Consider the following 57,671-nt stretch of genomic DNA (forward strand, 5'->3'; position numbering starts at 1 on the left):
TCCTGCGCCTGGTATAATCGCTAAGCTTGTTTCCGTTAAACCCATAAGCGCTTCGGTTGAAGCAATCCGGAAATCACATGCTAAAGCCAGCTCCATTCCTCCTCCAAATGCATATCCATTGATGATTGCTATCGTTGGCTGAGGAAGCTGCTCTATCTTCGAAAACACTTCTCCTATTTTGTAAATATTGCGCTTTACTTCTTGATCAGAGAGGGTTTTACGTTCTTTTAAATCGGCCCCTACGCTAAAAGACTTTTCACCTGCCCCTTTAAACGTCACAACTCGAATATCTTTTTGAATACGAATTCCTTCAATTACTTCTTCCAATTCTTTAAGCATATCGTAATTAAAAGCATTCATCGCTTCCGGACGGTTCAGTATCACATGGGCGACGTGTCCCTTCATTTCATAAGAAATAGATGACATCCTTTTACCACCTCCAAATTGGAATCGCTTTCATTTTATCGCTCCTGAGATACTTGTTGCTTCAGTGCACGCCGTAAAATTTTTCCCGTTGTATTTTTAGGAAGTTCTTTTAAAAATTCAATTTCACTTGGCACTTTATATTTAGCAAGGTGCTCTTTGCAGTAGGCAATAAGCTTCTCTTCTGTTATCTCTTGATTATTGCAAACCACGTAACACTTGACACATTCACCTAAGGAAGGATCAGGGACTCCGATAACAGCCACTTCTACAATATCTGGATGCGCATATAGCACTTCTTCTACTTCGCGAGGATAAACATTATATCCTCCTACAATAATTAAATCTTTTTTACGGTCAACGATATAAAAATAACCTTCCTTATCCATTCTTGCTAAGTCACCTGTATACAGCCAACCATCTCGGAGAGCATATTCCGTGTCTTCAGGAAGCTTGTAATACCCTTTCATCACGTTAGGGCCTTTGACGATAAGTTCGCCAACTTGTCCTACTTCTACTTCTTCTCCTAGTTCGTTTACCACTGTATTTTCAACATTCATAATAGATGTACCTATAGAACCGGCTTTTCTCTCTCGGTCAATCGGATTGAAACACGTCACAGGAGAAGCCTCAGATAAGCCATACCCTTCTGCTACCATTACCCCAAACTTACGTTCAAAATTGGTTAGAAGTGCCACCGGCATTGATGCCCCGCCTGATATACAAAGCCTTACCGTGTGAAAGTGCTCTTTTTTCCCTTTGTCATGCTGAAGTAAGAAATTATACATTGTGGGAACGCCGGCAAAAATAGTCGCTTGTCGATTTTGAATTAATTCAAATATAGAAGATGGACTGAATTTTGGTTCAATTAATACTGTTCCTCCATTCATTAAAGGCGCATTCAATGAAACAGTTAAACAAAATACGTGAAACATCGGTAAAGCAGCTACGACTCGGTCATTCCCATTTATACTTAAATAATCTGCTACGTCTTGAGCATTTGAATAAATATTTTTATGTGTAAGCATAGCTCCTTTTGGTTTTCCAGTTGTTCCTGACGTATAAAGAATGATAGCCACATCTTCTTCTTTTAACTCCTGAAAATTATATGTAGCTTCTCCTCTGTTTACAACTTGCGAGAACGAGTGAAAATAAGAAGGTATATTTTCCGCTTTATGTGTTGTTTCGCATAAAATAACATGTTCCAGAAACGGAATGTGCCCAATGATTTTCTTTAAAATAGGTAAAAGTAAATCAACTGCAATAACTGCTTTTACGTCTCCATCTTGAAGCATGTAGCTAATTTCATCCGCTGTGTAAATAGGATTAATGGGTATAACAGTAGCTCCCACTCGAAGAGCACCGTACAATCCAATAACAAAATGAGGCGAGTTGCCGACAATCAAAGCGATATGATCTCCTTTTTTTACACCTAATTGCTTCAGACCATTAGCAAACTTCGATACCGATGCATCAAGCTCTGCGTAAGATGTTTCATGGTCCATAAAAACATATGCCGATTTTTGTGGAAATTGCTCAGCTGTTTTATGAAGCTGTGCTGACAAATTCATCTCATAACTTCCTCCTTTTAATAACGAATGAATGAACAACCATTCATTATTAAGTCATAATAATGTAAAAATTCTTACTTCTTCTATCCTATTATAATGTTACTGTTGTTCTATTGACAAGACTCATCTGTTTAAAAAGAAAAAAAGCCTGATATAGCAGACTTTTTTCTTAATAGATTAATTCAACAAACTCTTCTTTTGTAATATTACCAAAATAATGTGGAATATCGATGTCTTCTAAGGCTTGTTCAATAGAAGCTTTTTCATAACGAACACCTGTTAATTTTCCCTGTACTTCCTGGACGTCACCCACTCCAAAGAAATCTCCGTAAATGGTGCAAGCATCGATTTTTCCTTTATTCACTTCTAAACGAACGTCAATTTGTCCCACAGGAAAGCGGTGAGAGTGCTGTAAGTTAAATTTAGGTGATTTTCCATAGTTCCAATCCCATGACTGATAGCGCTCTTTAGAAATTTGATGAATCGTTTCCCAATCTTTTTCCGTTAGTTTATATTCTGTTATATTTTCTTCTCCGTCAAAGATATACCGAAGCAGCATTTCTCTAAATTCTTCCACCGTTACTTTCTGTTCTAAAAATTCGCTGATATTTGCTACTCTATTTCGAATAGACTTAATGCCTTTGGATTCAATTTTATCTTTTTTTACTTTTAACGCTGATACGACGTTTTCAATTTCTGAATCAAAAAGAAGAGTTCCGTGACTGAACATTCTTCCTTTCGTGGAAAACTGAGCGTTCCCAGAAATTTTTCGTCCTTCGGCCATTAAATCATTTCGTCCGCTTAGCTCAGCATTAACTCCTAACTTCTTTAACGCTTCCACGACCGGCTCGGTAAACTTTTTAAAATTATGAAAGCTATTTCCATCATCTTTTGTAATAAAGCTGAAGTTTAAATTTCCTTTATCATGATAAACGGCACCGCCTCCAGATAGACGTCTCACTACATGAATTTGCTGATCTTCCACATATTTTGTATTAATCTCCTCAATGGTGTTCTGGTTTTTCCCAATAATAATAGAAGGTTCATTAATATAAAACAGCAGATATGTCTCATTAATGTCTAGATGCTTGAGCGCATACTCTTCAATTGCTAAGTTAATTCGGGGATCATAATTTTTTTGATTATCAATAAATAACATTCATTTTCCTCCTTGTTATTCCCATACATATCCTGATTCAGCTAACGTGAGCGTACCTCCATAAAGAGCAGCAGCTTCCTCCACTAGCTGTTGATGTTCTCCATAGTGCGGAAGGTGAGTAAGCATAAGGTGTTTGACACTTGCTTTAGAAGCAAGTGTACCGGCTTCTGTACTTGTCATGTGTCCAGCTCCGCTTCCATCTTGGCTAGCATAAAAATTACATTCACAAATAAGAAGATCTGCATTTTCTGAGAAGGAAACAAATTCTTGTAAATAGCTCGAGTCCGCTGTGTACACGACGGTTTGATTGCCAGCACTTATTCTCATGGCATAACAAACGACTGGATGTTTCGTTTTCATAAATTCGATTGTAAAAGGTCCAACTTCAAGTTTTTGGCTCGGATCGTACTCTACTCCTTTAGTAATTCCTTTATGAGTAAGTTTGTTGAAGCTTTCTTGATCATATGTATGTCCATAAATAGAAAGTTCCTTAACAGCGTTACCTAGATGAGTCTGAATGAGGCGAGCATATTGAAATACTCCGACATCAGCCACGTGATCATGATGATAATGAGATAAAATCATAGCGTCTATTTCTTCTGGCTTTGTATATTTTTGCAGCTGAGCCAATGCACCGCTTCCACAATCAACAAGCAGCTGAAATCCATCGTGCTCAACTAAATAGCTAGAAGTAGCTTCTGAAACCGCGGGATATCCTCCCCAAAAACCAATAACAGTTACTTTCATTTCAATCACCCTTTCGTACTATTTTTATTACGTTCAGTATACCCTACTTTTTTTTGAAAACTAACTGAAAGGCATTCGTTTCCGCCATTTTATCGAAATAACTCATTGTTATATAACAAATAACCACTTAGAATAGTAAAATAGGCTAAATTGTTATAAAACATAATTGACATTTCACCATCTGTTATAATACAATGTTAGTAACAAAACCAACGGAGGGGATTTAAAATGTTAGAAAAAATGACTGAATTTTTCAAAAGATTACCCAATAAAAAATGCGTAGAATGCGGAAACGACATCGAGGAACAGCATGAGTGCTACGGAAATAAATGCGATCACTGTCTAGATATCATGAAATAAAAAAAGCTGAAACTGTTATAAAACAGTTTCAGCTTTTTTTATACGGTCAAACTGCGATACTCGTTTGGCGTAATGCCTTCTACTTTTTTAAACACTTTTCGAAAGTATTTATCATCATGATATCCAATCATATTCGCAATTTCATAGATTTTTAGTTCTTCATTTAGTAAAAGTGATTTGGCTTTATTCATTCTGACTTTCACCATATAATCTGAAATGTTTTCTTGAAATTCTTGCTTAAACTTCCTCGAAATGTATTCACGGCTTAAATAGAAACGTTCCGATATTTCTTGAAGCTTGACATCTCGATGAAAATTTTGCTGCAAATATTGTTCGATCTCATAAATAACGTCGCGATTGTTTTGCTTGCTATACCTTTTTATTACTTTTAAAAAGCGCTTTACTTCACGCTTCTTTTTCTCTACATACTTTGCTATCTGAAACTGCCCATCTTGGTTATAGAAAAAAGAAAGAACATATTCAGGACCGTTATTTATCGTATAAGGAATGTGATATCTTTTTAACCAATGCTGGCTTAACAGCTGATATTCCTGCTCAAAATGCAGAATTTGCTTTAATGATAGATAATTTTGTGCTTCAAAAGCTGCGATAATTTCGTTGAATACCGGCATAAAGGCTTCAAACTTCCCTACTTGCAGCGCTTCTTCAATTTTACTGTTATAATCCATCATATTTATTAATAAAGCACTTGCTAAAACGTCTTGCTCGCCGTAGACCTTCACTTTATTTTGATCAAGAACATTGCTTAATAAAAGCGAGGTTTTCGCATGTTCATAGGATTTCATTAGCTGATCAATAGAAGAGACTTTGCACCCTCTTGCAATCCGACAGCTCACGTCTAACGTACGGCGAATTGCTGTATGTAAAGCCGTCAGCAAAGAGGTGATGCGTTCAAAATCATTCCAAAATATAATGATAATTTCCCACTTATTTGATAAGTAACGGAAGGCTACCCCATTTTCTCCTGCCATCAGCATTTCATTGATTACATTTAAAATTGAAAAATAGGCTAAATCCCGATCACCTCCAAAAGAACGAATAATGGATTCATCTACACGTACAATCCCCACTTCATATTCTCTAGTCAGATGGAAACCAAACTCTTCATAGATTGATTGATTTAGCAAATAATTGTTCATTAACTGCGTCAGTTTTCGATCTCGATAAATCGGCTTCATTTCATTGATTAAACGATAGCTGCTATTATGGACTTTTCTGGACTCTTCTTCTTTCTTCCATTGGGTTACAGCTCGTACAAGCGTATCGTTTAAAATCGAAGGATCTACTGGCTTTAGAATATAATCCGTACTTCCAAAATGAATAGCTTTACGCATATAGTGGTAGTCATCATACCCTGTTACCACAATCGTTTTGCTAGAAGGTGAATTCTCTTTAATCCACTCCAACAAAGCAATTCCATCGATATTAGGCATCTTCATATCAGTAAAAATGATTTCCGGTCCATGATCCTCGATAAGCGCAATCGCTTGCTCACCGCTATCAGCTTCTATCACATCTGTAATTTCATGCTCTTCCCACTGTCCAAGCAGCTTTATTCCTTCTCTTACATGCTCTTCATCATCCACGATTAATACTTTCATCACTATCCCTCTTTTCTTCAATTGTTGTTAGCTTTATGACAACGGTAAAATCGTGATTTTCTTGACTGCTAATTTGCATTGAAGCATGATCTCCATAGTAGATGCGAAGTCGTTCATAAATATTTTGCAACCCAATATGCTCATCTGTTTGATTATACGATTGCTGAAGTCTCGTTTTTAATTGATTCAACTTTTGCTCTCCTATCCCTTTTCCGTTGTCAGAAACAGTTAGAATCAGTTCTTCTCCGTTCAACTTCGCTGAAATCAACAGCTTTCCGCTTCCTGTGCGGGTTTCGAATCCATGCTTAAAAGAATTCTCAACAAGAGGCTGTAAAATCATTTTCGGTATTCGCATAAGCTCTGCCTCTTTTTCGATATTTAACTCATACTCAAACTTTGAACCAAACCGCTGCTTCTGCAGACTCAAGAAAGCTTTTACGTGATCAACTTCTTGCTTTAAGCTAACGATATCCTCTTTCATATTCATGCTGTAACGCATAATGTGAGAAAGTGAGGTTAATAAAGAATATACTTCAACTGCTTTATGCTTAAGAGCAAGAGTTCCAATCGATTGAAATGCGTTGTATAAAAAATGCGGATTAATTTGTGACTGCAGCACTTTTAGCTGCGTTGATTTATTTTCTAATTCCAATCGAAATTTACGTTCAATCAAGTCATTAATTGTTTCTACCATAGAGGTAAAATGCCTTCCTAAAACACCAAATTCATCGTTTCCAAGCGACTTGAACCGCACCTCAAATGATCCTTTTTCCACTTCTTTCATATTGCGAATCAATACGTTAATCGGCTGTGTAAAACGTACTGATATAAAAAGCGTAGCGATAACGAGCATACACAAAAATGGCAGGCCAATTAATACATTCATAAGTGCTGTCTTTCTTGCATCCTCATATAAAACACTGTAAGGAATTCGTTTCACAATGTACAAGTCCTCAAAGGGCTGCTTAAGCTTTTCATACATTAATACGCCTGAGAAGCTTTTATCTTCCCATTCCATGCTATGGTCTTTTTGGGAAGTGAGCGCCTTCACCCACGCGTAGTTTTCATTTTTTCCAATAACCTTTGAATCAGAGGAATACAAAACCTTCCCTTTATTGTTCATTAAATAAAAATCTTCTGACTCTTCATTATATAAACGCTGCGATATAGATTGAATCTGGGTCATATTAATGTCTAAGGATAGATAAGCTAACAGCCTGTCTGATGGAATTTCATCAATCCGCTGATGAAAGCTAATAACTTGATTCGGCAGTGAGTCAATTAACGTTGATAAATTATTGTAGCTATAAATTTCATGGGTAGGCTCAATGGCAAGAAATTTATGATTTTTATTTAAATAAGAATAGTAAGGCTGAGTGTAAATATCATCGTACTTCCCTCTGCTGCTCACTTTCGAATTATAAGCTGTATACGAGTCATGCCCGTTCTCAATATAAAGATGGAGCTGTTCAATCTCTGGACGAGTATTATATAAATAAAGAAGAGTGCGTGATATTTCCAGCTGATTGGCTCCTAAGTCACTTGATACGCCTTCATCTAACACTTTAATAAATGGGTGGTAGCCGTATAGCCTTTTTGTAATATTAGCAATTTCATTTAAGTAATCACTCAAATCATTGCTTCCATTTTTAATAACTTGATAGTTGGTAGAAATAAATCGATTCTTAACCGTTTCTTTTGTGTATTGATACGTAAAAATCGTTGAAATTAGAAATGGAATAACGGTTGCGAATAAGAAAAACAAAATTAATTTCTTGCGTATGCTCCAGCCTTTCACAAACAACCTCCTTTGACTAATGTCATACATTATGACTATTATTATACATTAAAAGCGCTTTCAATTAACTATTATTTTTCATCACTATGAATCTAGACGTCTATTTTTTCACACTAAAAAGTCCGCGGTTTCCACGCGGACTTCTTGTTTATTTCTTCATTTTCGCCCAAATTGTATCTAATTTCTTCATAAACTCTTCTTCCGTCATTTGTTTGCCTGCATAAGACTGCATTGCTGCGCCTACTTCTTGAACCGTTCCTTCCGGATATTTAAACCAGTTCCAAGACAATGTTTTACCTTCTTCAGAGTATTTTAAGATATCATCAGATAAAGAATCGATTCCTTTTCCGTCGATGTTTTTGAACGCTGGAATGAACTTGAACTTTTCAACTAAGAATTTTTGACCCTCTTTAGAAGAAACCATCCAATTTAAGAATTCCTTCGCTGCTTTTTTATCTGCATCTGGCGCGTTTTTGTTCACTACCCAGTTATTTGGAACCCCGATTGCTAATTTATCATTTTTCTTCGCATCGTTGCTGATTGGCATTGGGATAAAGCCCATTTTCATGTCCGGATTGATTTTCGTGATCATATTTACCGTCCAGTTACCTTGTTGCATCATCGCTGTTTCACCAGAAGCAAATTGAGTAACTTGTGTATTGTAGTCTGTCGTTAGTGGATTTTTATTTCCATACTTTAACGTTAAATCGAACAGATTCATAAATTGCTTAAACGTTTCATTGCCTTCAAATTTTGCTTTTCCTTCGTTTAGACCTTTAATAAACGCATCTGGATCGTCTTGCTGCGCCATTGGAATATTAAATAAGTGGTTACCTAGCACCCACCACTCGCCGTATCCGTTAGAAAATGGCGTAATGCCTTTTGCTTTAAGCTTTTTAGAAGCTGCTTCTAATTCTGGCAACGTCTTAGGCAATTCTTTAATGCCTGCTTTTTCAAATAAATCTTTATTATAAATAAAACCATAACCTTCTAAGTTTAGCGGCTGACCATAGATTTTCCCGTCCATTGTCATCGGTTCTTTAGCGATATCATATAAATTATCTACCCACGGCTGATCAGATAAATCTTCTAATTTATCCTTCCACGTTTGCGCTTCTTGGAACCCTCCATTATTGAAGATATCAGGTTCATTTCCAGAGGCAAACTGTGCTTTTAATGCTGCACCATAGTCCGCGCCTCCGCCGACTGTTTGGATGTTAAACTTTACGTTTGGATGTTCTTTTGTATATTCATCCGTTAATTCTTTCAGCTGATCTGCAATTTCCACTTTAAACTGGAACATATCAATAACAACTTGATCACCTGAGCCTGTTGATTTACTTGCTTTTGAATCCGTACCTGAGTTTGAACATGCTGTCGCAAATAAAAGTGATGTTGCTAACACGCCAGACATTATTGAAAGCCTTTTCATTTTCATTCGTTTTGCCCCCCTTGATATCTATCTCTCTTTATTTTACCGATTCTAGGACATTTGAACAGGTAACAATATTGAACAACCGAGTGGAAAATATTGAACACCCTCCTTCAGCACCCTTCGACAGGTCTCTCTTCTTCCGCAAAAATTTCTATAAATTTTTTGGCTGTTTTATTCCACCTAATAACATTTATAGACAAAATTATGTTAATATGTAGAGTGATAGATTCATAAGAAAATTTATGAATTTTTTTAACTTGTATAAACAAAGTGAAGGGGTTTACATGAAAACTAAAAAGCGCAAAAAAACACATGTCTCATTTAGAATTAACTGGCTGTTTATTGTGGTTTTCCTGCTTTTTTCTGCACTCATTTTACGATTAGGCTTCGTACAGATCGTGTACGGAGAGAACTATAAACGAGAAGTTGAAAAAACAGAAGATGAAACGGTAGATTCACCGGTTCCTCGCGGAAAGATGCTAGACCGCTATGACCGCGTTATCGTGGATAATAAACCGTTGAACGCTGTCACGTACACGCGTTTGAAAGGCGTCACTCAAGAAGACAAGCTAAAAGTAGCTAAAAAGCTTGCCACTCTTATTGATGTTCCTGTTACAACAGACGTTTTTGGCAAATCGGATAAAAAGAAAGATAAGAATACGATTAAGCTAACAGAACGTGACTTAAAAGATTATTGGATTGCAACTCACCCAAAAGCAGCAGCGAAAAAAATTACCGCAGCGGATAAGCAAAAAGTAAAAGAAGGTCAACTTTCTGAAGATGATTTGTATCCTCTTCAGCTGAAGCGCATCACAAAAAACGAACTTTTGTCGGTGAAAGATGACCTTGAAGTGATTGCTATTAAAAGTAAGATGGAAGGCGGCTACGCGTTAACCGCTCAAATTATTAAAAGCGGCTTAACTGATAAAGAGCTTGCCGTTATTAGTGAGCAGCTGGGTGACTTACCGGGCGTTGATACGACAACTTACTGGGACCGTATGTATACATACGACGACTTACTTAGTACCTTGCTTGGTAAAATCACATCGGCTGATGAAGGATTGCCGAGCGAAAACTTACAGTACTACTTGTCACACGGCTACAGCCGTAACGACCGAGTAGGAAAAAGTTATTTAGAAAAGCAGTATGAAGACGTTCTTCGCGGTCAAAAAGCCCGCGTACAAAACGTAACGGACCGCTCCGGCAACTTAGTTAGTCAGGAGACCGTTACTGAAGGTCAGCGCGGCAGTGACTTAATTTTGACAATTGATATGGAGCTGCAAAAGCAAGTCGAAGATGCTTTAACAAAAGCTGTGACTTCTGGAGACAAAGGAACACGATTAATGGACCGAGCGTTTGCTATTATGATGGATCCTCATACAGGAGACATTTTAGCAATGGGCGGAAAACAGCTTGTTACTGATAAGCAAACCGGAGCACGTAAAGTACAAGACTTCGCTCTTGGTAACATGACAACTTCTTATGAAGTAGGGTCCGCAGTTAAAGGAGCGACCGTTCTAGCAGGACTTGATTCAGGCGCTATCCAGCCTGGTACGGTTTTTTACGATGCGCCGATGAAGTTTGCTGGAGGAACAATTAAAAAATCGTCTCATCCAATTGGAGCAACAGGTATTCAAAAAGCTTTGGAACAATCATCAAACGTGTTCATGTACCGTACGGTTATGAGCATGGCTGGTGAAACATATCGACCTGGCGGAAAGCTGAATATTCCTCCATCTATTTTTAACAAACTGCGCTCATACTATAGCCAGTTTGGTCTTGGAATTTCAACTGGAATTGACCTAGAAAATGAATCGACGGGTATTCGTAACAGCGTCACAAACGAACCGGGTAAAGCGTTGGATTTTGGTATCGGACAGTATGATACGTACACACCGCTTCAGCTTGTTCAGTACATCTCAACGATTGCTAACGGTGGATATCGCATGAAACCGCACTTAGTAAAAGAAATCCGCGAGCCTGAGCTTGATAGCGAGCTAAAAGGAAGTATTCAAAGTTCTGTTGAACCGGAAGTGTTAAATCGTATTACGATGAGCCAATCAGAAATTGAAATTGTTAAACAAGGTTTCCGTCGCGTAGTCACAAATGGAACTGGTAGAGCTCTAGGAAACGGAACAGCATATGCAAAATACAACATTGCTGGTAAATCAGGTACAGCTGAAACCTTCAACAAAGGGGTCAGCGTTCGTAACTCTACATTCGTTTCATACGCGCCTTATGATAACCCCGAAGTAGCCGTAGCGGTTGTTATCCCTTCTGCTTATGTAGCCGGAACTTCGAATTCATTAAGCAAAAAAGTTACTGGTGAAGTTATTAAAGCTTACTTCGACCTTAAGAAACAAGGCGAAAAAGAAGTAGAGCAAAAAGAAGAAGATGCAAAAACAGGAAATACAGAATTAAACGGCGTAAAAAAAGATGATAACGAACAATAAAAAAGGTCTCGTCATGAGACCTTTTTTGTTTTTTCTATAAAAAAAGCCCATCTCACTGAGACAGACCGCGTAAAAAGTATAGTTCAATTAATTCAGCAATTTTTTCTTCTGAAAGCGGCTCATGCCGTTTTTCCCAATCATAGACGAGTGCAATGTACATTTTAAATAATAAAAAAGCTGTGAGCTCCGGGCTGCACGGTTTGATTTCTTTTTTAGAAATCGCAATTTCAATTTTATTTTTTATATAAGTCAAAATCTCTTCTTCTACTCGCACCAGCACTTCCTGTACTGCTGTAGTGCCTAACTGCTGTTCTTGCACGAGCTTTAGCATGAGCTGATGCTCCGTGCGGAACTCTAAGATTCGAAAAATAGCTGCTTGGGCATTTTCAAAAAAAGGACGGCTGCTGTCAATGACAGTTTCAGCTGCATCTGTCATTTCTCGAATCATTCGTGTAACAATTTCATCGAATAACTCTTCTTTGTTTTTAAAAAAAGTATAAATCGTTCCTTTTCCGACATTTGCAAGCTTCGCCACTTGCTCCATAGTCGTTGCTTTATATCCAAACAGCGCAAATGATTTTGACGCTGCGTCAACAACTGATTGCTTTCGGTCTATAGCCACGTTATCCCCTTCTTTCTAACCAAATGAATATTTCAGTCAACAAGTACGGTTTTACTATAGCATAAGTTTCTTTTGCTTTTCAACCACAATCTCTTCTCTTAGCATAACCTTTCTCTTCAGGTAGTAGACAAAAAAGCGGAGCATTGATTCATCGCTCCACTTCTACAGCTGCTGCACGTATTTAACCGCTTTTTTAGCCACATCTTCTCCTTGCTCTACACATTCTGGTATACCTAGACCCTCGTACGAGCTTCCTGCTACATAAAGGCCTGCCAGCTCTTTTTCGAGCTGCTCGTTCATTGTATCTAGCATATCATGATGCCCGACCGTGTACTGAGGCATTGACTGCTTCCATCTCGTTACGGCGTAAAATTCAGGCTCAGCAGAAATTGTGATGAGCTTCTTCAAATCGTCTAGGACAATTTTGAAAATTTCATCGTCAGGCTGATCCACAATAGCTTCGTCTCCGGTTCGTCCAACTAAACATCTCAGCAGTACTTTTCCTTCCGGAACTGCGTGGGGCCATTTTTTATTTAACCACGTGCACGCCGTAATCGTGTAATCGCTATTTCTTGAAACGGCAATGTTCATTGCATCTAGATTGTCTTGCAGTGCTTTTTGTGCAAAGGCTATCACAACAGTAGCTACTGAAGTGGAAGGCACATGCTTCAACGGTTCGAATATTTTATATTCCGAAAGCATAGACTGAGCAGCTGCATGAGGAGAAGTTACAATAACGCTGTCTGCTTTTATGACTTTCCCGCTATTTAACGATAATTCATATGTGGTATCTTCTTTGTGAATTTTTTCTACTTTTATTCCTTTTGTAATAATATCAGGGTCTATTGCTTTTTCTACACCATCCACTAGCGATTGAAGACCTTCCTTTAATGTTAAAAAGACGCTATTTTTTTTAAACTCCGAATCATCACCGTGCTGTGGGTGAATTTCTTTTAGCTTTTTCATTCCAACAATTAAGCTTCGGTACTTATGTTCAGCATGCAGAAACTGTGGAAATGTTGATCTTAAGCTCAAACGGTCAACGTCTCCTGCGTAAATTCCTGATAATAGAGGTTCAATTAAATTTTCAACAACTTCATCACCAAACCGTCTTCTAAAAAATACGCCTAGCGAACGGTCATCCTGATTTTTTGTCTTTGGTATAAAAAAATCAGCTGCTGCGCGCAGCTTTCCAACAGGTGAAAATAGCCCCGTTGTGATAAAAGGAGATAACTTGGTTGGTATCCCCATTACAGCACCATCAGGCAGTGCATGCGGTGTATCTTTTACCAGAATATAGGATTTCCCTTTTTCATTTCCGACTAGCTCTCTACCTAGCCCCACTTCTTTTGCCAGCTTTGTAGCAGCTAGCTTACGAGCTAAAAATGAATCAGGACCTTTTTCAAATAAATAACCATCTCGTTTCACCGTTTGAATTTTTCCACCAAGCCGATGCGTCGCTTCTATTAATTGAAGATCAATTGGCAGCTGATGATCCTTTATTTTTTTTTGCAAATAATAGGCAGCTGAAAGACCTGTGATTCCTCCACCGATGATGACAACCTTTTTTCGTCTATGCGTCACGTTATCATCGCCTTTTCTGTAAAATTCAATATAAAGAGAAGCGATTATGGAAGTCCATAGCTCGCTTCTTACTTTTCTCTATACTGATTATAAGTTACTTTTCGTCCCTATTCAACGTACAAAGCATCTATATTGACTTAACGAGCAATTCGCTTTAACACAACTGTAGCTAACCCATCGATAAATTCAGGCTGCGCATTCGGCATCTCAGGACGGTAATAATCAGCCCCAATTTCATCTGTCACCACTTTACATTCATAGTCGTTGTCATAAAGGACCTCTAAGTGGTCTGCGATAAATCCTACCGGGGTATATACGAACGATGTATAGCCTTTTTCTTCGTACAATTCTCTTGTTAAATCTTGTACATCAGGACCAATCCATGGCTCTGGCGTATTTCCAGCACTTTGCCAGCCAATTTCATAATGTTCAATACCGGCGGCTTGTGCAATTAAATCCGCTGTTTCTTGAAGCTGATTTGGATATGGATCGCCTGCTGCAATAATTTTTTCTGGCAAACTGTGCGCAGAAACAATCAATACGGCTTTTTTACGCTTCTCTTCGTCTATTAAATCAAACGTTTGTTTAACACGTGTAGCCCAGTACTGAATGAACTTTGGCTCATTGTACCAACTTTCTACGGAATGAATGATTGGTCCTCCTAATTTTTCAGCCGTTTCTTTAGCGCGTCCATTATAAGATTTCACGCTAAACGTTGAAAAGTGAGGTGCAAGCACAATGCTAACCGCTTCTTTAATTCCGTCTTTATGCATCGCTTCTACCGCATCTTCAACAAATGGTTCAATATGCTTTAAGCCGAGATACGCTTTAAATTCAATCTCATCCTGCACTTCATTCAAGCGCTTTTCCAAACTTTCCATTTGCTGTTGCGTAATTTTTGCAAGAGGTGAAATGCCCCCGATTGCTTCGTAGCGGTTTTGTAAATCTTCTAAGGCTTCCGGGGAAGGTTTACGTCCGCGGCGGATATGTGTATAGTAACGTTCAATATCTTCTTCTTTATATGGCGTTCCATACGCCATTACAAGTAATCCCATTACTTTTTTACTCATGTGTTCGACACCTCTTTGTTAGATTCAATACTTGTCTTCATTTTGCCATGAATAAAAAGAAAAATTCAAAGTTTAGCGCTCCAAATTATTTGACAATTTATTGTCTATTTGCAGAATATTCATGAATAAAGGCTGTTAAACGCTTCAACGTTTCCGGCTGAACCTGTGGAAAGACGCCGTGTCCCAAGTTAAAGATGTAACCAGGACTGGCCATCCCTTTATCTAATATCTCTGTTACACGTTCTTTAATAACTTCCCATGGAGCTAACAAAATAGCAGGATCTAAGTTTCCTTGCAGTGTTTTTGTTAAGCCTAATGCACGTGCTTCATCCAGCTGCGTTCGCCAATCCAATCCCACTACATCCAGCGGAAGATCATGCCATTCTTTTGCCAAATGACTTGCTCCTACTCCAAACATAATGAGCGGTACATTTTTTTCACGTAAAGAAGTGAAAATTCGCTCCATAACAGGTTTTATAAAGTAACGATAATCTGCTACATTTAAAGCACCTACCCAAGAATCAAAGATTTGAATGGCTTTTGCTCCAGCGTCAATTTGCGCTTTTACATATGTAATCGTCATATCTGCTAACTTATCCATTAGTGCAAACCATGCTTTAGGTTCGGTGTACATAAATGCTTTTGTTTTGTTGTAATTTTTTGAAGGTCCTCCTTCAATCATATAGCTTGCCACTGTAAAAGGAGCACCGGCAAAACCAATTAGAGGTACGTTTAACTGTTCTGTTGTTAACAGCTTAATCGTATCTAATACATACGGAACATCTTCTTCAGGCGTAATTTCTCCTAGTTTTTCTACGTCGCTTAAAGATTGAATTGGATTAGAAATGACGGGACCAATTCCTGACTTGATTTCAACATCCACTCCAATTGAAGGAAGCGGTGACATTATATCTTTATATAAAATAGCTGCATCCACTCCGTACTGTTCAACGGGCAGACGTGTTACATATGCCCCAAGCTCCGGCTGGTGAGTAATTTCAAATAGAGAGTACTTCTCTTTTAGTTTTCGGTATTCCGGCTGTGAACGCCCTGCTTGGCGCATATACCAAACCGGCACATGATCCGTTTTTTCCCCTCTACAGGCTTTTAAAAAAGTATCGTTAAACGTTCCTTGACTCATAATTTCCACCTTTCTCGATTGTCTTCCATTCGTGTTTTCTTCGATTAGACAGACAAGAATCAGCAAAGGAACATACAGGTTCCTCCACTGATTAAAGTTTCACGTTATATTCTCTACTTGTCACTATACCCATTTCTTTACGACTTGTATAGCCACCTGCTAAAAATGTCAAAAATTCGCCCTACTCTTCCTTTTTTATTGAAAAAGAGCAGGTGTTACTTCGTTGGATTTTTTTCCTTTTTGTTTTGTTTGGGAATTGTAAGGAACTACATAATAAGTAGGGCTGTCGAGCAAATTCACACGCTCTTTTTCAAATGCTCCTTTTCCCTTCACTTTGCCAATTACTTCGGCTTTATCTCCTTTTTTCTCATAAACATAATAAACAGCTCTTTTATCAGGTGAAGGTGTCCACGATAAATTTACCGTTAGCAAACCAAATGGATGAAAAGTTAATTCTTGCTTCAAGTCTTTAACCTGCTCTAAGCGTATTGGCTTTGGCAAATCTTTAATGCCTGATGGCTTTTGAAATGCAGCTTCATCGTAACCAGCTCTTGTTAGAATGTCTTTAAACAATAGAGTCGGATAAGAACTTCCTTGTGTTAAATAATGCTGGTTATTTGTAGAATCATATCCTATCCATACGCTTCCTACGACATCTGGCGTGTATCCCACAAACCAAGCATCTCTCGTGGCTCCTTTAACATTTGTATACGAAGTAGACCCTGTTTTTCCTGCTAATTCCCCTTTAAATTCTCCATTTTGTGCCGTTCCTTCTTGAACAACTCCTTGAAGCATTTTTGTCATATACCAAGCTGTTTGTTTTGAGAATACTTTGTGAGTTTCGGGAACAGCTTTTGCAATCACTTTGCCGTCTTGATCTTTTATTTCTTGAATGAAATACGGTTGGATGCTTTCCCCGTTTTCAGCAAATGCCCGGTACGCTCCTGCTAATTGAAGCGGTGTAATTCCTGCTTTTAATCCACCTAGAGCAACAGCAAGCCCTTTGTCGTCTAAAGGAATTCCTAGCTTTGTAAGATACTGCTTGCTTGTTTCAACTCCCAGCTGATTCAATGTCCAAACGGCAGCTGCGTTTTTAGAATCTTTTAGAGCATCGTACATTGTTACTTTTTTAGCATATTGGCCGTCTACATTTTTAGGTGTATATCCCCCGTAGCTTCTCAGCTTGTCTTGCAGCAAAGAATAAGGCTTGAATTGGCCTTCTTCTAATGCAGGGCCATAGACCGCAATAGGTTTCATGGTAGACCCTGGCTGTCTTTTGACATTTACGCGATTGAGCGATTTCTGTACATAATCTCGTCCTCCCATAACAGATAAAACTCCTCCGCTTTTGTTATCAACTAATACAAAAGCACCTTGGGCATTGTTATCTGTACCTGGAAAATAGCGATTTTCTTTCATCAGCTCGTATACGGCCTCTTGTACTTTTATATTCATCGGTACTTTGACCGTATAACCTCCGCGCAGAAGCTCATTGCTCGAAATGCTGTATTTGTTCTCTGCTTCTTGAATAACCATATCAATATAGGTTAAATACGCTGGATTTTTAGCCTGCTCCTTTATGTTCAACCCCAGCGTTCTTCCTTGCAAACGGACATTTTTTTCAGCTGATAAATAACCTGCTTTCTGCATGGCGTTTAACACAACATTTCTGCGTTCTATACTTTTTTCTGGGTGTAAAATAGGAGAATAAGAATTCGGCGCTTTTGGCAGTGCAGCGAGCAGTGCACCTTCTTCTACCGTTAATTCGGAGACGTCTTTATTGAAGTAAAGCTTGGATGCAGCTTGGATTCCATAGCCTCCGTGTCCAAAGTATATTTGGTTCAAATACATTTCAAGCAGCTTTTGCTTACTGTAACGCTGCTCCAAGTTAATGGCTACAACTACTTCTTTTGTTTTTCTAAGCAGGGTTTTATCATTCGATAAAAACACATTTTTAGCCAACTGCTGCGTTAAAGTACTTCCTCCTTCAACACTTCCTCCAGCCAATATATCTCGGTATAATGCTCGACCAATAGATTTGAAGTCAATTCCGTGATGTTCATAAAAACGGACATCTTCAATGGAAATAAATGCTTGTTGTACGTGCTTTGGAATCTTGTCAATTGAAACCAAATCCCGATTTTTTACGTAAAGCTTCGTCAACTCGTCTCCATTTTCGTCCACCAATCTCGTAGCCGAGTCCATGACGATCTTTTTCTCATCGATTACATAGTTTCCAAGAAACAAGATGATAATATATCCAATCAATCCTAATAGAAAAATTCCAGCTAAGGCAGCAATTGCGTATAAGCCTTTTTTGTACATAGTGCCACCCCTTTTCTTTCGCTAAACTTTTGATAATATGGAAAACAACTTCATCAATGTTTTACTTTACCATCTTCATTAGAAGTTCACAATTTTTGAATTTTTGTGTGTAAAATTTTATAATTTTAGTATGATTTACAATTGTAAATTGTATGCAATTCCCAATTAGAAAGGAAGTATAATCCATGAAGATATTTATTACTTACGGAACAGGCCCTTACCTTCAGAAGTTGATCGACGAACATCCGAGCGAACGTTTATTACTGCTTCACAAAGATGACGATCAATTTGCACTAGTTCACGAAACAGATGGAGATACAATTTTCAAAGAAGGACATGCTTATGAAGTATTAGATGCTTCTGGAGATCTTGCAGATAGCGGATTTGCTGTACTAAATAATATTTCAGTTACGGATGAAGGCCGCCCTTTGTTTGAACAGCGATTTAGCCAACGAGCTCGTTTAATTGAAAGTGAACCGGGTTTCTCCGCTATTCGTGTACTGCGTCCACTACAAAATGACACATACATTATCTTTACAGGATGGAAAGATGAAAGTTCATTTAGCGATTGGCAGTCTTCAAAAGCCTATAATGAAGCACACAAAAAACGCGGTACGTCAGAAGGCGTGGATCAGCAGCCATCGATTTTCTCTCGCCCTTCTTATGTGACCTCATACCACGTAGTTAAATAAGTAAACATCCTCCTATTAGGCGAGTATCACAATAGGCACAAACGTCATATTGTATACTACATCACCTATTGGGAGGAATTTTTATGGGCATAGAGCTTGGAGCTCTTCATTGGATGTATGTCCTTTTTATCGCCTTGATTATCGGCTTTATGATTATGCGGCGAGATACGAGTATCCTTTGTATACTGGGGATTTTTTTACTTTCCTTAACGGCTACTTCTTCGTTAAGCCACTCCGTCAGCGCTGTTTTTTCTAGCTTTATTTATGCCATTACAGAACTGCTTCCTACCATTTTAATTATTTCAATCATTGTATCCATGAGTAAAGTCTTAATGGCTACAGGAATAAATGAATCGATGATATCACCTTTTGCTCGCCTCATCAAAACACCTACTCTTGCCTATTGGGTTATCGGATTAGTGATGATGACAATCTCCTATTTTTTCTGGCCTTCTCCAGCCGTGGCTTTACTTGGAGCTGTGCTTTTACCAGTTGCCATCCGCGTAGGGCTTCCGGCTATAGGCGTAGCTGTAGCGATGAATTTATTCGGTCACGGCGTTGCGCTTTCAGGAGATTTCGTCATTCAAGCTGCCCCTAAGCTAACAGCTGATGCAGCAGGTCTTCCGGTTCACGAAGTTGTTCAGGCAAGTATCCCTCTTGTCATTGTGATGGGAGCCGTTACAACGATTTCTGCTTTTTACTTCCTAAAAAAAGATATGAAGCACAATAGAATTCAGGCTCAACCGACCATTTTAACAAGCAGCTCTTCCAACCAATCCACACCTCTTTCTCCTTCACTGCGCCGGGCCTTAGCCATTATAGTTCCCCTTTTCTTTGCTATAGACGTATGGGCAATGTTCGCTCTTCATTTACAGGGAGGAGACGCCACTGCTCTCGTTGGAGGTACAGCCCTATTTATTTTAGTAGTAGTTTCGCTTATTGCTCACAAAGGAAAAGGTCTCGAACAAACAACTTCCTACTTGATTGAAGGCTTGCAGTTTGGTTTTAAAGTGTTCGGTCCCGTTATTCCGATAGCCGCTTTTTTCTATTTAGGAGATGCTGGATTCACAGCAATCATTGGTGACTTTCTTCCAAAAGGATCACATGGACTTGTAAATGACCTAGGCGTTGCACTTGCTTCCACTGTGCCATTAACCGCACAGGTAGCTACTGTGACGATCACTGCGCTAGGAGCTATTACTGGATTAGATGGTTCAGGCTTTTCAGGTATTTCACTCGTAGGCTCTGTCTCTCATTTGTTTGCATCTGCTTTAGGTTCGGGCGCTGCCACCCTAACTGCTTTAGGGCAAATTGCTGCGATTTGGGTTGGGGGAGGCACGTTGATTCCATGGGCGCTGATTCCAGCTGCTGCGATTTGTGGAGTCAGTCCGTTTGAACTCGCCAGACGCAATTTAAAACCTGTAGCGATTGGATTAGTTGTTACAACGATTGTCGCAATGTTCCTAGTTTAAACAAAAGCCCCCTTCTTTTTATGAAGGGGGTCATATGTATATATTCGTTACATGCCTTTTGGAAACTCTTTTGCCGCTGACGGCCTTACATACGCATAAACAAGCGTATAGAAGAAAATGCCTACAATAAGCCACATAATCCCTAAGCTGTAGCCAGCTAAGACATCTGTTAAAAAATGTTCTCTTAATAGAATACGGCTCACACCTATTAATAAAACGATTAAAGTAATTGCAAGCTGATACCGCTTGGCTACCTTTTGACTGTTCATATGCTTTGTGAGAAAAAAGATAATCAGACCGTAGATAAGAATCCCCATCATCGCATGGCCGCTTGGAAAACTGTAGCCTTCAATGCCTTCAAGAGGACGTCCTCGTTCTACCGCATCTTTAACTGCTTTATTAATAATATCACCGCTTAAAATAAGTAAAAATGCCGATATCATACCGATATAGTCCTTTTTGAAAAATAAAAAAACGAGAAGTACGGCTAAAAGAACCATAATCATCACTTTTGAAGCTAAAAAAGACAGGCCGTGAAAAACAGATGACGCTGACTGAAGAATAGTGCTGTCATCTATAGCTGAAACAAGCCAGTGGTCTCCTTGAAAAGAATCTGTCGACACAGCAAACAACACTCCTAAAAAAACGAACCCCGCAACCCCAAACATCCAAATCAATTTTTTGTACAGAGATACAGTTTGTGAATCTACCATATCGTTACCTCCTATTATCTCATGAGAAAATTGGTAAAAAACTCATTCTTTATCCCTATTCCTCATCTTATGTATCTATTATGTATATAAAATATTTCATCATTCAATTACTTTTTTCAATAACAACGCTTACATTCTTTTCTTTTTTATAGATAATGATATAATGATTAAAATGTCAAAAAATTCAAAACTTTACTTAACTTATATAGAAAGGATATGGTCACGTGAATTCTAAGCTACATACTTTACTTGAAGAAAAATTTGATGAAATGGTTCAAATCCGCCGATATCTGCATCAGTATCCAGAACCGTCTTTTAAAGAATTTCAAACTGCTGCCTACATTCGGTCTTTTTATGACAAAATCGGTATTTCTTATCGAGCAAATGTAGGAGGAAATGGCATTGTAGCAAGTATTCAAGGAGGAAAACCTGGTCCTACTGTAGCTTTGAGAGCCGACTTTGATGCCCTTCCTATTCAAGATGAAAAAGATGTACCATATCAATCAACTGTTCCGGGCGTGATGCATGCTTGTGGTCACGATGGTCATACGGCTACTCTTTTAGTCCTTGCTAAAGCGCTTTTTGAAATAAGAGATTCTCTCCCTGGTAAAATCGTCTTCATTCATCAACACGCCGAAGAGTACGCTCCCGGAGGCGCCAAGTCCATGATTGAAGACGGATGCTTAGACGGTGTAGACGCAATATTCGGAACACATTTATGGTCATTAACTCCGACTGGTGTGATTCAATATCGAACGGGCCCTATTATGGCTGCTGCTGATCGCTTTGAAATTACGATCAAAGGAGCAGGCGGACACGGTGCACAGCCCCATAAAACAAAAGATTCAATCGTCATCGCCTCTCAGCTTGTTGTTAATTTACAGCAAATTGTAAGCAGACGTGTAAACCCAATTGATTCAGCGGTTGTGAGCATAGGTTCTTTTGTAGCAGAAAATGCCTTTAATATTATTGCTGATTCTGCTCGACTAATTGGAACGGTAAGAACATTTAATGAAGATGTACGAAACGATGTCGAAAAAGAAATCGAACGAATTGTCCAAGGTACGTGCTTAACAGCTGATGCTTCTTATGAGCTAAGTTATACGCGCGGCTATCCTTCCGTCGTCAACCACCCGGAAGAAACGGCCTTTCTTGCTTCTGCTGCTTCTCAAGTCGATGAAGTTCATACAGTTGAAGAAACAGAGCCTCACATGACCGGGGAAGATTTCTCTTATTATTTGCAGCATATTAAAGGAACGTTCTTTTTTACAGGAGCTCAGCCAGAAGGTGTAGATACTCCTTATCCTCATCATCATCCTAAATTTGATTTTAACGAAAAAGCAATGCTTATCGCAGCTAAAACGCTTGGTACAGCTGCTGTTGAGTATTTAAAAGAACAAGCTCATTTTAAAAACGTAATAAAAGCGAATTAATTATTCAGCAAGCATTCGTACAGATAAGCAGACGAGTGCTTGTTGTTTTATTTTAGGAACCTTTTTCTCACTTAAAACGTAGTATTTATATCGACTGAAATGAGGTGACTTTTTGAATACGTATGAAGAAAAAGTGTTACAAGAAGCTGAACATTGGAAATTCAGCATGTTGAAACGACCTTCTAAATTCCAAAGGACTGCAAAATCTTTACAACTTAAAATCAATGAAAAAATTCCTGCTAAAGTCCATAAGATTATGACTGAAAGCATAAAAAAAATGGTTGAAACCACGCTTGTTGGATCCGATTTCACCACTAAAAAAAGAGATGTCAGCGGTCTTTCATTTGAAGAAAAAGAGAAAAAAATTTTGGAGTTCATACCTAAGTATAAAAAAACAGCTGCTGTAGAAGGCGCTGGTACTGGTGCGGGAGGTCTCCTTTTAGGTGCAGCAGATTTCCCGCTTCTTCTTTCCATTAAAATGAAGTGCTTATTTGATATTGCCTCTACGTATGGTTTTGATGTAAAAGAAAAAGAAGAACGCATTTATATGCTGTATATTTTTCATCTTGCCTTTTGCAGCGAAGACCATAGAACGAAGCTGCTTGAAGTAATAGAAAGCTGGGAAGAAAAGAAAGAGGAACTTCTTGAGCTCGATTGGAAAGCTTTTCAACAAGAATACCGCGATTACATTGATGTTGTGAAAATGTTTCAGCTGATGCCGGGAATTGGAGCAGTTGTAGGTGCGTATGCCAATTATCAGCTTCTTGATCATCTCACAAAAGTAGCGATGAACGTCTATCGCTTTCGAATATTATCTTCGTCTCAAAAGTAGTCTAAAAACGTAAAAAAGCTCCATTCGGAGCTTTTTTACGTTAATTTTTTATTTACATATGCATTTACAAATAAGTGAATAAATATAGCACCTGCTGCCACGGAAAGCAGTGCAGCAACTATATTAGAAAAAGCCACCACTATGGCGAGCACAAGAATTTGTACATACAGCGCTTTTTTCCATACGTCCAAAAATGCCCTTTTTCGTTCTTTAGCTTCGACTGGATAAAGAGAAAGCCATAAAATTTGCTTGTGCTGCTTCCAAAGCGGGAGTAATTGAAAACCCGTCATGTATACAACAAATAAAACAACCACTATATTCCCGTATTGAAACGGCGCAGCTACAATTAAAAATCCGCCAATGACAGTTAAGCGAACGAGCAAACTTAAATAATCTCCTGATCGCAAAAATGTTCTGGTGTACAAGTAATGGTAAGTGGCATTTTGACGAAATGGAATACGTGCTAAGAGCCAATCTAAATATCTACGGCGTTTGATTCGTTCTTTTACTTGTGGAACATCCGTAAATAAATTAGCTAATCGATAAAAATAGCCCATGCGCTTTTCTTCTAAGTCAATTAGCTTTTCCCATTTAATCGGCTTTCTTTTTGTAAGCGAGCGATAATAAATGGCTAGCGCAATCATAATTACCGCTACGATTCCTGTAAAGAATGCGTATGCATGCGAAAATAAGAAATACGTAAAAACTGCATTCAAGAAAAACCTGACGATATAATCTGTCCACTTCGCCCACTTTTCTTCAAACCATACGGCCCACCAAGACATGCCTAAGTTTACAACTTTCAGAATGAGTAATAGCAGAAAAAACACAAAAACGTTTGAGTAAGAATCGTGCATTACCTTTACTTGAAGAGGTGCTGCTGCACCAGTTGCAAATAATAAAATATAAAGCTGAATCGTAAAGGTAAACCAAAAAGATTTTTTAAAATAAGGCTGCAGCTTCGTCTCCAAAGGAAGTAAAAAGACTAAATCAGGTCGTTTTAAAAACGTTTGAATTTGACCCATGGTTAAAATCAATCCCATAAGTATCGCAATCACTACAGCCGAAGGAAACGCAGGTGTTAATGTACTCAGCCACTGTTGATAATAGTAGGCTAAACCGCCAATCGCAAAAATTAACACTAATTTAATGTGGTCATTTAAGATATATTTTGTATATCTTCTTACATCCACTAAATATTGCTGAAATCGTTGCTTCCATAATGCATCAATCTTACTCATAGCCTTCTTCCTTTGTTAATTCAATATAAATTTCATCAAGAGTAGCATTGCGCATCTGAAATTCTTCTTGAAGATCTTTAAGCGTTCCTTGCGCTCTTACTTCTCCGTTATGTAAAATAACAAATTTATCGCAGTAGCGTTCCGCGGTCGCCAAAATGTGTGTGGACATTAAAATGCCTGCGCCTTGCTTTTTCATATCCGTCATCAAATCAAGTAAAGATTGAATACCAAGCGGGTCTAAACCTAAAAAAGGTTCATCAATAATATAAAGAGACGGCTGAACCAAAAAAGCGCACATAATCATAACCTTCTGCTTCATTCCTTTTGAAAAATGCGCAGGGAACCATTTTAACTTCCGGTCTAAACGAAATTCTTTTAAAAGCGGCTGCAGACGTGCTTCATATGTTTGAGGCTCAAGTCCATAAGCCATAGCTGTCATATCTAAATGTTCTTTTAATGTTAATTCATCGTATAGCACCGGAGTTTCTGGAATAAACGTAAACTGACTTCGATAACCTGTTGGGTCTTGTTGAAAGGTTTTATTATTAATGGATACACTTCCTTTTTTTGCTTCCATTAATCCAATGATATGTTTAATCGTTGTACTTTTTCCGGCTCCGTTTAACCCGATTAACCCAACTAATTCACCTGCATTTACATCAAACGATACATCTTTTAAGACGGGAGTTTTTGTATATCCCCCTGTAATATTGTTAATTTGCAATAAAGAACCCATCACGATCTCCTTTTATTTGTTCTTTTTTGTCTAAAAGCGCAAGCGCTATTTGCTCTATTGTACCAAATCTTTTTCGTCCTCACATCGTTTTCAATTCTTTTCGGTTAATTTTTCCAGAATATAATCGAAATATCGGGACATTCTATATAGGGAAGAAGGAAAACAAGTTATTGATTACAACTAATCATTACAAAGCTTCTTACATTTGGGATGAGGTGTCTACAGCAGGCATATTTCAGAAAACCTTATTGTAAATCGATGTATGTTTGATTCATAAGGGGATGGTAGTCATGAACGTAGTAAGAATATATATAATGGGTAGACAATAATGTTCATTTATTACTGTGTAAATGAGGTGTTTGTCAAAGACCAAGAACGATTTCGTTCACATTGTATATTTTTTAGCTCAATGCTTAAATGAGGTGTTTGTTAAAGAGAATATACTTTTTCAAGTGACTGTTTCATTAGGCAATGCAATTACGTAAATGAGGTGTTCCTTAAAGATCATATGCTGCATTAAAAGCTATTTTTTCCTTCTTCACATGACGGGATGCATAATCGTTTGCATCCCGTTTTTGTGTATAAAATGCCAGTAGCTATTTCTTGCCTACTGATTGCATTTCTACTTTGTGGTAAAATAAACGTACATGTATACCCATACATTTATATTGGTAACGGAAGGTGAACATAATGAGCACACATGATGAAAACTGTATTTTTTGCAAAATTATTCGCGGTGAAATCCCAGGTGCAAAAGTATTTGAAAATGAACATGTATTAGCTTTTTTAGACATTAGTCAAGTAACAAAAGGTCATACGCTGGTGATTCCAAAAGTACATAAAAAAGACATTCACGAACTAACGCCGGAAATTGCGCGCAATTTGTTTGAAGTGGTTCCTCAAATCGCAAATGCAATTAAAGAAACATACAGCCCAATCGGCTTAAACATCTTAAATAATAATGGTGAAAAAGCTGGTCAATCCGTGTTTCATTATCATATGCACATTATTCCTCGCTACGGGGAAGGCGATGGCTTTGGCGCGGTATGGAAAGAGCATACAAGCGAATACACGCCTGAAAAACTTCAAGAAATCGCTGGCAATATTTCTTCTCGCCTTTCTTGAAACAAAAAAAGCTTACACATGTAAGCTTTTTTTGTTTTATCTATTGTTTATAATATAAAATTCAATGCTTTCTCTCGCTCATTATGAAGGATTTTCTGCCTTCACTTCTAAATTCATGCGATCTTCAATTAATTTTGTTAATGCTCTTGATCCTTCCGGCACCAAATGTACACCGTCTGATGTAAAGTATTCAGGGTGCTTAGAAGCCTCAGAGTACCAATCAACGAGCGTGACGTGATCAAACTTTTCAGAAGCAGCTTTCAAGTTCTTGTTCACGGTGCTTTCCCAAGAACGGGGAACGCGCGTATTTACTAAATAAACATCCGCGTGTGAAAAAGCTTTTAACAGTTGTTCAAGTTCTTCATTTGTAAAATAGCCGTTTGTTCCCAACTCAATAATCACTGCGCTGTTCGGATTATTAAACGCTTGATAACTAGGAGTTAGCTGCAGCGCTTCATTAAGCTGCCTTCCTACTTTTCCATCAATCGTAATACTAAGCGGCATTTCTTTAAGATTAGGAGCAATATCCAGCATGACCGAGTCTCCAATCGCAAGAACATCTCTGTAAGAATTCGGCTGCTGCTTTTCTTTTGCATGCGATTTTTCTTCCCCGGAACTCTTTTCAGCGCTTTCTGCTTTTTTATCATCCGCTTTGTTCTTATCTTTGACAGAAGTTGAAGCATTTTCTTTATGATTCGTTTGAATCTTAACCTCTGTCTCTTTTGCTGCCGTTTCATCCTTTTGTTGCGTACTAATAGCAAAGCTTGTCATATCCGCTGTAAACAACGCCAAAAAGAAAATGAGACTGCCCAAAACCGCTTGTCTCGAACGAGAGAGATTACGCCATTTAAAAAGCTCTCTCGGATGGTAGTGCCGGAAATAATAGCGAAAGCCGCGTGTACGGATAGGCACCTCGATGTAACGGTACGAAAGTTCAGCAATGATAAACGTAAGTCCTACTTGTAACAGCGCATGCCAATAGACCGGGCGGCCAATCTCGGCTACAGGCGTTGTAAGAACAATAACCGGATAATGCCACAAATAGATACCGTATGATCTAGTACCAAGCCAGCGAAGCGGTTTAAACGACAGAGCTTTTCCTAAAAAACTACTAGGATGACTAATCGTTGCAACCAGTACAGCAGCGTTTAAACAAATCAGCAGCATCCCACCTTGATAAAGAAAAGATGCATGCGTATATTCATCAACGCTCCATACGCAGAGAATAAATACAAAGAAACTCACCATACTTACCGCGTTTAATACTTGCTTGCCTACAGCTGGAAGATTTTTTGATGATAAACGATACATCGGCCAGACAAATGCAAGTAAACAGCCGATTAAAAGGGCAAACAGCCGAGTATCGGTTCCATAATAAATGCGGCTAGGATCCCCTCCTGGCTCATATAAAAAAGACATTAGAATAGCTGAGGCCATTACTCCAGCTAAAATGAATAGAGAAAGAATTCCTCTCTTTTTGATAAATTTTAAACCTAATAATAAAACAAGTGGCCACACAATATAAAACTGCTCTTCAATAGCAAGTGACCATAAGTTCTTTAATGGTGAAGGTGACCCAAAACTATCAAAATATGAAACTTTATGAAAAATAAACCACCAGTTACTCATATAAAAAATAGACGATAATGCATCGCCTCGTAGCGTTGTTAACAATGGCCGGTTAAATAAAATAACCCACGCTGCGGTTAATACTACCATCACATACACAGCTGGAAGAAGTCTTCTCGTTCGGCTGATCCAAAAATGTTTCAAATTTTTTAAAGGATTTTCCCAAGATTGCACCAGTAAAATCGAAGTAATTAAATACCCTGACAATACAAAGAAAACGTCAACCCCTAGAAATCCTCCAGATGCCCATCCAAAGCCTAAGTGATAAGCCATCACAGCCATGACAGCAAAAGCCCGAAGTCCGTCCAAACTATATATATACCTATTTTTCTTTTCTTTTGCACTCATGAAAATGCCTCCAAGCAATATGTACAACAAATTTCTTTTTCAATAAATATTAAGAATATTACGTAATTGTTACATTTTTGTTACAAAAATCATTATATACAATATTATTACTTTCTTCAATATATCACTTACTGAAAATCAAAGAATAAGTAAAAAGAAACAAATTCATTATCTATCTTATTCATAAATTACTAATTTAGTAGTAGTCATATCGATTCTATCTGCGTGCCACTAAACCCTACACGTTTCTTTCACCTTACCCGTTTTAAAAATAGAAAAACTTCACACAATTGGTGAAGTTTCTAAGGTGTCTTTAGCATATCTACGTGTGGGAGTCCTTCATCTGAATAAATATCGGAAATAGGTCTAAAACCAAACGATTCATAAAATGTTTGAAGTCTACTTTGAGCTTGAATTTTAATTGTCTTCTCGTGCAATTGATTTTCTAGAAAATCAATTCCTCTTGCTACTAGTTCTCTTCCAAGGCCTGTACCGCGCTGTGCTTGTTTTACAATAATGCGCCCAAGAGAAGCTTCCCGATAGCTAATTCCTTTTGGTAAAACTCTAAGGTATGCAATAATTTCCTCATTCTCTTTTTTGAACAAGTGATAAGCCAGTTTGTCTTTTCCATCTACTTCTAAGTAAGCACACTTCTGTTCGACAACAAAAATAGCGGTGCGAACCTGTAGAATTTCATAAAGCTCCTCGTTTGTCAGCTCTTGAAATGATTTTATGCACCAAGTCATGATCCGCTCACCTTTTCCTATTGTTCTTTTTCAATTAAATTCAGCGTACGTTCAAGCCAATTGATATAGCTTGTCTCCCTGTCTTGAGCGCGAGAAAGCACCAAATAATGACCAAATTGAGGAGATGAAACGGTAATGTGATGATTAACTTGTTCCAAAAGGTCATCCATTCGTTTCTTTAAAAAAGTTAGCTTCACTTTCCTGCTTGATAGTTGATTATCTATTTGTTGCTTTAATTCTTCTATTGACATGGATGAAGCAAAATAAGCTTTTAACATAAATTCATCTTTAGTTGTTTCAGGAATAGGATCAATTGTAGTGAGCCACTTGCTTAGCTCGCCTCTTCCTTCTTCCGTTATCGAATACATCTTTTTTTCTAATTTCTTGCCTTGAATCACGGTTTCATAGCGAATAAATCCCTCTTCTGTTAATCGCTTTAACTCGGGATAAATCTGGCTGTGCTTAGCACTCCAAAAATTGCCGACCTCTTCTTTAAAAAGTCTGGTAATGTCATACCCGCTGAGCTCCTTCTGATCTAAGAGCCCTAATATTGCATATTTTAATACTCTCATTCTGTTCCTCCACATTATTTCTTCCATCAGTATAGCATATAAACATTTCATTTACATGTTTGCCAAAACATGTTTGTGTATACTTTTTATTTATCTTTTTTCTATTATTTTCTCTTTACAGATTAATTTAAATTTTTGAAAAGTTACCTCCACAATCAATGGTTTTCATGATAGTATAATGATATTCTTTCTGACATCAGTCATTAGCCATTTTGTATGATGAGTGTTCGAACTAATTTGAGGAGGAATTAATGTGATTACGTTAAACAGAGCTTATAATTTTAATGCAGGTCCGTCTGCGCTTCCCCTACCTGTCTTACAACTTGCTCAAGAGGAGCTAGTTAATTTTAAAAATACGGGTATGTCTGTGATGGAATTATCACATCGCAGCAAAGAGTTTGAAGATGTATTAACACATGCTAAAGAAACACTCACGGAATTGCTTAACATTCCAGATACACATGAAATTTTATTCCTGCAGGGTGGAGCAAGCCTGCAATTCTCTATGATTCCAATGAACTTTTTAGCTCCTGATCAAGTCGGGGCATATGTGCTAACGGGATCATGGTCAGAAAAAGCGTTAAAAGAAGCAAAAAAACTTGGGAAAACAGCAGTTGTTGCTTCTACTAAAGAAGAGAACTATCGCTCTATTCCAGCTTTAGATGATGTAAAGCTTCCAAAAGAAGAGATTGGATACTTGCATATTACGTCCAACAATACCATTTTTGGTACACAATGGGCTGACTACCCTTCTATTGAAGGAGTAGACTTAATTGCTGACATGTCAAGCGACATTCTTTGCCGTCAAATTGATGTATCTAAGTTCTCACTCATTTATGCTGGTGCTCAGAAAAACCTCGGACCATCTGGTGTCACAGTTGTCATTTTGAAGAAAGAATTGCTTAAACGTATTCCTGAGGGCTTACCAACAATGCTGAATTACGAGACACACGTAAAGAGCAACTCCCTTTACAACACTCCTCCAACGTTTGGTATTTATATGCTTTCACTTGTTTTAGATTGGATTAAAGAACAAGGTGGCGTTAAAGCAATTGAAGCTCAAAATCATAAAAAAGCTAAGTTACTCTACTCAAGCATGGAACGTTCAAGCGGTTTCTATACTCCTCATGCTACTGAGGAAAGCCGATCAATTATGAACGTAACGTTTACTTTACCAAACGATGAGTTAACCGCTGCGTTTTTACAGCAAGCAAAAGAAAAAGGCTTTGTAGGATTAGCTGGACACCGTTCAATCGGGGGATGCCGAGCTTCTATTTACAATGCTGTACCGTTTGAAGCGTGTGAAGCTCTTGCCGTCTTTATGGATGAGTTTGCGCAGGCAAACGCGTAATTGGCAGAATTAGCTGATTCTTTTTTCATATAAATATGTTATAATTAGTATGTAAATATATGCAATGGGCATAGACGCACTATTGGTATATTTCGAGCTTAGCTTAGAAGAGGAGAGATGAGAAATGAATACAAAAGTTTTAGTTTCTTTAGCGTTATTAGTCGGAATTGGAGCGGTTCTCCACACGGTGGTACCTCCTATTTTATTTGGAATGAAGCCAGATATGATGTTAACGATGATGTTTTTAGCAATCCTGTTGTTTCCTAGCGTAAAAAATGTTGCATTGGTTAGCTTAACCACAGCGGTTATTTCTGCTTTAACAACAAGCTTTCCTGGCGGACAAATTGCAAACTTGATTGATAAACCAATTACAGCATTTATTTTCTTTGCATTATTTATGCTTGTGAAAAAAGCAACAGGCATGAAAACACCAGTTGCCGCTGCTTTAACAGCCGTTGGCACGCTCGTATCAGGGACCGTATTCTTGTCAGCTGCCGCGCTAATCGTCGGCTTACCGGGCGGAAATAGCGTCATGGCACTTGTTGCTGCAGTTGTATTACCTGCAACAGTAGTAAATACAATTGTAATGGTCGTTATTTATCCAATTGTTCAATCCGTTCTAAAACGCACAAGCATCAAAGCAAAATTATCGTAACGTCAAGAGCCTGATTTAGTTAAGAATCAGGCTCTTTTTTTACACTAAAAGCTAAGGTCCGCCAAGCTTGGCGGACCTTTAAATAAAAGTTGATGATTTTTTTTGCGACAACCTACAGTTTGAACTTTACCTTTTTATTTAATAAAAGATGGTACAGTTCTTTCACTTAAATTTCATTTGCAGCTAATACAATACGTATGAAGACTTACTATGTAATAAAGGTTTAAGTTCTCCATCCTAGGTTACATAATAAAGTATAAGTGCCACGAAAAAACTCGCAAAAGCCACTGTTGCACATGTAAGAGACTTTTGTTTAAGAACATGTTTAGGTGGATATGAGGCCGTTCTAGTCGTAAGGCTAAACCATTTAAAAGCAGCCAGAAAAAAACTCAGGCTGATCATCAAAAGAATGAATAAAGCTATCCCATGTTGATAACCTCCTTCTTTTGTATAAATCTATGCTATTTTTTTATGATTATGTCAGAAGGAAGTGTTAGCAATTACTTTACTACATAGGAGGAAATAAACAATGAGTAGAATAAAAAAACTAGCAGCTGGAGCAGCAATCGGAAGCACCGTAGCTGCTATTACAACGCTTCTTGTTACTCCATATTCAGGACGAGAACTTAAGGAGCGTGTAAGTTCCCGAAAAGACCGAGTTAACGCTTCGCAACAAGAGCTCTCAACAAAAATAAAAGCTGTTTCTCAACAAGTACAAATGACCGCCAGAGAAGGAAATACTATAGTGAAAAATATCGCAAGTGACCTTTCTAATACCATTGGTCAGTTTAAAGAAGAAATTGTCCCTCATAAGGAATCCATTCAGCATCATTTGAAAGAAATCCAAAATTCTTTGTCAAACCTAGAAGAACATGTACAGACAACTAAAAATCCCAATGAAAAAATTGACAAAAAAGAAGGTTAAAACGCCTTCTTTTTTAATTTTTTAAAATTTTGTAAATTTACATCTTTATAATTTTTTATTTTATTGGCATAATAGAAGATAAATAAAAAAAGAGACTAAGTAGGTGGGAGAAGATGAAAAAGACTAGTGATCAAGATTACAGTTTGAAAGAAGCACTTCTATTTAGCCAACGCATTGCCCAATTAAGCAAAGCCCTTTGGAAAACCGTAGAGAAGGATTGGCAGCAATGGATTAAGCCTTATGACCTTAATATTAACGAGCACCATATTTTATGGATTTCATATCATTTAAACGGGGCTTCCATTTCTGAAATTGCCAAATTTGGAGTTATGCACGTTTCTACTGCATTTAACTTCTCCAAAAAACTAGAAGAACGAGGTTTACTTGAGTTCTCTAAAAAAGAAAGCGACAAGCGAAATACGTACATTCAGCTGACAGATAAAGGAGAGGCCATTTTATTAGATTTAATGGAACATTACGAACCTTCTAATAATTCAGTGTTCAGCGGCGCACTTCCGTTGCGCGACTTGTACGGCAAATTCCCTGAGTTTATGGAACTAATGACCGTCATTCGCAAAATTTACGGTGAAGATTTTATGGATATCTTCGAGCGATCTTTCCATCATATCGAAGAAGAATTCACTGAAGAAGATGGTAAACTTGTCAAGAAAGATAAAGAAAACCATCAGGAGACTATTTCAAACTCTTAATGGTTAGTCCCTTATCCATTGAATAATTTCAAAAAATTCATTCATCACATCTTGATAAGAAGGTTGATAACGAAGCGATTCAACCGTCTCTCTAGGATTTAATTTATAGTTCAGCATACCAACAAATTGTGTAAGAAGCGGAACAAAGTCTGTCAGGCCTTCCGCTTTTTGCTCAATATATTCGCTTTTTGTATCTTCACACAGAATTAAAATCTCCTCTACTTCCTTCTTTGTAAGCTGATTTCGCACCACTAGATCAATAAATGGTTTAGCTTCTTGTTCAGATGTCCCAGATAACAGTTTTATGTAATATTCTAAACGTGATACTCGAGATTCTAAAGTTTCCATCCGCTTCCCCTACTCCTTCAACGTTCATATACCTCTACTCCATATTGTACATGATTCATTCATGTTCTTCCAAATAATTCTTTCTTCGTCATTCACATTTCCTGTTTAAGTAGCATCGTATAAAGATTTTCATATACTGATTATGTACTCACTGCATATATTAATATAAATCCCTCTGTCCTTTTTAACAATCCTTTTGCACAGTAGCTAATCGTTACTCATTTCTTATCCATTCACTTTGCTATTTGGTTTAAAACCTATTTCTCAACTTCTTAACTACCCTTTATAAAATAAAAACCGCATTTCTGTGTAAATACCTCTTGAAATTCTTTGCTCAACTGTATATATAACTATCTATTTTACCGCTTTTTTGGTAATGTTAATATAGATATTTGTAAATTCATACAAAGCTGTACTATATAAATGACTATAAGACTTTTTGTCTTCGTCACACTGATTTTGTTAGGGGGATTTTTATGTACATATTCTTTATTGTATTTGCACTATTCATTTTATTCTACATCAATGCACTAACAAATACATTGTGTATTCAAAAAGAAATTCCAGCTGAAAAACAGCCTAAAGTTTTTCGTACGATTAATGTATTAATTACCATTTTATTAGTTTCATCTTATATTGAAGTATCATTTACATAAAAAACGGTGAGATGTCTCACCGCTTTTTTATAGGCTTAGCAAAAACAGCTAGCTCCGATGATAACTAATAAGATGAATAATACGACTAATAGCGCAAATCCACTGCCGTATCCGCATCCGTAAGAACCCATATCTATCGCCCCTTTCCTTTTATATTCACCTGTTTTTTAGTGGTAGCATGCACAACCAACAATGACTAATAAGATAAATAGCACAACTAATAGTGCAAAACCGCCTCCATATCCGCATCCGCTCATTTGAGCACCCCCTTTGTTTACTAATACTGCATCTTATGCATTAGCTCAAAAAACGTCTAGGCTTTTAGCCCAAACTGCATAATTTATTTCTTTTGCCTATTATTTGGACGCTACTCCATGAATTTGCGCCCTTATTTGAAAGCGTTTTATAAAAAAGCAGCCTGAAGCGTATATTTGCTTGACACTATGTGGAAAATAAATGTAAATTTACGTGCTTTTAACTTCATTTGCTAACATCAGGAAATGTGATATAGTAAATCTTGAGTCAAGCTACATAAGTAAAAATGATGAGTAGGAGTGTTTACGTATGAAAAAAAGCTTAGTTGCACTAACAACGGCAGCCAGTCTCGTTGCATTATCAGCATGCAGTGGGGGCAGTGATGCTTCAAATGCAAACGATTCTTCAAAAGTAATTGTAGAAACAAAAGCAGGCAATATCACACAAGGTGATTTGTATAAGCAAATGAAGGATACAATTGGACAAGACCAATTTAATACACTCGTACGAAGCGTTACTGAAGAAAAAGTATTGAGTGAAAAATATAAAGTAACAGACAAAGAGCTGGATCAGCAGCTGAACATTTTAAGAGAGCAATACGGAGATCAAGTGGATTCAGTTATTAAGCAAAAAGGCGAAAAAGAAGTTAAAGATATGCTAAAAGTAGATATTCTTCGTGAAAAAGCTGCTACAGCAGGCATTAAGGTATCGGACAAAGAACTGAAAAAAGCTTATGATGAATATAAAGCTCAAAAACCTCAAATTCGCGCAAGTCATATTTTAGTAAAAGACGAAAAAACAGCAAATGAAGTAGAAGCGAAAATCAAAAAAGGCGATGACTTTGCTAGTCTGGCAAAAGAATACTCAACGGACCAGCAGTCTGCAGCTAACGGTGGCGATTTAGGCTACTTCGGTGAAGGCCAAATGGTGAAAGAATTTGAAGAAGCAGCTTATAAGCTGAAAAAAGGTGAAGTAAGCAAGCCAATCAAAACGGAATACGGCTATCACATCATTAAGCTAACGGATAAAAAGAAAGTAGAATCTTTCGAGAAAAAGAAACCCGAACTTGAGCAGCAAATCAAACGTTCAAAAGTAGACCAAGCAGAAGCAAACAAGAAGATTCAAAAAGAGCTTGATAAAGCAAAAGTAGAAGTCAAAGATAAAAATGTAAAACCAATTTTCGAAGAAGGTGCGACAGACAGTCAATCTGGCGTAGAAACTCCTCAGCAGTAATGCTAAGAGCCTGTCACTCATGTGACAGGCTCTTTTATATAATCAGATAGAATCGCTGTTGCGTCTTTCTTTCTCCACTTGCATTCTTTCGATGAAGACTTGTCCCTCTTTTTCAATAAACGAATCATCCACTTGCTTATCATGTTGTGCAGCACGAATCGCCATAAATCCACTAAAGAAAATGCCTGCTACAACTAAATAAATCCAAATTGGTAGTGTCACCATATATTGATCCCCCATCACAGTTATTTACAACCACTATATGCGAAGGAAGAAAGACTTATACCTTTTTAATCAATCGTTGGTTTATAAAATGAGCGATTATCAAGTGCAAAAATACGCTCTGTAAACTCACCGGGCTTCACTTTTGTTAATGCTCGGTCCAGCATATTCATTTTAGCGTCTACATTGTCAATCAAATGAAGCATCTCAGCCTCTTTAATCAAAGGCTTTTTCGGACTTCCCCACTCTTCCTTACCGTGATGCGATAACACAAGGTGCTGAAGAAGCATAACCTCTTCTCCTTCAATCGCTAATTCTTCTGCCGCTTTTCCAATTTCATTCACCATAATCGAAATATGGCCAAGCAAGTTCCCTTCGACTGTGTATATCGTCGAAACAGGACCTGAAAGTTCAAATACTTTGCCAAGATCATGAAGAATAACTCCAGCGTACAGCAAGTCGCGGTTTAAGCTTGGATAAAGGGTGGAAAATGACTCAGCCAGCTTAAGCATAGACACCACATGGTAGGCAAGTCCCGATACAAACTCATGGTGGTTTTTAGTCGCTGCCGGATATTCTAAAAATTCCGTTTGATATTTTTTAAACAAATGGCGAGTAATGCGCTGGACATTCGAATTTTTCATTTCAAATATACTCTTTGTAATATGTTCGACCATTTCTTCTTGAGATAAAGGGGCCACTTCTAAAAAGTCAGATGTGCGCACTCCGTCTTGGGGCTGTGCAGGACGAATGTTGCGTATTTTCAGCTGGTTGCGCCCACGGTAATTCATTACTTCTCCAGCAGCTCGCACAATCTTTTGAGCAGCATAATTTTCCTCGTCATCTGGGGATGCATCCCACAGCTTGGCTTCAATATCACCTGTTTTATCTTGTAGGATTACCGTTAAAAACGGCTTTCCATTGCTTGCAATTCCTCTCGTTGAGGATTTAATTAAAAAATAAAGATCAACTTGCTCTCCTACTTCGTATTGAGCAATTCCTTTTGTCATGATCTTTTCCTCCTTACCACTTCATTCTATGTATTTGATAGCAAAGCTCTTATCGCTTCGGCCGCTTATTTACAGCTCTTTACATTTCATTTTACCATCGCTTGGCACCGAATGCACGGGTAGACGCTTTTTCATAAAAGATGAGGTTGCGACATAACAAAACCAATGGCATCTAAAGACGAACAAATTGGATAAAGGAACTGAACTGCTTGAGACACCGCTGTTGATTTCCGTGCAAGACTTCGCTTTCTGCGGGCGACCGCTGAGCCTCCTCGTTGCTTCCGCTCCTGCGTGGGGGGTCTCATCTATTCCGCTTTTCCCGCAGGAGCCTTCGCCTTGCTCTCCAATCTACAGCTAGAAACAACTACATACATGAAAACTATGGTCACCATAGCAATAAAAAAATCCGGACGATTTGGATTCTCCATTAAGAATCTAGGTTGTTCGTCCGGATCTTCCTTCAACTAAATTACTATTGTCTCAGCCTCTCACTTCTTTATGTTTCTTTTTTCGTGAGCTGCAGCGCCTTTTTAATATCTTTAAAAGAGGTAGATTGACCATACATAAGGACTCCTCCTTTATACACACGGGCACCAAATATAGCTAAAGCAGTAATCGTCACAACTAAAATTCCTATCGACACGCTCACTTCCCACACAGGAACAGTTAACATACCTACACGCAAAAACATAATCATCGGGGCAAAAAATGGGATAAAAGATGTGACCGTAATGATTGTGGCTTCAGGATCACCAAGTCCAAACATAGCAATTAAAAAAGCGGCCACAATCACAAGGGTCATGGGCGTAATCATTTGCTGTACATCTTCAATACGACTCACAAGAGAACCTAAAAAAGCCGCGAGCGTAGCAAAAAGAAAGTACCCCAATATGAAAAAAACAAATGCATACACGAATGTAGTCAGCGGAACATCATTAAATCCAAGATAAGAAAAGATACCGTTATGATTTGTTTCTACATTGGTTTTTAACGATGTGTACCCCACGCTCAGTATAACTGCAAGCTGCGTTAAGCTGAGCAGTGCAATTCCAATGATTTTAGCAAACATTTGGGTAATAGGTGATACGCTCGATACAAGGATCTCCATAACGCGGGATGATTTTTCAGTAGCTACTTCCATCGCAATCATGCTCCCATACATAATAACGGCAAAATAAATAACAAACAGCAGCACATACACAAGACCTCTTGCTTGATTTAGCTCTTGTTCTGTTTTGGCATTTTCAACTAACGCTTCTTTTTTAAATGAAACAGGGCTGTAAAGCTGATCAATTTGCTTTTCTTCTAACCCGATTTTCACTGTAGCCATAGCCACTTTTGTTTGCTGCACCGCCTGTTCTAAGGTAGAAGAAAGATTTGATTCGGCCAAAGAGTTAGCTTTGTACACAGCTTGAGGCAGCTGCTTATCGTTTAAAGATAAAAGTAAATAGCTATCGAGCTCCCCGCTTTTTACCGCTTGCTTTGCTTTAGACTCAGACGTAAATTCTTTTAAATGAATGTCTTTATCCATGGCATTTACATTTTGTTTGAACAATGTATATACGCTTTCCACTTCATAGATGACACCCACATTTGTTCCATTATCGTCTGAATTAAAAACGTCGATAATTTTCTCCATATTTGTAAGAGCAACTAGAATAAGAGCAGTAATAATCGTCGTAATAATAAAAGATTTTGTTTTTAATTTATTAAGATATGTATGAAAGACAATGACCCAAAATTTATTCATAGGAAGCACCTACCTTTTCAATGAAAATATCATTTAATGAAGGCTCTTCCACTACAAATTTAGATACAAATGAAAAGTGTTTAAGTTCTTGAAAAATGAGCTGCGATACGGATTCATGCTGGATTTGAACAATCATGCCTTCAACCGTTTTTTTCACCTTTACAACGCCTTCAAGTTCCGTAATTCTCTCAAAAGGACCTTTTCCGTGTACAATGACGTTTTTCTTTCCAAATGAACGTTTGATCTCCGGCAGCCTTCCATACACAACAGGCGTACCATGGTGCATAATACATAAATATTCACAAAGTTCTTCCACATGTTCCATTCGATGACTAGAAAAAACAATAGTCGTTCCGCGTTTTTTTAAATCAAGCACCGCTTCTTTTAATACTTCCACATTTACAGGATCCAAGCCGCTAAAAGGTTCGTCTAAAATAAGCAGCTCGGGTCGATGAATAACGGAGGCAATAAATTGAATTTTTTGCTGATTTCCTTTGGATAGCTCTTCTACTTTTTTGGAAGCATATTGAGGAATATTAAATCGAGATAACCAGTGCTCCATTTCTTGCAGCACGTTCGCTTTTTTCATTCCGCGCAACCGTCCAAGGTACACAAGCTGATCTTTGACTTTTAATTTCGGATATAATCCCCTTTCTTCTGGAAGGTAGCCAACTAGATGACTTCTACTGTAAGTTAAAGATTTATCATTCCATTGGATGTGACCTGAGGTTGGCTCAATGAGCCCTAAAATCATTCGAAACGTCGTCGTTTTCCCAGCACCGTTTGCACCTAAAAAACCAAACACTTCGCCTTTTGGAATTTGCAAGGATAGCTCATTTACAGCTGTAAATTCACCGTACCTTTTTGAAACTTCACGGATAGAAAGAGACATTTAATTCCTCCTTTGTAAATAAACCTACGTTTATTGTATGGAAAAAAATGATATCTGTAAACCTTAGCAGGATTTAGGGGAATAAGACGAGAAATATGTTGAATACGCTTACAATTATACTATAAGAGGAGAGTAGATTTTATGAGTACTTACACATTAACCGCTTTTGAAAAGACTGGAGAAAAATTAATAGATGAAAGTTTCGAAGCAGCTTCTGATACAGAAGCAAAGACTATCGGCACAAAAAAGTTAGAAGAGCTTTCCTATTTAGAAAAAACGCATCGGTGCGTTAATCCCAGCGGAAAACTTGTATTGTTTCATCGTTAATACAAAACGCCGGAAAGGTTTAGCTTTCCGGCGTTTTATATTACTTTACAGCTTCTTTTAGTTCTTTACCAGCTTTAAATGCTGGTACTTTTGATGCTGGAATTTGCATTTCTTCACCCGTTTGAGGGTTACGGCCTGTACGAGCAGCACGCTCGCGTACTTCAAATGTACCGAAGCCGATTAACTGAATTTTCTCACCTTCACCTAGCGTTGATGAAATTGTTTCTAGTAATGCGTCAACTGCTTTAGATGCATCTGCTTTTGTTAACTCTGATTTTGTTGCCACTGCGTTTACTAAATCTGTTTTGTTCATTTCCAATCACCTCATTAGTTTCTACATTATCTTGTGTTACCACTGTTTTGCAACTTTTAAACATGCTCTATCAATATGATAGACAAAAATATTGGCTTTTAAACTAGTTCACTTAATTTTCGGAAAGATCTTTTTCACTTTGATTAAAAACAGGCGCTCGCTTTTCCAGAAACGCACGTACACCTTCCTTATGATCCGAACTTTGGCTCATAGCAAACTGACTTCTTTTCTCAAGCGCGAGCACTTGCTTTAATTGTGAAACGGATGTCTCCACATAAATTCGCTTTGTTTCCTTCAAAGCACGTGAAGGTTTTTTTAGCCAATATGAGAGATAATCTTCTACATGCTTCGCCAAATCTCCTTCTTTTATTTCATCAATTATGCCAAATTGATGAGCTTCCTCTGCTTTTAATGTCTTTCCTTCCCAAATCAGCTGTTTTGCACGATGAGCACCGATGCGCTTTTCTAGCAAAAAGTGACCGCCTCCGTCTGGAATTAGAGCAATACCGATGAAGTTCATCGCAATTTTTGTGTGTCTTTCTGCAATAATATAATCAGAAGCAAGCGCAATGCTGAGCCCTAGCCCTGCTGCCGCACCGTGCAGTACACTTATCGTCATTTGAGGGAGGCTGTATAAAGTCAGCACGGCTTCATTAATCAAGTCCATCACCTGCTCAAAACGTTCTGATTGTGAAGGTGACATCATCATATTAATATCTCCACCTGCTGAAAATACTTTTCCGTTTCCTTTTACTATTAAAAAATCTGCTTCGCTTTCTTCGACAACTTTTAAACATTGAATAAACTGCTCTAGCACTTTTTCGTTTAATGCATTTAACGCATCCGGCCTGTTAAACGAAATTGTGGCGACACGCTCTTGCAAAACTAGTTCTACTACTTTTAATTCGACGGTCATATTACTCACCCTTTCTGATAATGATTGACGACTTGTTCACGAAGCGTACGTTTTAAGAACTTTCCTACCGTTGTCTTCGAGATTTCATCCATAAATAAAATGTCATCTGGAAGCCACCATTTCGCGAACTGCGGCGCTAAAAATTTGAGCAGCTCTTCTGACGAAACGATACCTTTGTATGCATCTTTTAACACGACACAAGCCACTGGACGCTCTTGCCACACCTTATGAGGGACTGCTATGACGCAGGCTTCAAAAACAGCTTCATGGGCAATAAGCGCGTTTTCTAGATCAACCGATGAAATCCATTCTCCTCCGCTTTTAATCAAATCTTTTGTTCGGTCTACGATTTTGATCGTTCCCTCTTCGTCAACCGTCACAATATCTCCGGTATACAGCCAGCCGTCTTTAAACGTATCTTCTGTTCTTTTATCCTTATAATATTCAGAAGCTACCCATGGGCCCTTTAGTAATAGCTCACCCATTTCCACTCCATCCCAAGCAACTTCTCCATTTTGACCTATTACTTTCATTTCAACCCCAGGAACTAAGAAACCTTGCTTCGCTTTTACGCTGAGCTGATACTCAAAGTCTTCGCAGTACTGATAGCTTTTTAAGCGGGAGACGGTCACCACAGGGCTTGTTTCCGTCATTCCGTACGCATGCATAAATTCAATTTGATATTTTTCCTGAAATTCTCGAATGACGCTTTTTGGGGCCGCTGATCCGCCACATAAAATAGCTCGCAAACTATCAACTGAGTAAGGTTTTTTTTCTAACTCTTGTAAAAAATTTAACCAAACTGTAGGCACAGCTGCAGCAAGAGTTACTTTCTCTTGTTCAATCAGAGAAGCAATCGTCTCTGAAGTACAAAAAGCACCCGGCAGCACGATCTTTGTTCCAAACCAAACCGCCGCAAAAGGAATTCCCCATGCGTTCACGTGAAACATTGGAACGATAGGCATAGCGGTATCAGCTTCTGATAAACCAGCACTATCAGCAAGCCCTAGCGCCATACAGTGCAAATAAATAGCGCGATGAGAATATACAACGCCCTTTGGCTCTCCTGTAGTAGCAGATGTATAGCAAAGACCTGCTGGTTCTTCTTCGCTTAAATCTTGAACAAAGGAATGCGATGAGTGCCCTTGCTTAATCCAATTTTCGTAATGATACACTGGTAATTCCGTTTCTGGCAGCTCATCTTCATCTGACATAACGATATAGGCTTCAACATGTGGAAGCTTTTGATGAATACTTTCAAATAAAGGCAAAAAGCACTCATCAAGTAAAATGACTTTATCGCGTGCATGGTTAATGATGTATACAATTTGCTCAGAATCTAACCGAATATTAATTGTGTGAAGAACAGCGCCTATTCCCGGCACGGCAAAATAAGCTTCTAGATGCCTATGATGATTCCATGCAAACGTTCCGACTCTTTCTCCTCGCTTCACTCCAATTCCTTCTAACATACTAGAGAGCTGCCGAGTCCGTTTTATTAACTGAGTATAGGTTAAACGCTGAATTCCTTTTGAAGATTTAGAAACCACTTCTTTTTTACTAAACAGCTTTTCAGCTCTTTCCATCATAGATGGTACGGTTAACTGTACATTCATCATTAAGCGGCACCTCGCATCGTCATAATAAGAAAACGCTTACAACTTTTTTATATATTCAACAGATTCCGACATTTCCCTGCTGAAAATAAAAAAAGATCACTAAAAAGTGACCTTTTTATTTACTAAACAATTCATCTAAAATCTTGAGTTTTTCATTTGTGTAGTGCTCGAATCCATCGTTGTACGATTTTGGATCTTTTGGATTCGCAAACCTTGTAATGATACCTGTTTCTGGATGCACGAATTTACTAGATGCCCCGCATCCAAGGCCAATAATCGTCTGCTTTTCTTCCATGATCATAATATTATACAGGCTCTCTTGACCAGGGAATGAGTAACCAACGTTCTCTAAATTACCTAAAATATTTTTTTGGCGATATAAATAATAAGGCTCATACCCTTGTTCTTGAGTCCACTCAGTCGCCAAATCCATCATTTTACCAATTTCATAGCGATCTGCCACTTTGTATTTTCGTTTATTTTGAGTCATTTCAGATGCGCGTTTAAACGATAGCGTATGAACAGTTAAAGATTCAGGAAGCAATTTTTTAGATTCGTCTAGCGTATGCTGAAATTCTTCTACACCTTCATTTGGAAGCCCAATAATTAAGTCCATGTTAATGTTATTCATTCCCATTTTTCGAGAAAGATGAAATTTATTAATGGTTTCTTCAACTGTATGATGACGTCCGATAGCTTTTAAAGTTTCTTGAATATAAGACTGCGGATTTACACTAATACGATCAATGTTCCATTTGTTCAAAACAGCTAGCTTTTCTTCCGTAATCGTATCGGGTCTTCCTGCTTCTACCGTAATTTCACGGATATTTTGTACATCAGGAAACGATTCATACATCTCTTCATACAGCATGTCCATTTCTTCAGCGGTAATGCTAGTTGGCGTGCCTCCGCCATAATATACAGTTGTAATCTTGACGTTATTTTCTTTTAACCATTTTCCCACTTCGCGCATCTCATAATGCAAGCCGCCTAAAAATGACGTAACGGATCCTTGACGTCCGTTAATCGCATAGGCTGGGAATGTACAGTATGCACACTTCGTCGGACAAAACGGAATGCCTATATAAATACTTACCTCGTTCTTTAACTCATGTAAATCGGGAATAGCTGCTAATTGACGATCCACAATATGCTGCATTAAATTAATCTTGTCATCGGTAATTAAATATTCTTCCTTTAACTCACGATGCGCTTGTTCTTTACTTTTGCCCGACTGCAGTTTCATATGAAGCAGCTTCGTCGGACGGATACCAGTTAAAATACCCCATTTTTGAACAATGTTTGTATACTCCTGTAATACAGATAAGTAAACGCGAAGTACCACATTTTTTATTTGCTTAAATTTTTCTTTTTCTGTTTCATAAGGCGTAAACGATTTAGAAAGCTCTTCTGTAAACACCTTCTCTGTTTCAGCGTCATGCAGCACTGCTTTCGCATAAATTTCTTCATGAACTTTTAGCTCTACTTCGACCTTCAGCTGAGCTTCGTTATCATCCTCAAAGGAGACGTTGCTTTCTTCAAAAAACAAATCTGAAATTCGGTGAAGCGGACGTAAAAAACGCTCATCTTCTATACCTTTTATATAAATGTTCAATATAATCACCTTTCAAATCAATTGTATCTAAGTAATCAGTTTACAAAACCTACGTATGTCCGGTCAAGGTGCTCAGCTCAAGGGAATGCGCGGACAGCAAACAAACGGAAAAAGAGATTGAGCCATAACTACATTAATTCAATCTAAAGACGTGCAAATAGGATAAATCAGCTCATATAAATCGCTTGTTATACCGCTGTTGATTTTCATGCAGGGCTTCGCTTCTGCGTGGTCTCATCTCTTCCGCTTTTCCCGCAGGAGGCTTCACCTTGCCCTCCGATCAACAGCTAGAAGCAGCTACATACGTGGAACCGACGTTCACCCTACCAATAAAAAAATCCGAACGAGTTTGATTCTTCGTTCGGATCTTCATTCACCTAAACTACTTTTGCCTAACCTCTTTTTTCCTTAATTTATTTTAAACGAAAGCTGTCAATTTGATGAAGATAACCAAGGCGCTGCTGCTTTCTAAATAATTCTTTTACCATGTAGGCTACACCATTTTCATTATTAGAACGAGTAACCCAATCCGCCAGCATTTTTAATTCTGTTGGTGAATTGCCCATGGCCACACCCATTCCCGCATGTTCAATCGTTTCTAAATCATCATAGCAATTTCCAATTGCTACTACGTCTTCCATTGGTATCCCTAGACGATTTGCTACATAACGAACGCCGGCAGCTTTTGTGGCTCCTTTTGGCGTAATATAACATCTATTTTCATTTGGATACGAAAACCATTCAATATCCGGAACTGCACTAGCAATTGTTTGCTCGGCGTATTCTTTTTCTCTACGATCTGCAAAATACACTTCTATTTTTGGCGTAGAAACAGGTTCATCACGAAGCGTATCTCCTAAGGAATCTACGAACTGCACAGGATAAAAGAGCGGTTCTCCCGTTTTTAACACGCTTTTAGCTACAATATTATTAGGAAGCTTTACACGATTTCCAATTGAAAACCTTTCGTGTAAAATGCGGACATGACAATTAAAATTTTCAAAAAGCTGAATGAGATTAAATGTTTTTTCCTCGCTAATTCTCTTATCTAGTATCGGTTTGTCTATCGATGTTCCGATAAAGGCACCACTATGAGTAATTAGCATTGCTGGATGAACTTTAAGTGACCGAGCAATTTTTTTAGCAGACGGAAAATGCCTGTTTGTTACTAACGTAACGTAAACCCCTTTATTTTTCACGAATTGAATTGCGTCTTTCGTTTCTTTTGTAACGCGCCCTTGGCTATTTAAAATGGTTCCATCAATATTCAACGCTAGCAATCGATAAGCCATATGAGAACCCCTTCTTTCATAGATGTCTAATCCGTTAGGATACGGTTATAAATGACCTTTTCATGTTAGTCGGCATGTGTCGCCTTGTTACTAAGCTTATGAGTAGAACTGCACAATTAGAAGAAATTTCCGCATAAAAAAAGAGGAAAAGATTTCTCTTTTCCTCTTTCCTCTATCTCTTATTCAGCCGCACCGTAAAGTTCTTCAAGTGGCTTCATGATAATTTTGTTTAATTCACCAATTACCATGCTCATACGTTGCTCAGCTTCCATTAGCTTCGCGATATTTTGATCTTGTTGAACGATTGCAACTGTTTGCTGAGCTTGCTGAACTTCTTCTTCAGTGATTTCTTGGCCCATCATTTGCTTTTGTTGCAGCTCCATTTGCATTGTACGGAAGCGCTCAAATAATTGTTTTGAACCTGCATCAGCGTTTACTGCTGCATATAAGTTTTTTAAGTTTGTGTAATCGTCGCTTTGACGAATTGCTTTTTCTAAATCATTTGCTACATCATGTAAGTTTACAGACACGTTAAGTTCCTCCTAATTAAGTTCTATAATTTCTTGACTTCCCTAACTATAACAAATTATTATATAAAATTCAGCTTAAGACCTTTATTTTCTCAGAAAACGATAAATTCTCTTCACAGATTGGGCTAATTCCTCATAGTATATATCAGCATTCGCCTACTAAAGGAAAGAAAAAGAGGATTCGTTTATGAATACTTTTACCATTTCTCTAAAACCACTAGAGAACCATATGAGCAACGACATTTACATTAGTTCTGCTCTGTTCTCCCGTGTGAAGTGCAAGCACGAGTTTACGTTAACAGTAGGCTCCATCACGAAAGAAGTCGAAGCCACCGTGTTTCAGCATCGAGAATGCTGTTTCATGATGTCAGAAGCTCTATTTACAGACTTTCGCTTTCCGTATGAAACGCATCAGCTGAGAGGCATTTATGAAGAAAACACGTTTAGGTTGGGGCCCGTAATTAGCATCGTAACAGAAGTTCGAGAAGATGAAGAACTCTTCGGCTCTATTTCTGTATTTTGTAAGGAATTTGTTCAAGCTTGCAAGGAGCTAGGGTGTTTTTGCTATGTGAGCAAATTAAGCGACGTGAAGTCATTATCCCCTAAAGGATATGTTTATCGCGCTGATCGATGGGTTTATTCAGACGTTCCCTTTCCGGGAATCGTACACAACCGGATTCATGCCAGGAAAACGGAGCAAACCGCTGATTTTCAAACCTTTAAAACATTTTTAAAAGAACATGACGTTCCTTTCTTTAACGCACGCTACTTAAATAAATGGACGGTTTTTCAACAGCTTAAAGATGTTGTACACTTGCTTCCATATTTGCCAAAAACGTATCAACTTCGTTCACGTCAAGATCTTCTTGACGCTTTGGAACTTCATGACGATGTTTTTTTGAAGCCTGTTCATGGCAGCCAAGGAAAAAATATTTTTAAAATTTCAAAGAAAGAGAAGTATATTTTAGACTATACAACGTTTACGCAGACGTATGAAAAAGAATATGAATCTCTTTATGACTTATTTGAAACGCTTTATAGTCAATTAAAAAGGCAAGGATTCCTCATCCAAGAAGGAATTTCACTGCAGACATACAAACAGTGCCCTTTTGATTTCCGCATTCTCTGTCATAAAAAAGACGACTTGACGTGGAAAATCACGTCCATTGTCACACGTGTATCAAAACCCGGCAATTTCGTCTCAAATCTTGCCCGTGGAGGAGATATTCATCCTCCTCAACAAGTGTTAACTCAGCTCTATGATTCAAAAACTACGCGCCATATCCTTTCACTTTTAAAAGAGATTGCGATTGAAATTTGCACGCAGCTTTCTCATCCGTCTGAACTTTATGCAGAATTCGGTATTGATTTAGCGATTGATCAAGAAGGAAAGCCTTGGATTATTGAAGTAAATGTCAAACCTTCCAAACAATCAGATTCAAGCTCTTTCTCTGTCCGTCCATCAACAAAAGCACTGCTTGATTATTGTCTGCACGCAACGAATTTTCAATTTGCCAAGGAGGATTTACGATGATTTCATTAGGCTTTTTAACGATTCACCCACAGCAAGAAGTAGAGTACGTGACCGAAATTGCTAAACATGCTTCTGAGTTTTCCATTGAAATATACCGTTTTACTCCTTTTAACATTCATCCTAACACCGAAAGTATTGAAGGCTTCCGCTACGATTTACAACAAAAGAAATGGATAGAAGATTCCTTCTTACTTCCTTCATTTATTTACGATCGCTGCTTTTATCGAAAAGATTCGCTGTCTAAAAAGGCTCGCCCTATTGTAAACTGGCTTAAACAGCGGGAAGATGTTACATTTTTAGGCCATGGATTACCCAATAAGCTAGATGTCTATGAAGTAATTAAAAAAGATAGCTATTTATCTTCATATATTCCTCCTACCACTCCAATCGAAAGTGTAGAGCAGCTTGTTCAGCTGCTTCGAACCAACGATAGCCTAATGATTAAACCTGCCAACGGCTCACAAGGTAAAGGGATTGTGAAATTAAGACAGCGCGGACGTGAAATTGAAGCTTCTTATCAACAAAATGACATTGTAAACACCATTTTATTTTCCTCTTTTCAGGAGTTTAAGAACTGGTTTACGAAAACGACCCGTGATGTACTGTATATTGCTCAGCCTCATATTTCATTTTTCCCTTATGAACGCACTCCTTTCAATATAAGACTGCTATTACAAAAAGGAAACGATGGTGCTTGGAAAGAAATTGGAAGAGGAATTAGACAAGGTGAACGGGACTCCATCGTAACAAATGTAAGTTCAGGAGCATCTATTGTACCTTTTGAGAACTTGCTACCTCGCATCCCTCGCGTTCATCGTCAATATGTAATGGATGAAATCAACACCATTTGTAAAACGATTCCGTCCGTGCTGGAAAATCACTTTCCTTCTCTTTTTGAATTAGGTATTGATTTATGTATCTCGAGAGACTTCAGCATCTGGATTCTAGATTTAAATTCGAAACCGGGAAGAAAAATAGTAATGGAGACAGCACCTGAACAAAAAGAAGTCATGTATAAAAATGTCCTGTCTTACTGCGTCTATTTAGCTAACACACTATCGTATCGTAAGGAGTAATGCTATGAAAAAAACTCTTACTCGCCTTGTTGTAGTAGAGCAGCTAGGCTGCGATCTTTCTGTTCCTGCATCTCTTTACAAAGACTCCTTGAAACAAGCAGCTTTTGGAACAATGACAGCTCCATGCCTTATACAATCTTCAGAACGTGAAGAAATTCAGATTTCAGCTGAGCTAATGACAAAACTTCAAATTCCTTTCGCCCATATGATGCAACCTATTATCGTGAATGAGACCATTCACTTAGGACCTTTAATCGGTGTGTTATCCGCTGGTTTTACTGGTTCTCTGCTACGGCCAATTGGAAAGCGTTCCCTTCACTTAGCTAAACTTCTTTCTACTGCAAGTATAACAGGGGGACTGCCTTTTATTTTTGGAACTCATCATATCAACTGGGAAACCGGGACCATAAACGGCTATTTTTATGAAGAAAGCGGCTGGACACAGCATGAAATCCCGCTTCCTAACGTTGTATATAATCGTTTGCCAAATCGAAAAACAGAGGGGTTAGCGCCTTTTAAGTTCATTAAAGAAAAGATGATGACTGATTACGGCATTCCATTTTTTAATCCTGATTTTTTCAACAAGTGGGAAATTCATGAGCTTTTAAAACTGAACGAGCAGACAGCCTATTTGTTACCTTACACAGTTGAAAGTCCTTCGTGTGAGCAAATAAAAAAACTTCTGTTTCTTCACCAAACCGTTTATTTAAAACCGAAAAACGGAAGCTTAGGCCGCGGCATTTATACCCTATCTTTTAAGGATTCCATGTACACGCTGACTTACAAAGGAGAAAAAGGTCTTCATGTTCAAGAAAAAGAAACCTTAGAGGATCTATTATCAGAATTTGAATATTTACTTACTAATCCTTCCTACATTGCTCAGCAGGGTATTTCATTAATCAAAAAAGAAAAGCGCTGTATAGACTTTCGCGTGCATACGAATAAAGACGGCAATAACCAATGGGTGCTTACTGCTTTAGCTGCTAAAGTAGCCGGTCCCAACAGCATCACTACGCATCTTGATTACGGCGGAGAAATTGAAGCTACAGCCAAAATATTCACCAACCCTTCTTACAAAAAAGAAATTGAAAATAAGCTAAAAGATGCCGCCATCTCAATTAGTCATGTGCTTGAACAGGAGTTGAACGGATTAATTGGAGAGCTTGGATTCGATTTTGGAGTGGATTATCAAGGAAATGTATGGCTGTTTGAAGCTAACTCTAAGCCCGGTCGCTCTATTTTTTCACACCCTGCCTTACGAAAAGCAGATCAACAAACTAGAAAACTTTCTCTAGAATATGCGATTTACTTATCTGGATACTATCTAAATACACCTGAAGGCATCAGCATATGATTACAATTTACTATCACAAAGAAAAGCAGCAGTGGTTTCATCATAACCCTTCAGCCTCTTACACATGGGGAGTTCAAGAAATTGAACTTCCCTTTACTCAAAACATTTCTTCTACTCAAGCTTTTCTTGGTTTAAAAGGAGAAAAAGTCGGCCCTATTGTGGGAGTTTTAACGAACAAAGCTGTTTTGGAAAAACTGAATGTAAAACAGCGCCCTTTATTAGAACTCTTACATCATACCCTGCAAGAAAAAGGCGGGCTTCTTGCTTTATTCGCTGAAGAAACAATGTCTCATCACTTCTTTGAAGGGTATTGCTTTGACGGTGCAAAAAAGCAGTGGATCAAAACAACTTTGCCGCTGCCAAACGTTATATATAATCGTTATCCAGGAAGAAAATCAGAAACCAAGAAGCTGACATCTTTACATCAAAAAATTAAAGGCAAGCACATCCCACTTTTTAATTCCGCTTTTTTTTCAAAATGGAAAGTATATCAATTATTTTCAAAGGATCCACTACTATCTTCTCACCTTCCTAAAACCTATCGTTTAACACCAGAAATTGATATTGCTAAGCTTCTGCAAAAACACTCTTCCCTTTACTTTAAGCCTATTAACAGCAGTAAAGGCGCTGGAATTTTTCGATTATCTTCCCATAAGCATACGATTATTTACCAAGATCATAAGCGCAAAGAAGAATTTTCTTCTTTAAAAGCAATTGACCTTCCCAGGTCTGCTTATCTCATTCAAGAAGCGATTGAGACTCAACCATTCAAAGACAGGCGCTATGACTTACGTATTTTAGCGCATCACAAAGATAGCCGATATGTTATTAGCGGCGTCGGTATTCGACATAGTCCCTATCAATCCATTACAACACATACTTTAAACGGCGGAAGCATTTCACCTTTTCAAGATCTTGAAGATGAAGTAGATACTTCCTTTCTTTCGTCTTTTGTAAATAGGTGCGGGCAAGTCCTTCAAAAGTCCTTCCCTCTAGTTGAAGAATTTTCTCTTGACATGGCAAAGTCAGCTCAAGGGCAGTATTATTTGTTTGAAGTGAATGCAAAGCCGATGATTTTTGATGAAACAGATATTCAAACCCAAGGTGCTAAACACATATGCAACATATTTTACAAATTAACAAAATTTTTAGATTAAATGATTTTTCATCTCCTTTTCTCATGGTAAGCTTATAATAACTAATTGAGAAAGGAGATTTTCTTTATGGTTTCACACTTTCAGGTTAAACCACTGTATCAAAATAATCGGATGCCAGGCTGGCACATCTCGTTTTATATGAATCGGGTTTATTATGAGGCTGATTATTTAAAAGATGGACAAATTGTATGGAAAACTGCGCTTTCTAATCAAATAGATGAAACACAATTAATTGATTATATTCATGAGCTTATGCTTTTTCACGTTTATGAATAGTAAGCTTTCACCGAAGGGAACGAGCACAGATGAAACAGCTGCACACACTATTTGGGGATAAAATGATTAAGGCTAAAATCCCTTCTCAATTTGAACGTTACAAATGGTTTTCATGTGATGAAGGCTTCATTGGAATTGAACACACGGCTTTATCTCAAAAAGAGCAGGCGTTACTTTCTGCTTTTTTAACTCCTTATGATGAGAAAGTTTCTTTACTGACGCCAGAGCAATTGTATTGGTCAAACCTGTTATTTGAAGCACCTGAAAAAGTCATTCACTCTCATCATACGCACCATTCTTTTCGCTTCACCCAGTTTTTAATTAAACGTTTGTTTGAACAAAAAATAGAGTTTGAAAATGCACTTCACGCCTTGTATTCTACCTCCATTACTGTGTTGTGGATTGATAAACAATCAGGTATCGTTATCGAAACCTTTAATGATCCTAATGACTTAACTGAAAATTTATCAGATTCTATCGAGGTGCTATGTCATGATTTTGAAACTTCGATTCAGTTCTTTGAAGGACAAATTCACTTGTTTCCGTCTTCACCGCGATTAATTCTTGAGCGTGAAAAGAAATGGTTTTATCAAATCAAGCATACAGTCGAACAAAACCATGTTATCCATTTTACTGACGTTTTACCCCATTTGGTTCTACAAGAGTCTTCAGAGGCAATCCAAAATCATATGATACATTTACTTGACTTAGTAAAAGATGATGGAAATCTGTTAGAAACGATTAAAGTTTATTTAGAATGTAATTTAAACGTATCTCTTGCTGCTAAGAAATTGTACATGCATCGCAACAGCTTGCAGTATAGAATTGAGAAATTTATTGATCGCACACACCTTGATATCAAACACTTCACAGGAGCTGTGTCTGCTTACTTAGCCATTCTTGCTTTAAAAAATTCGCAAGATGGAGAATAAAATGAAAGGGTTTTCGTAAATAGTGCACGAAAACTCTTTCTTTTTTTTGTGCATGTTTGCCATTTACTGTTTCATTAAAAAAAATTACACTAGAGTTAAGAAAACGGTTTCACAGAGTACATACAAGGGGGAAATGGAAATGGCTGAATTACGTTTAGAACATATTTATAAAATGTATGATAAAGATGTGACGGCAGTAAAAGATTTTAACCTTCACATTCAAGATAAAGAATTTATTGTATTTGTTGGGCCTTCAGGCTGCGGGAAATCAACAACGCTTCGTATGGTTGCAGGGCTAGAGGAAATTTCCAAAGGTGATTTTTATATTGACAGCAAGCGTGTAAATGACGTGGCTCCAAAAGATCGCGACATTGCAATGGTATTCCAAAACTACGCATTGTATCCGCATATGAGCGTATATGACAACATGGCTTTTGGTTTAAAACTTCGTAAATTACCAAAAGATGAAATCGACCGCCGCGTAAAAGATGCCGCTCGTATTTTAGGACTTGAGCAATACTTAGAGCGCAAGCCAAAAGCATTATCCGGCGGACAGCGTCAGCGTGTAGCACTAGGTCGTGCAATTGTTCGTGATGCTAAGGTCTTCTTAATGGACGAGCCTTTATCAAACTTAGACGCGAAATTACGTGTGCAAATGCGTTCTGAAATTGCGAAGCTTCACCAGCGTTTGGGTACAACGACAATTTACGTAACACATGACCAAACCGAAGCAATGACAATGGCTTCTCGTCTAGTTGTTATGAAAGATGGGATTATCCAACAGGTTGGTACACCAAAAGAAGTATACGAAAAACCTGAAAATGTATTTGTAGGCGGGTTCATTGGTTCTCCTGCTATGAACTTTTTAACCGGAACGTTAAAAGACGGAAAGGTTCAAGTAGGCGATTCGCTTCTTGCAGTTCCGGAAGGTAAAATGAAAATACTTCGCGAGCAAGGATATTTAAACAAACAAATTATTTTAGGCATCCGTCCTGAAGATTTTCATGATGAGCCTGTATTTATTGAATCTTCACCTGGCACAAAAGTTACAATCAAAGTCGATGTATCCGAGTTAATGGGAGCTGAAACCATGCTTTATTCTAAACTTGGCGGACAAGATTTTGTAGCGCGCGTGGATTCCAGAACAGATATTAAACCGCTTCAATCTCTAGACTTAGCATTAGATATGAACAAAGCTCATTTCTTTGATGCAGAATCAGAACAGCGCATCCGTGCTGAGCACGAATAAAAAAAGACCTCTAGGGGTCTTTTTTTATTCCTGTATTTGCTGCAATTCTTCACTGTTACAAGTAGAGCAGTAAAAGAGATGAATACATTGGTGATTTGCTAAATCACTAGGATACCCATTTTCTACTTTTAACTGATCGATTTCCATGTAAGCACTGTAATCATCAAAATAATCGCTGACTTTTCCCATATCCCCCAGCACTCCTCCACATGTTTTGCACGTCATTTGTACATCACTAAACCCATTACATAAGGAACAAATCGACATCCGCGCACCTCGCTTTACCTGATCAATATGTACCTATAATATGCACGGAATAAAACTCTCTTACTCTTTATCAAACTCCATATAAAAATTTCTATAAATTACCAATAATTTTCTATGTATATGTTTTTTTACCTTTCGCCATAATACTAGTAACAACCGAGCACAACAGCTCGCAAACATTGAGTTACGCCGCGGTAGGCAAGCAGGTCTAATCGATGTATCTGCTCGGCTGGTTCAACTCCAGCTAACTCAACCATTACAATCTATTTTATCTAACGAGGAGATGAATACACATGGCAAATTATCAAAACGCATCAAACAGAAATTCATCAAACAAGTTAGTAGCGCCTGGTGCTCAAGCTGCTATCGATCAAATGAAGTTCGAAATCGCTAGTGAGTTTGGTGTAAACTTAGGACCAGATGCAACAGCTCGTGCGAACGGATCTGTTGGTGGCGAAATCACAAAACGTTTAGTACAATTAGCTGAGCAAAACTTAGGCGGCAAGTACTAATATTAACTAATTTCATATTATGGCTTTAGCGCTCCAAGATCTCTTGGAGCGCTTTCTAATTTCTTTTAATCAGCTTCCTCATTCTTATTCGCAAATGATTTTACGGAAACTTTGCGAATACGTCGAATTTTCTACTTCCTTAATGGTAAACAATATCTCTTCATATGAGAAAAAGTCTCCTTTAGCAGGAATATGATCAAACTGCTCATATATCCATCCCCCTAAGGTATGGCACGTACTGTCAGGAGAACTAACCTCTATATAGGTTAAAAATTCATCAATAGGGATGTCGGCGTTAAATTCGTACTCCTTTTCCCCTATCTGGTGTACATACTTAACAGCTTCATCATGTTCATCCCAAATTTCTCCTACAATTTCTTCTAATATATCCTCTAAGGTCACAAGACCGGCCGTTCCCCCAAACTCATCAACTACAATTGCCATGTGAACCTTACTTTTTTGGAGCTCTGGCAATAGAACAGATATTTTCATGGATTCTACTACAAAAATAGGTTGTCTCAACAAATCACGAATAAAAATCTCTTTTCTTTGGACTAAACAGGTTAAAAATTCTCTTTCTGATAAAATGCCAATAATATTATCGATATGATCTTCGTATACAGGGACTCTCGAATATCTCTCTTCAAGAAACATTTGACAAACCGAATCAATATCGGCATTTACGTCAACTGCTGTGACATCTATTCTAGGTTTTAAAATTTGCCCCACCACAATGTCATTAAAATTGAGTGAACGATGAACTAGCTCTTTTTCAATATTATTAATCGTTCCTTCTTCTTCGCTTAAATCTACCATCACTTTAATTTCATCTTCTGTAATCGTTGGTGTAGGGGCAGACGCTAACAAGTGAGCAGTTCCTTTTTTCACCTGTAAAAATAAGAAGGAAATCGGGGTTAACAATTTAATAATAATAAATAACAAGGAAGAAATCATCAGCGCAAAAGATTCAGCATGCTCTTTAGCTAACGATTTTGGCAAGACTTCACCAAAAATCAAAATGATGATGGTCATAACGATGATACTAATCACGAGTGCTAGGTTTCCTTTAAACACATCGAGGGCAATTTTAGCTGCCAAAGAGGAAGCAGCAATGTTTACGACAACATTTCCTACTAAAATTGTCGATAGCGTCTGTTCAAAGTGTTCAGCAATATGCAGCGCTTTTTTACTTCCCCGATGTTTTTTCTCAGCGTAATGTTTTAAACGAATTTTATTTACGCTTGAAAAGGCTGTCTCAGCAGATGAAAAGAACGCTGATAACATAAGCAAAACGACTAATATCATCATTTGATTCAGAGGCAAGTCTCCCAAAAGACATTCACACTCCTGTTTTTTGATTTTTCTGTCTTTTTATCATATCAAATTTTTTTGTTGTTGAATATTTCATTCATCAACTTTGTATTACTTTATGCTACGCATGCTTTTTATTATGAATAAGTATACAGATTGTATATCCTAAAGAATAGATACTATCTTTTATAGAGGGGTGTAGCCAATGAAAATTTTACTATTAGGCTCTACAGGGCGAGTTGGACAGTCTTTATTAAAAATGATGCTCAAAGATGAAAACGACGTTACTGTACTTGTCAGAGACCGCAATAAGCTAAAAATCAGTCATCCAAACCTACATATCTTACAAGGCGATGTACTTCATCAAGAAAATATCAACTTTGCCCTCAAGCACCAAGATATTGTAGTCAGCGCGTTAAATACAGATGGTGCAGAGACGATTTCAAAAAGTATACCGCTAATTATAAACAGCATGAAGTATTACGGCGTTCATCGTATTCTTACTATTGGAACTGCAGGCATCTTACAGTCACGAACAGAACCAGAAAAGTATCGTTTTCAATCAAATGAATCAAAGCGTAAAACGACCAGAGCAGCAGAAGATCATTTAAAAGGATACTTACACTTGAAGGAAAGTGATCTAAACTGGACTGTTATATGCCCAACATACTTGCCTGACGGTGAAGTAACAGGCACTTATCGAGTGGAAAAAGATATTTTACCAGCTGATGCGGTTAAAATTTCAACGGGAGATACCGCTCACTTTACCTACCATGAGATATGGGCTCAAAACTTCTCCAAATGCCGCGTTGGAATTGCTTATTGAAAAATCAGAAGAACTTTTCGTTTTCAAAACGAGAAGTTCTACATCCAGAAAATACCGATTATAGCTAATCCACCTAGAACAAAACCTCCTATTTGACCAACGAGAGCCGGTGTCAAAACAGGCTTTCCTTTTTCTTTCTCTAATGCGCTAATATCAAGCTTCATCTGATACATTTCTTCTTTTAAATCTTCAATCTGGCCGTGCAACGCTTGAATCTGACGTTCTTGGTCACTCATCGACTATCTTCCCCTCCCTTTTTATTTTTATCATATGCGTAAAAAAGTTAAAGCTTTACTTTTCAGCATCACTTTTTCTAAATGATAAAAACTCCTTTCCCCGGCTTTAGGATAAAAAACTCTTTCCTTCTCATAATAAAAAAGAATAGAGTCCTTAGTCACTGTTGAAAGGAGAACACGATGATAAAACTTGTGTTGATTCGGCACGGACAAAGCGTGTGGAATCTTGAAAATAAATTTACAGGCTGGACGGATGTAGATCTTTCTAAAAATGGATTGCAAGAAGCGCGAGAAGCTGGAAAAGTGCTAAAGAAAAACGAATATACTTTTGATATTGCCTATACTTCTGTTTTAAAACGATCCATTCGCACTCTATGGATTATCTTACATCAAATGGACTTCATGTGGATTCCTGTATACAAATCTTGGAGGTTGAATGAACGACACTACGGAGCTCTTCAAGGTTTGAACAA

The 57,671-nt window shown here is 37.9% G+C and carries 58 protein-coding genes, 1 tRNA gene and 1 pseudogene (2 of these 60 running past the window's edge); 25 read left to right on the plus strand and 35 right to left on the minus strand.

Going from position 1 to position 57,671, the window contains the following annotated elements:
* From ACO1DI_RS16645 to ACO1DI_RS16660, 4 genes are all read right to left on the minus strand, one after another.
* On the minus strand, positions 1 to 426 hold the 5' portion of the coding sequence (locus ACO1DI_RS16645; protein WP_043981729.1) for an enoyl-CoA hydratase-related protein. It extends 351 nt beyond the left edge of the window; the window shows 426 of its 777 coding nt (coding positions 1-426); it begins with the start codon at positions 424 to 426; the stop codon falls past the left edge of the window.
* A 35-nt stretch (positions 427 to 461) separates the two neighbouring features.
* On the minus strand, positions 462 to 1,994 hold the full coding sequence (locus ACO1DI_RS16650; protein WP_226556408.1) for a fatty acid--CoA ligase family protein: 1,533 nt from the start codon (positions 1,992 to 1,994) through the stop codon (positions 462 to 464).
* Between the two features lie 169 nt (positions 1,995 to 2,163).
* The gene (locus tag ACO1DI_RS16655) at positions 2,164 to 3,153 is read right to left on the minus strand and encodes a lipoate--protein ligase (protein WP_074897530.1); all 990 of its coding nucleotides are present in this window, start codon (positions 3,151 to 3,153) and stop codon (positions 2,164 to 2,166) included.
* A gap of 15 nt (positions 3,154 to 3,168) precedes the next feature.
* Positions 3,169 to 3,900, minus strand: coding sequence for an MBL fold metallo-hydrolase (locus ACO1DI_RS16660; RefSeq protein WP_140451873.1), 732 nt, complete (start codon positions 3,898 to 3,900; stop codon positions 3,169 to 3,171).
* Between the two features lie 228 nt (positions 3,901 to 4,128).
* On the opposite strand from ACO1DI_RS16660, the gene yhfH reads away from it, so the two are divergent.
* Positions 4,129 to 4,260, plus strand: coding sequence for a protein YhfH (gene yhfH / locus ACO1DI_RS16665; protein ID WP_013055337.1), 132 nt, complete (start codon positions 4,129 to 4,131; stop codon positions 4,258 to 4,260).
* 38 nt (positions 4,261 to 4,298) lie between these two features.
* On the opposite strand, the gene ACO1DI_RS16670 is transcribed toward yhfH, so the two are convergent.
* From ACO1DI_RS16670 to ACO1DI_RS16680, 3 genes are all read right to left on the minus strand, one after another.
* Positions 4,299 to 5,882: a response regulator transcription factor gene (locus ACO1DI_RS16670; protein WP_115653036.1), complete on the minus strand. Its 1,584-nt coding sequence runs from the start codon at positions 5,880 to 5,882 to the stop codon at positions 4,299 to 4,301.
* Positions 5,860 to 7,680, minus strand: coding sequence for a cache domain-containing sensor histidine kinase (locus ACO1DI_RS16675; protein WP_115653035.1), 1,821 nt, complete (start codon positions 7,678 to 7,680; stop codon positions 5,860 to 5,862). The genes ACO1DI_RS16670 and ACO1DI_RS16675 overlap by 23 nt, the downstream gene beginning before the upstream one ends.
* Before the next feature lie 148 nt (positions 7,681 to 7,828).
* Positions 7,829 to 9,118: an ABC transporter substrate-binding protein gene (locus tag ACO1DI_RS16680; protein WP_034654463.1), complete on the minus strand. Its 1,290-nt coding sequence runs from the start codon at positions 9,116 to 9,118 to the stop codon at positions 7,829 to 7,831.
* Between the two features lie 281 nt (positions 9,119 to 9,399).
* On the opposite strand from ACO1DI_RS16680, the gene ACO1DI_RS16685 reads away from it, so the two are divergent.
* The gene (locus ACO1DI_RS16685) at positions 9,400 to 11,568 is read left to right on the plus strand and encodes a peptidoglycan D,D-transpeptidase FtsI family protein (protein WP_115653034.1); all 2,169 of its coding nucleotides are present in this window, start codon (positions 9,400 to 9,402) and stop codon (positions 11,566 to 11,568) included.
* A gap of 52 nt (positions 11,569 to 11,620) precedes the next feature.
* On the opposite strand, the gene ACO1DI_RS16690 is transcribed toward ACO1DI_RS16685, so the two are convergent.
* From ACO1DI_RS16690 to ACO1DI_RS16710, 5 genes are all read right to left on the minus strand, one after another.
* The gene (locus tag ACO1DI_RS16690) at positions 11,621 to 12,190 is read right to left on the minus strand and encodes a TetR/AcrR family transcriptional regulator (RefSeq protein ID WP_042992340.1); all 570 of its coding nucleotides are present in this window, start codon (positions 12,188 to 12,190) and stop codon (positions 11,621 to 11,623) included.
* Positions 12,191 to 12,352: 162 nt separating this feature from the next.
* Positions 12,353 to 13,774: a protoporphyrinogen oxidase gene (gene hemY, locus ACO1DI_RS16695; RefSeq protein WP_423145477.1), complete on the minus strand. Its 1,422-nt coding sequence runs from the start codon at positions 13,772 to 13,774 to the stop codon at positions 12,353 to 12,355.
* A gap of 137 nt (positions 13,775 to 13,911) precedes the next feature.
* Positions 13,912 to 14,844, minus strand: a complete 933-nt coding sequence (gene hemH, locus ACO1DI_RS16700; RefSeq protein ID WP_339998431.1) for a ferrochelatase — start codon at positions 14,842 to 14,844, stop codon at positions 13,912 to 13,914.
* Between the two features lie 97 nt (positions 14,845 to 14,941).
* A complete protein-coding gene (hemE, locus tag ACO1DI_RS16705) occupies positions 14,942 to 15,985 on the minus strand; it encodes a uroporphyrinogen decarboxylase (protein ID WP_014461662.1) in 1,044 nt (347 codons plus the stop codon).
* Positions 15,986 to 16,180: 195 nt separating this feature from the next.
* Entirely contained in the window at positions 16,181 to 18,310 is a 2,130-nt protein-coding gene (locus ACO1DI_RS16710; RefSeq protein WP_423145478.1) for a transglycosylase domain-containing protein, read from the minus strand.
* Between the two features lie 185 nt (positions 18,311 to 18,495).
* Between ACO1DI_RS16710 and ACO1DI_RS16715 the strand changes: the two genes are divergently transcribed.
* Positions 18,496 to 19,002, plus strand: coding sequence for an antibiotic biosynthesis monooxygenase family protein (locus tag ACO1DI_RS16715; protein ID WP_116740346.1), 507 nt, complete (start codon positions 18,496 to 18,498; stop codon positions 19,000 to 19,002).
* A gap of 83 nt (positions 19,003 to 19,085) precedes the next feature.
* Entirely contained in the window at positions 19,086 to 20,474 is a 1,389-nt protein-coding gene (locus ACO1DI_RS16720; RefSeq protein WP_140451875.1) for a hypothetical protein, read from the plus strand.
* 47 nt (positions 20,475 to 20,521) lie between these two features.
* On the opposite strand, the gene ACO1DI_RS16725 is transcribed toward ACO1DI_RS16720, so the two are convergent.
* Positions 20,522 to 21,187: a phosphatase PAP2 family protein gene (locus tag ACO1DI_RS16725; RefSeq protein WP_014461666.1), complete on the minus strand. Its 666-nt coding sequence runs from the start codon at positions 21,185 to 21,187 to the stop codon at positions 20,522 to 20,524.
* Between the two features lie 224 nt (positions 21,188 to 21,411).
* Between ACO1DI_RS16725 and ACO1DI_RS16730 the strand changes: the two genes are divergently transcribed.
* On the plus strand, positions 21,412 to 22,620 hold the full coding sequence (locus tag ACO1DI_RS16730) for a M20 family metallopeptidase (protein WP_042992343.1): 1,209 nt from the start codon (positions 21,412 to 21,414) through the stop codon (positions 22,618 to 22,620).
* A 112-nt stretch (positions 22,621 to 22,732) separates the two neighbouring features.
* Positions 22,733 to 23,452 (plus strand): EcsC family protein, encoded by a 720-nt coding sequence (locus tag ACO1DI_RS16735; protein WP_014461668.1) that lies wholly within the window; start codon positions 22,733 to 22,735, stop codon positions 23,450 to 23,452.
* A gap of 35 nt (positions 23,453 to 23,487) precedes the next feature.
* On the opposite strand, the gene ACO1DI_RS16740 is transcribed toward ACO1DI_RS16735, so the two are convergent.
* Positions 23,488 to 24,693: an ABC transporter permease gene (locus ACO1DI_RS16740; protein ID WP_014461669.1), complete on the minus strand. Its 1,206-nt coding sequence runs from the start codon at positions 24,691 to 24,693 to the stop codon at positions 23,488 to 23,490.
* Complete coding sequence (locus ACO1DI_RS16745; RefSeq protein WP_013055321.1) at positions 24,686 to 25,429, minus strand: ABC transporter ATP-binding protein; 744 nt, start codon at positions 25,427 to 25,429, stop codon at positions 24,686 to 24,688. The genes ACO1DI_RS16740 and ACO1DI_RS16745 overlap by 8 nt, the downstream gene beginning before the upstream one ends.
* Before the next feature lie 690 nt (positions 25,430 to 26,119).
* On the opposite strand from ACO1DI_RS16745, the gene ACO1DI_RS16750 reads away from it, so the two are divergent.
* Entirely contained in the window at positions 26,120 to 26,554 is a 435-nt protein-coding gene (locus ACO1DI_RS16750) for an HIT family protein (RefSeq protein WP_014461670.1), read from the plus strand.
* Between the two features lie 81 nt (positions 26,555 to 26,635).
* On the opposite strand, the gene ACO1DI_RS16755 is transcribed toward ACO1DI_RS16750, so the two are convergent.
* From ACO1DI_RS16755 to ACO1DI_RS16765, 3 genes are all read right to left on the minus strand, one after another.
* On the minus strand, positions 26,636 to 28,531 hold the full coding sequence (locus ACO1DI_RS16755; RefSeq protein ID WP_140451878.1) for an acyltransferase family protein: 1,896 nt from the start codon (positions 28,529 to 28,531) through the stop codon (positions 26,636 to 26,638).
* A 302-nt stretch (positions 28,532 to 28,833) separates the two neighbouring features.
* The gene (locus ACO1DI_RS16760; protein WP_014461672.1) at positions 28,834 to 29,277 is read right to left on the minus strand and encodes a GNAT family N-acetyltransferase; all 444 of its coding nucleotides are present in this window, start codon (positions 29,275 to 29,277) and stop codon (positions 28,834 to 28,836) included.
* 17 nt (positions 29,278 to 29,294) lie between these two features.
* Complete coding sequence (locus tag ACO1DI_RS16765; protein ID WP_014461673.1) at positions 29,295 to 29,849, minus strand: PadR family transcriptional regulator; 555 nt, start codon at positions 29,847 to 29,849, stop codon at positions 29,295 to 29,297.
* Between the two features lie 253 nt (positions 29,850 to 30,102).
* Between ACO1DI_RS16765 and serC the strand changes: the two genes are divergently transcribed.
* The 4 genes from serC to ACO1DI_RS16785 all read left to right on the plus strand — a co-directional run bounded on the left by serC (position 30,103) and on the right by ACO1DI_RS16785 (position 33,490).
* Entirely contained in the window at positions 30,103 to 31,200 is a 1,098-nt protein-coding gene (serC, locus tag ACO1DI_RS16770) for a 3-phosphoserine/phosphohydroxythreonine transaminase (protein ID WP_209368227.1), read from the plus strand.
* 124 nt (positions 31,201 to 31,324) lie between these two features.
* The gene (locus tag ACO1DI_RS16775) at positions 31,325 to 31,855 is read left to right on the plus strand and encodes a tryptophan transporter (protein WP_209368225.1); all 531 of its coding nucleotides are present in this window, start codon (positions 31,325 to 31,327) and stop codon (positions 31,853 to 31,855) included.
* 529 nt (positions 31,856 to 32,384) lie between these two features.
* Complete coding sequence (locus ACO1DI_RS16780) at positions 32,385 to 32,780, plus strand: YtxH domain-containing protein (RefSeq protein ID WP_014461676.1); 396 nt, start codon at positions 32,385 to 32,387, stop codon at positions 32,778 to 32,780.
* A 113-nt stretch (positions 32,781 to 32,893) separates the two neighbouring features.
* Positions 32,894 to 33,490, plus strand: coding sequence for an HTH-type transcriptional regulator Hpr (locus tag ACO1DI_RS16785; protein ID WP_014461677.1), 597 nt, complete (start codon positions 32,894 to 32,896; stop codon positions 33,488 to 33,490).
* A 3-nt stretch (positions 33,491 to 33,493) separates the two neighbouring features.
* Here ACO1DI_RS16785 and ACO1DI_RS16790 read toward each other — a convergent pair whose 3' ends face one another.
* Complete coding sequence (locus ACO1DI_RS16790) at positions 33,494 to 33,838, minus strand: DUF1878 family protein (protein ID WP_014461678.1); 345 nt, start codon at positions 33,836 to 33,838, stop codon at positions 33,494 to 33,496.
* Positions 33,839 to 34,314: 476 nt separating this feature from the next.
* Here ACO1DI_RS16790 and ACO1DI_RS16795 point away from each other — a divergent pair, with 476 nt between their 5' ends.
* The gene (locus ACO1DI_RS16795) at positions 34,315 to 34,494 is read left to right on the plus strand and encodes a hypothetical protein (protein ID WP_013055312.1); all 180 of its coding nucleotides are present in this window, start codon (positions 34,315 to 34,317) and stop codon (positions 34,492 to 34,494) included.
* A 35-nt stretch (positions 34,495 to 34,529) separates the two neighbouring features.
* On the opposite strand, the gene ACO1DI_RS16800 is transcribed toward ACO1DI_RS16795, so the two are convergent.
* Positions 34,530 to 34,625 (minus strand): YjcZ family sporulation protein, encoded by a 96-nt coding sequence (locus tag ACO1DI_RS16800; protein WP_016762974.1) that lies wholly within the window; start codon positions 34,623 to 34,625, stop codon positions 34,530 to 34,532.
* Between the two features lie 36 nt (positions 34,626 to 34,661).
* A complete protein-coding gene (locus ACO1DI_RS16805) occupies positions 34,662 to 34,751 on the minus strand; it encodes a YjcZ family sporulation protein (protein WP_074682953.1) in 90 nt (29 codons plus the stop codon).
* Positions 34,752 to 35,058: 307 nt separating this feature from the next.
* On the opposite strand from ACO1DI_RS16805, the gene ACO1DI_RS16810 reads away from it, so the two are divergent.
* Complete coding sequence (locus ACO1DI_RS16810; protein WP_014461679.1) at positions 35,059 to 35,982, plus strand: peptidylprolyl isomerase; 924 nt, start codon at positions 35,059 to 35,061, stop codon at positions 35,980 to 35,982.
* A gap of 42 nt (positions 35,983 to 36,024) precedes the next feature.
* Here the strand turns inward: ACO1DI_RS16810 and ACO1DI_RS16815 are convergent, their stop codons facing one another.
* From ACO1DI_RS16815 to ACO1DI_RS16835, 5 genes are all read right to left on the minus strand, one after another.
* Positions 36,025 to 36,207, minus strand: a complete 183-nt coding sequence (locus ACO1DI_RS16815) for a sporulation YhaL family protein (RefSeq protein WP_013055310.1) — start codon at positions 36,205 to 36,207, stop codon at positions 36,025 to 36,027.
* A 65-nt stretch (positions 36,208 to 36,272) separates the two neighbouring features.
* Positions 36,273 to 37,214, minus strand: a complete 942-nt coding sequence (yhaM, locus tag ACO1DI_RS16820; RefSeq protein WP_013055309.1) for a 3'-5' exoribonuclease YhaM — start codon at positions 37,212 to 37,214, stop codon at positions 36,273 to 36,275.
* A 131-nt stretch (positions 37,215 to 37,345) separates the two neighbouring features.
* Entirely contained in the window at positions 37,346 to 37,519 is a 174-nt protein-coding gene (locus ACO1DI_RS16825) for a hypothetical protein (RefSeq protein WP_423145479.1), read from the minus strand.
* A 191-nt stretch (positions 37,520 to 37,710) separates the two neighbouring features.
* A complete protein-coding gene (locus ACO1DI_RS16830) occupies positions 37,711 to 38,964 on the minus strand; it encodes an ABC transporter permease (protein WP_423145480.1) in 1,254 nt (417 codons plus the stop codon).
* Entirely contained in the window at positions 38,957 to 39,856 is a 900-nt protein-coding gene (locus ACO1DI_RS16835; protein WP_014461681.1) for an ABC transporter ATP-binding protein, read from the minus strand. The genes ACO1DI_RS16830 and ACO1DI_RS16835 overlap by 8 nt, the downstream gene beginning before the upstream one ends.
* A 141-nt stretch (positions 39,857 to 39,997) precedes the next feature.
* On the opposite strand from ACO1DI_RS16835, the gene ACO1DI_RS16840 reads away from it, so the two are divergent.
* On the plus strand, positions 39,998 to 40,183 hold the full coding sequence (locus ACO1DI_RS16840) for a YhzD family protein (RefSeq protein ID WP_014461682.1): 186 nt from the start codon (positions 39,998 to 40,000) through the stop codon (positions 40,181 to 40,183).
* Positions 40,184 to 40,223: 40 nt separating this feature from the next.
* Here the strand turns inward: ACO1DI_RS16840 and ACO1DI_RS16845 are convergent, their stop codons facing one another.
* From ACO1DI_RS16845 to ACO1DI_RS16870, 6 genes are all read right to left on the minus strand, one after another.
* A complete protein-coding gene (locus ACO1DI_RS16845) occupies positions 40,224 to 40,496 on the minus strand; it encodes an HU family DNA-binding protein (RefSeq protein ID WP_013055305.1) in 273 nt (90 codons plus the stop codon).
* A 112-nt stretch (positions 40,497 to 40,608) separates the two neighbouring features.
* Complete coding sequence (locus ACO1DI_RS16850; protein ID WP_014461683.1) at positions 40,609 to 41,412, minus strand: enoyl-CoA hydratase; 804 nt, start codon at positions 41,410 to 41,412, stop codon at positions 40,609 to 40,611.
* Between the two features lie 5 nt (positions 41,413 to 41,417).
* On the minus strand, positions 41,418 to 43,031 hold the full coding sequence (locus ACO1DI_RS16855; protein ID WP_423145481.1) for a long-chain fatty acid--CoA ligase: 1,614 nt from the start codon (positions 43,029 to 43,031) through the stop codon (positions 41,418 to 41,420).
* 115 nt (positions 43,032 to 43,146) lie between these two features.
* Positions 43,147 to 44,646 (minus strand): coproporphyrinogen III oxidase, encoded by a 1,500-nt coding sequence (locus ACO1DI_RS16860; protein WP_042992344.1) that lies wholly within the window; start codon positions 44,644 to 44,646, stop codon positions 43,147 to 43,149.
* Between the two features lie 413 nt (positions 44,647 to 45,059).
* Complete coding sequence (locus ACO1DI_RS16865) at positions 45,060 to 45,938, minus strand: Cof-type HAD-IIB family hydrolase (RefSeq protein WP_013055300.1); 879 nt, start codon at positions 45,936 to 45,938, stop codon at positions 45,060 to 45,062.
* A 179-nt stretch (positions 45,939 to 46,117) separates the two neighbouring features.
* On the minus strand, positions 46,118 to 46,468 hold the full coding sequence (locus ACO1DI_RS16870; protein WP_014461686.1) for a YlbF family regulator: 351 nt from the start codon (positions 46,466 to 46,468) through the stop codon (positions 46,118 to 46,120).
* 187 nt (positions 46,469 to 46,655) lie between these two features.
* On the opposite strand from ACO1DI_RS16870, the gene ACO1DI_RS16875 reads away from it, so the two are divergent.
* From ACO1DI_RS16875 to ACO1DI_RS16905, 7 genes are all read left to right on the plus strand, one after another.
* Positions 46,656 to 48,002, plus strand: coding sequence for a YheC/YheD family protein (locus tag ACO1DI_RS16875; RefSeq protein WP_014461687.1), 1,347 nt, complete (start codon positions 46,656 to 46,658; stop codon positions 48,000 to 48,002).
* Positions 47,999 to 49,078: a YheC/YheD family protein gene (locus tag ACO1DI_RS16880; protein ID WP_423145482.1), complete on the plus strand. Its 1,080-nt coding sequence runs from the start codon at positions 47,999 to 48,001 to the stop codon at positions 49,076 to 49,078. Before ACO1DI_RS16875 ends, ACO1DI_RS16880 begins: the two co-directional genes overlap by 4 nt.
* Positions 49,079 to 49,082: 4 nt before the next feature.
* A complete protein-coding gene (locus ACO1DI_RS16885; RefSeq protein WP_042992346.1) occupies positions 49,083 to 50,432 on the plus strand; it encodes a YheC/YheD family protein in 1,350 nt (449 codons plus the stop codon).
* Positions 50,429 to 51,589: a YheC/YheD family protein gene (locus ACO1DI_RS16890; protein WP_316911674.1), complete on the plus strand. Its 1,161-nt coding sequence runs from the start codon at positions 50,429 to 50,431 to the stop codon at positions 51,587 to 51,589. Before ACO1DI_RS16885 ends, ACO1DI_RS16890 begins: the two co-directional genes overlap by 4 nt.
* Positions 51,590 to 51,655: 66 nt before the next feature.
* Positions 51,656 to 51,865, plus strand: coding sequence for a YheE family protein (locus tag ACO1DI_RS16895; protein WP_013055294.1), 210 nt, complete (start codon positions 51,656 to 51,658; stop codon positions 51,863 to 51,865).
* A gap of 29 nt (positions 51,866 to 51,894) precedes the next feature.
* Complete coding sequence (locus ACO1DI_RS16900; protein ID WP_423145483.1) at positions 51,895 to 52,797, plus strand: PucR family transcriptional regulator; 903 nt, start codon at positions 51,895 to 51,897, stop codon at positions 52,795 to 52,797.
* 139 nt (positions 52,798 to 52,936) lie between these two features.
* Positions 52,937 to 54,046: an ABC transporter ATP-binding protein gene (locus ACO1DI_RS16905; protein ID WP_013055292.1), complete on the plus strand. Its 1,110-nt coding sequence runs from the start codon at positions 52,937 to 52,939 to the stop codon at positions 54,044 to 54,046.
* A gap of 24 nt (positions 54,047 to 54,070) precedes the next feature.
* Here the strand turns inward: ACO1DI_RS16905 and ACO1DI_RS16910 are convergent, their stop codons facing one another.
* Complete coding sequence (locus tag ACO1DI_RS16910; protein WP_226556413.1) at positions 54,071 to 54,235, minus strand: hypothetical protein; 165 nt, start codon at positions 54,233 to 54,235, stop codon at positions 54,071 to 54,073.
* A 258-nt stretch (positions 54,236 to 54,493) separates the two neighbouring features.
* Here ACO1DI_RS16910 and ACO1DI_RS16915 point away from each other — a divergent pair.
* Positions 54,494 to 54,569: transfer RNA gene (locus ACO1DI_RS16915), tRNA-OTHER, on the plus strand.
* 37 nt (positions 54,570 to 54,606) lie between these two features.
* Positions 54,607 to 54,825, plus strand: a complete 219-nt coding sequence (locus ACO1DI_RS16920; RefSeq protein WP_013055290.1) for an alpha/beta-type small acid-soluble spore protein — start codon at positions 54,607 to 54,609, stop codon at positions 54,823 to 54,825.
* 65 nt (positions 54,826 to 54,890) lie between these two features.
* On the opposite strand, the pseudogene ACO1DI_RS16925 reads toward ACO1DI_RS16920, so the two are convergent.
* Positions 54,891 to 56,157, minus strand: a pseudogene (locus ACO1DI_RS16925) (hemolysin family protein).
* Between the two features lie 184 nt (positions 56,158 to 56,341).
* On the opposite strand from ACO1DI_RS16925, the gene ACO1DI_RS16930 reads away from it, so the two are divergent.
* Positions 56,342 to 56,962, plus strand: coding sequence for an NAD(P)-dependent oxidoreductase (locus tag ACO1DI_RS16930; RefSeq protein ID WP_316911670.1), 621 nt, complete (start codon positions 56,342 to 56,344; stop codon positions 56,960 to 56,962).
* Between the two features lie 38 nt (positions 56,963 to 57,000).
* On the opposite strand, the gene ACO1DI_RS16935 is transcribed toward ACO1DI_RS16930, so the two are convergent.
* Positions 57,001 to 57,198 (minus strand): hypothetical protein, encoded by a 198-nt coding sequence (locus tag ACO1DI_RS16935; RefSeq protein WP_014461693.1) that lies wholly within the window; start codon positions 57,196 to 57,198, stop codon positions 57,001 to 57,003.
* 180 nt (positions 57,199 to 57,378) lie between these two features.
* Between ACO1DI_RS16935 and gpmA the strand changes: the two genes are divergently transcribed.
* A protein-coding gene (gene gpmA, locus ACO1DI_RS16940; RefSeq protein ID WP_014461694.1) for a 2,3-diphosphoglycerate-dependent phosphoglycerate mutase crosses the window boundary here: on the plus strand, positions 57,379 to 57,671 show its 5' portion. Its footprint extends 433 nt past the window's final position; only the first 293 of its 726 coding nucleotides appear in the window; it begins with the start codon at positions 57,379 to 57,381; its stop codon lies beyond the right edge, outside the window.

The organism is Priestia sp. 40 (genome assembly GCF_049368575.1).
Classification (GTDB): Bacteria; Bacillota; Bacilli; order Bacillales; family Bacillaceae_H; genus Priestia; species Priestia zanthoxyli.

Bases quoted from the DNA above. Each gene is read 5' to 3' on its own strand.
- ACO1DI_RS16650 (WP_226556408.1), bottom strand. From the start codon at position 1,994: ATGAATTTGTCAGCACAGCTTCATAAAACAGCTGAGCAATTTCCACAA.
- ACO1DI_RS16655 (WP_074897530.1), bottom strand. From the start codon at position 3,153: ATGTTATTTATTGATAATCAAAAAAATTATGATCCCCGAATTAACTTA.
- ACO1DI_RS16660 (WP_140451873.1), bottom strand. From the start codon at position 3,900: ATGAAAGTAACTGTTATTGGTTTTTGGGGAGGATATCCCGCGGTTTCA.
- yhfH (WP_013055337.1), top strand. From the start codon at position 4,129: ATGTTAGAAAAAATGACTGAATTTTTCAAAAGATTACCCAATAAAAAA.
- ACO1DI_RS16670 (WP_115653036.1), bottom strand. From the start codon at position 5,882: ATGAAAGTATTAATCGTGGATGATGAAGAGCATGTAAGAGAAGGAATA.
- ACO1DI_RS16680 (WP_034654463.1), bottom strand. From the start codon at position 9,118: ATGAAAATGAAAAGGCTTTCAATAATGTCTGGCGTGTTAGCAACATCA.
- ACO1DI_RS16685 (WP_115653034.1), top strand. From the start codon at position 9,400: ATGAAAACTAAAAAGCGCAAAAAAACACATGTCTCATTTAGAATTAAC.
- hemH (WP_339998431.1), bottom strand. From the start codon at position 14,844: ATGAGTAAAAAAGTAATGGGATTACTTGTAATGGCGTATGGAACGCCA.
- hemE (WP_014461662.1), bottom strand. From the start codon at position 15,985: ATGAGTCAAGGAACGTTTAACGATACTTTTTTAAAAGCCTGTAGAGGG.
- ACO1DI_RS16710 (WP_423145478.1), bottom strand. From the start codon at position 18,310: ATGTACAAAAAAGGCTTATACGCAATTGCTGCCTTAGCTGGAATTTTT.
- ACO1DI_RS16715 (WP_116740346.1), top strand. From the start codon at position 18,496: ATGAAGATATTTATTACTTACGGAACAGGCCCTTACCTTCAGAAGTTG.
- ACO1DI_RS16720 (WP_140451875.1), top strand. From the start codon at position 19,086: ATGGGCATAGAGCTTGGAGCTCTTCATTGGATGTATGTCCTTTTTATC.
- ACO1DI_RS16725 (WP_014461666.1), bottom strand. From the start codon at position 21,187: ATGGTAGATTCACAAACTGTATCTCTGTACAAAAAATTGATTTGGATG.
- ACO1DI_RS16740 (WP_014461669.1), bottom strand. From the start codon at position 24,693: ATGAGTAAGATTGATGCATTATGGAAGCAACGATTTCAGCAATATTTA.
- ACO1DI_RS16745 (WP_013055321.1), bottom strand. From the start codon at position 25,429: ATGGGTTCTTTATTGCAAATTAACAATATTACAGGGGGATATACAAAA.
- ACO1DI_RS16750 (WP_014461670.1), top strand. From the start codon at position 26,120: ATGAGCACACATGATGAAAACTGTATTTTTTGCAAAATTATTCGCGGT.
- ACO1DI_RS16755 (WP_140451878.1), bottom strand. From the start codon at position 28,531: ATGAGTGCAAAAGAAAAGAAAAATAGGTATATATATAGTTTGGACGGA.
- ACO1DI_RS16760 (WP_014461672.1), bottom strand. From the start codon at position 29,277: ATGACTTGGTGCATAAAATCATTTCAAGAGCTGACAAACGAGGAGCTT.
- ACO1DI_RS16765 (WP_014461673.1), bottom strand. From the start codon at position 29,849: ATGAGAGTATTAAAATATGCAATATTAGGGCTCTTAGATCAGAAGGAG.
- ACO1DI_RS16775 (WP_209368225.1), top strand. From the start codon at position 31,325: ATGAATACAAAAGTTTTAGTTTCTTTAGCGTTATTAGTCGGAATTGGA.
- ACO1DI_RS16780 (WP_014461676.1), top strand. From the start codon at position 32,385: ATGAGTAGAATAAAAAAACTAGCAGCTGGAGCAGCAATCGGAAGCACC.
- ACO1DI_RS16785 (WP_014461677.1), top strand. From the start codon at position 32,894: ATGAAAAAGACTAGTGATCAAGATTACAGTTTGAAAGAAGCACTTCTA.
- ACO1DI_RS16790 (WP_014461678.1), bottom strand. From the start codon at position 33,838: ATGGAAACTTTAGAATCTCGAGTATCACGTTTAGAATATTACATAAAA.
- ACO1DI_RS16795 (WP_013055312.1), top strand. From the start codon at position 34,315: ATGTACATATTCTTTATTGTATTTGCACTATTCATTTTATTCTACATC.
- ACO1DI_RS16800 (WP_016762974.1), bottom strand. From the start codon at position 34,625: ATGGGTTCTTACGGATGCGGATACGGCAGTGGATTTGCGCTATTAGTC.
- ACO1DI_RS16805 (WP_074682953.1), bottom strand. From the start codon at position 34,751: ATGAGCGGATGCGGATATGGAGGCGGTTTTGCACTATTAGTTGTGCTA.
- ACO1DI_RS16810 (WP_014461679.1), top strand. From the start codon at position 35,059: ATGAAAAAAAGCTTAGTTGCACTAACAACGGCAGCCAGTCTCGTTGCA.
- ACO1DI_RS16815 (WP_013055310.1), bottom strand. From the start codon at position 36,207: ATGGTGACACTACCAATTTGGATTTATTTAGTTGTAGCAGGCATTTTC.
- yhaM (WP_013055309.1), bottom strand. From the start codon at position 37,214: ATGACAAAAGGAATTGCTCAATACGAAGTAGGAGAGCAAGTTGATCTT.
- ACO1DI_RS16825 (WP_423145479.1), bottom strand. From the start codon at position 37,519: ATGAGACCCCCCACGCAGGAGCGGAAGCAACGAGGAGGCTCAGCGGTC.
- ACO1DI_RS16830 (WP_423145480.1), bottom strand. From the start codon at position 38,964: ATGAATAAATTTTGGGTCATTGTCTTTCATACATATCTTAATAAATTA.
- ACO1DI_RS16835 (WP_014461681.1), bottom strand. From the start codon at position 39,856: ATGTCTCTTTCTATCCGTGAAGTTTCAAAAAGGTACGGTGAATTTACA.
- ACO1DI_RS16840 (WP_014461682.1), top strand. From the start codon at position 39,998: ATGAGTACTTACACATTAACCGCTTTTGAAAAGACTGGAGAAAAATTA.
- ACO1DI_RS16845 (WP_013055305.1), bottom strand. From the start codon at position 40,496: ATGAACAAAACAGATTTAGTAAACGCAGTGGCAACAAAATCAGAGTTA.
- ACO1DI_RS16850 (WP_014461683.1), bottom strand. From the start codon at position 41,412: ATGACCGTCGAATTAAAAGTAGTAGAACTAGTTTTGCAAGAGCGTGTC.
- ACO1DI_RS16855 (WP_423145481.1), bottom strand. From the start codon at position 43,031: ATGATGAATGTACAGTTAACCGTACCATCTATGATGGAAAGAGCTGAA.
- ACO1DI_RS16865 (WP_013055300.1), bottom strand. From the start codon at position 45,938: ATGGCTTATCGATTGCTAGCGTTGAATATTGATGGAACCATTTTAAAT.
- ACO1DI_RS16875 (WP_014461687.1), top strand. From the start codon at position 46,656: ATGAATACTTTTACCATTTCTCTAAAACCACTAGAGAACCATATGAGC.
- ACO1DI_RS16880 (WP_423145482.1), top strand. From the start codon at position 47,999: ATGATTTCATTAGGCTTTTTAACGATTCACCCACAGCAAGAAGTAGAG.
- ACO1DI_RS16885 (WP_042992346.1), top strand. From the start codon at position 49,083: ATGAAAAAAACTCTTACTCGCCTTGTTGTAGTAGAGCAGCTAGGCTGC.
- ACO1DI_RS16890 (WP_316911674.1), top strand. From the start codon at position 50,429: ATGATTACAATTTACTATCACAAAGAAAAGCAGCAGTGGTTTCATCAT.
- ACO1DI_RS16895 (WP_013055294.1), top strand. From the start codon at position 51,656: ATGGTTTCACACTTTCAGGTTAAACCACTGTATCAAAATAATCGGATG.
- ACO1DI_RS16900 (WP_423145483.1), top strand. From the start codon at position 51,895: ATGAAACAGCTGCACACACTATTTGGGGATAAAATGATTAAGGCTAAA.
- ACO1DI_RS16905 (WP_013055292.1), top strand. From the start codon at position 52,937: ATGGCTGAATTACGTTTAGAACATATTTATAAAATGTATGATAAAGAT.
- ACO1DI_RS16910 (WP_226556413.1), bottom strand. From the start codon at position 54,235: ATGGGAAAAGTCAGCGATTATTTTGATGATTACAGTGCTTACATGGAA.
- ACO1DI_RS16920 (WP_013055290.1), top strand. From the start codon at position 54,607: ATGGCAAATTATCAAAACGCATCAAACAGAAATTCATCAAACAAGTTA.
- ACO1DI_RS16930 (WP_316911670.1), top strand. From the start codon at position 56,342: ATGAAAATTTTACTATTAGGCTCTACAGGGCGAGTTGGACAGTCTTTA.
- ACO1DI_RS16935 (WP_014461693.1), bottom strand. From the start codon at position 57,198: ATGAGTGACCAAGAACGTCAGATTCAAGCGTTGCACGGCCAGATTGAA.